We start from the raw sequence: 55,448 nt of genomic DNA, 5'->3' as shown, positions 1-55,448 counted from the left end.
GGGCAATCACGGCCTGTGGCTGGCCTTTCTCGTCTTCACCGCCGTGCGCTCGACGGTGCTGGTCGCCTACTACCGCCACTACCGACGGACACGCTGGTCGAGCGCCAAAACCTAGACATTCGTCGCCTTTGACAACATTTCGCCCCCGCGGCAACGTGACACCCCAGCCTGCAGGCCGAGATCCGGCCGCGGATCCGCAGGCTCCCTCAACGGAAAAGGGACATCTCCATGCTGAAGCTGCTGTCACGACCGGCCGTCAAGATGGTCGAGCGCTACCTTCCCGACCCCTATATCTTCGTCCTGCTGCTGACGGTGATCGCCGCGGCCGCGGCCATCGCCGTGGAGCGCCAGGCCCCGCTGGCGGTGCTGCGCTTCTGGGGCGACGGGTTCTGGAACCTGCTGACGTTCTCGATGCAGATGCTGCTGGTGCTGGTCACCGGCTTCATGCTCGCCAGCTCGCCGCCGGTCAAGCGCCTGCTGCAGCGCCTGGCCGGCCTGGCCAACAACCCCGGGGCCGCCATCGTGCTGGTGACCCTGGTATCGCTGACCGCCAGCTGGATCAACTGGGGCTTCGGCCTGGTGGTGGGGGCGCTGTTCGCCAAGGAGCTGGCCCGGCAGATCCGGGTGGACTATCGCCTGCTGGTGGCCAGCGCCTACTCGGGTTTCATCGTCTGGCATGGCGGCCTGGCCGGCTCGGTGCCGCTGACCATCGCCACCGAGGGCCACTTCACCGCCGAGCGGATCGGCGTGATCGGCACCGGCGAGACCATCTTCTCGCTGTTCAACCTGGTCATCGTGCTGGCATTGTTCGTGGCGATGCCGTTGTTCAACCGCCTGATGCTGCCCGACGAGAAGGACAGCGTCTTCGTCGACCCCCGCCTGCTCGACGACGGCGAGGCGCGCCGCGTACGCATCACCCGCCCCGCCGAGCGCCTGGAGAACAGCATGACCCTGGCCTGGCTGGTGGGCATCCCGGGGCTGCTGTTCCTGCTCGACCACTTCGTGCTGCAGGGCGGGGGGCTCAACCTCAACGTGGTCAACTTCCTCTTCCTGTTCCTGGCCATCGTGCTGCACCGCACTCCCCGCAGCCTGCTCGAGAGCCTCCACGAGGCCATCAAGGGCGGCGCCGGCATCGTCATCCAGTTCCCCTTCTATGCCGGCATCATGGCGATCATGGTCCAGTCCGGCCTGGCCGAGACGCTCTCGGAGGCGCTGATCTCGCTGGCCACCGAGGCCACCCTGCCGTTCTGGACCTTCCTCAGTGCCGGCATCGTCAATATCTTCGTGCCCTCCGGGGGCGGCCAGTGGGCCGTGCAGGCACCGGTGATGCTGCCGGCCGCCGAGGCCCTGGGCGTGGACATCCCCAGGGTCGCCATGGCCGTGGCCTGGGGCGATGCCTGGACCAATCTGCTGCAGCCGTTCTGGGCCCTGCCGGTGCTCGGCATCGCCGGGCTCAAGGCCAAGGACATCATGGGCTTCTGCCTGGTCCAGCTGCTGCTCACCGGCCTGATCATCGCCGCCGGCCTGAGCTGGCTCTGACCCCGGCGCCCATGGGAGAGAACGCCTTGTGCCCTCGGTGGGGCCAAGGCGTTATGCTGGGGGAACCATACCCCAAGGATCTTCCCTCGATGGACGAACAAGCCCCTCCCGGCCAGCACGAGCTCACCATGACCGTGCTGATGACCCCCGACATGGCCAACTTCAGCGGCAAGGTACATGGCGGCGCCATCCTCAAGAAGCTCGACGAGGTGGCCTACGCCTGCGCCAGCCGCTATGCCGGCCACTACGTGGTGACCCTCTCGGTAGATCAGGTGCTGTTCAAGCAACCCATCCACGTCGGCGAACTGGTCACCTTCCTGGCCTGCGTGAACCACGTGGGCCGCTCCTCCATGGAGATCGGCATCAAGGTGGTGGCCGAGGACATCCAGAACAAGCTGATCCGCCACACCAACAGCTGCTACCTGACCATGGTGGCCGTGGACGGTGACGGCAAGCCGGCGCGGGTCCCCCCGCTCAGGCTGGAGACCCGCGTCCAGAAGCTGCGCTTCGAGAAGGCGGCCCTGCGCAAGAAGCTACGCAAGCAGGCCGAGGAGCAGCAGCGCCGCACCCAGTTCGAGCACGACACGCCCTAGCGTTTCAGTAGGATTCCTCCTGGATGGCCTCACCGCCCTCCTCGATGTCCTGCCCCATGCCACGCATCGTGTTGCAGCCGGCGAGCAGCGACAGGGTGAACAGGGTGACCAGTACCAGTGACAGCGTGCGTTTCATGGCGACCTCCTCGAGTCGATGATCAAGCAACCAGCTATCGCTTATTCAATCTAGCAGGCATCGCCACCTGCCGGCGAGAACCGCCTCAGGCGAGCAGCAGCCGCAGGATGATGGCGACGATCACGACGAGAGTCAGCCATTTCACCCACAGGGCGCCGCGCGGGCTCATGTTGACCTGCACCGCCAGCCAGGCCCCGAGCATGCTGCCGGCGGCCAGGACCAGCCCGTAGCCCCAGCGGACCCGGTCCTGGTACAGGAACATGCCCAGGGCCGGCAGGGTATAGACCAGCACGATCAGCACCTTGAAGACGTTCACCTGGGCCAGGTCGATGCGCAGCAGGCGGTAGAGCACCACGATGAACAGGATGCCCACCCCGACCTGGATGAAGCCGCCGTAGACTCCGATGACGAACATCGCCAGGTAGACCGCCGGCGTCAGTCGCTCGGGGGTCAGCGGGCGGGTCTCCAGGCGCGGCTGGGGCAACAGCATCAGTATCGCGGCCACGGCCATCACGCCGATCAGGATCGCCTCGAACAGCGCATCGCTGACCCGCAGGGCCAGCCAGGCGCCGAGCAGGGAACCGAGCACCGCCGGCACCGCAAGGCGCAGGCTCAGGCCGATATGGCGGGCGCCGGCGCGCAGGAAGCTGACCACCGCCGAAACGCTCTGCAGGGCGATGGAGACCCGGTTGGTGCCGTTGGCGGCCTGGGGCGGCAGCCCCAGGAACATCAGCATCGGCAGGGTCAGCATCGAGCCGCCCGCCGAGAGGACATTGATGAAACCGGCCAGGGTGCCGATACCGAGCAGGGCCAGGGCCTCGAGAAGGATCATGGCGGAATCCTTTGCTGCATGACACGGGACGGCCGCCCAGCATAGCGATTCGCTCCCGGGTCGTCGCCCGCTGTGCCATGATAGCGGCAGGATCAGCCAGCGAATCGAAGGAGAGCGCCATGTCGAATTTCGAGCCGGATGCCCGTCTGGTGGAAGACAGCTACCCCGTCACCGAGCTGCCGCTCTGCCAGCTGCGGCTGATGAACGACGCCCGCTTTCCCTGGCTGCTGCTGGTACCGCGTCGCTCCGCCGTCAGCGAGGTCTTCGAGCTCGACGAGGCCGAGCAGCGTCAGCTGTGGCGCGAGGCCACCCTGGTCGGGCGGGCCCTCAAGGAAGGGTTCGGCGGCGACAAGCTCAATATCGCCACCCTGGGCAACCTGGTGCCCCAATTGCACCTGCACGTGATCCTGCGCCGTCGAGACGATGCCGCCTGGCCGGGCCCGGTCTGGGGCCATGGCGAGGCCGAGGCCTACGACCTGGACGCCCTGGCTGCCATGCGCGATCGCCTGCTCGCCCAGATCGAGGGGATCGACTGGTCCCGGGAGGCCTGAGGGCGCTCAGCGGGCCATCTCGAGGCGGGAGTTCAGCTCGGTGAGCAGCGGCTCGACGAGCGACGGCGGCAGGGGGCGGTTGCCCCGATAGGCCGTCATGGCGATCCGGCTCGCCGTGCCGCTGCCCTGCACCTCCAGCTTCACCCGGTAGCCCGGCCAGCGGGCGATCACCGCCTCCAGCCGCCCCAGCTCGGCATCGGCATGGCGAATCACGTAGCCCCGCGCCATCAGCAGGTCCAGGCTCTCCACCAGGACCGCCCTGGGCGTCACCGACAGCTCCCGCACCGCCGGGGTCGCCGGGGGCGGCGTGGTCGCACAGCCCGCCAGCCACAGCACCAGCCCCATCGCCATCAGCCGAGCCCTCATGGTGCCGCCTCCGCTGGCTGGCGCCGGATCGCCAGGCGCAGCCGGCGACAGAAGGCCGCGTCGCTGGCGGTGCGCGACTCCCGCATCGCGCCGCGCCAGTCGAACAGCCGGTAGTCCCGGGTCACCTGGACCCGCTCCGGCCCCACCACCGCCGAGACGCGCTCGACCTCGGTGGCCTCCTCGTCGACCGAGGCATAGCCCACCCCCATGCCCAGCACCACGCCGGAGGCGACGCGTCCCCCGCTGCCGCCCACCACGAAGCCGCCCAGCCGGGGGCCGGGGTCGACGGCGTTGTGGTAGATGGTCCGCTTGGCCCGCTCGGCGCTGACCAGCCCCAGGTCGACCGCGGTGTGGCGCACCAGGAAGTCCTGGTCCTCCAGGGCCGCGACGACCCGCGGCAGGGTCGTCGGCGGGGTGTCGGCATCGACGGGCCACTGGCAGGCCGCGTCGGGTGGCGGCTCGGCCACCGGCAGGCTCGAGGGCACGCCCTGACAGCCGGCCAGGCCCACCAACAGGCATACCCACCACGCTCGCCGCATCGCCCTACTCCCCCATGGCCTCTCGTGAGTCTAGCCCGGCCAGGCCCTTGCAGCATCAGGCCGTCGTCCGCATGTCATGGAGTTCGCCTATGATGGCGATGCACGGAATTCGCTTACCCCAGCGCCACCCCGCTGCCTAGACTGGCATCACACGCGATCAAGGAGGCATTCGCATGAGCGACACCAACAGCATCGGCCTGCACGAGTCCAGCGCCAGCCAGCTTGCCGAGCGGCTCAACGTCCTGCTGGCCAACTACCAGATCTTCTACATGAACGTGCGCGGCTATCACTGGAACGTGAAGGGCCATGACTTCTTCCAGCTGCACACCAAGTTCGAGGAGTTCTACACCGACCTGCTGATGAAGGTCGACGAGGTGGCCGAGCGCGTCCTGACCCTGGGCCACCAGCCGGTGCACGCCTACAGCGATTACGTGCGCATCGCCAGCATCCAGGAAGACAAGGAGGTCCACGATGGCGAGGCCTGCGTGCGCGGCGTCCTGCAGGGTTACCAGGCGCTGATCGATCTGCAGCGCGAGATCCTCTCGCTGGCCTCGGATGCCGACGACGAGGGCACCGCCGCCCAGGTCGGCGACTACATCCGCGAGCAGGAAAAGACCGTCTGGATGCTGGGTGCCTACCTGGGCTGAGGCCCGAGCCCGTGTGTCGACGCCGCCCGCGGGCGGCGTCTTTCATGGCCGCTCGTCGGCCTCGTCAGTGTCTCGCCGCTCGCCCTCGGCGGCGCGCACCAGCTCGGCGGGCAGCGGCTTCTTCATGCGCACCCCCAGGCGCTCGAGGGCCGTGGCCTGGGCCACCAGGCTGCCCTGCCCCTCGGCGAGCCGGTTCATGGCCCGGCGATGGCTGTCGCCGGCGCGCTCCAGATGGCGGCCGACCTCCTCGAGGCTCTCGACGAAGCCGCTGAACTTGGTCAGCAACCGTTCGGCCCGCGCGCCGATCAGGCGGGCGTTCTCGTTCTGGCGCTCGAGGCTCCACAGGCCGGCCACCGTGCGCAGGCTCGCCAGCAGGGTGGTCGGGGTGACCATCACCACCTGGCGGTCGAAGGCCTCCTGGAAGAGCGTCGGGTCCCGCTCGAAGGCGGCGGCGAAGGCCGGCTCCACCGGCACGAAGAGAAACACGAAGTCCGGCGCGCGCAGGCCCGGCAGGCCGGGGTAGTCCTTGGTGGAGAGTCCCTGGACGTGACTGCGCAGCGACTGCAGGTGGGCCTGCATCGCCGTCTCGCGCTCGGCATCCTCCTCGGCGTTGACCACGCGGGTCCAGGCGCTGAGCGACACCTTGGCATCGACGATCAGGTGACGCTCCTCGGGCAGGTAGATGATCGCATCCGGACGCTGACGCCCCTGCTCGCCGGTCAGCGATACCTCGCGCCGATACTCGATGTCGCGGCGCAGGCCACTGCGCTCGAGCACCGTCTCCAGGATCAGCTCGCCCCAGTTGCCCTGGGCCTTCTGGTCACCCTTCAGCGCCCGGGCCAGGCCCGCCGCCTCGTCGCCGAGGCGCGCATTGAGGCCGGCCAGCTGGTCGAGCTGGGCCTTCAGTGAGCCCCGCTCGCGCTGTTCCTGACCGTGGAGGTGCTCCACCCGCTGGCGAAACTGCTCGACCTGCTCGCGAAACGGCTTGAGCAGCGCCTCGAGGCTCTCGCGACTCTGGGCGCTGTAGGCCTGCTGGCGCTCCTCGAAGACGCGGCCGGCGAGCTGGTGGAATTCCGCCTTGAGCCGCTCGCGGGCCTCCTCGAGCAGGGCCAGCTGCTCACGGTGGCGAAGCGCCGCCTGCTCACGCTCGGTCTCCAGCCGGGCCGCCCGCTCGCGCTGTTCGGCCAGCCGGTCGCGGGCCTGGAGGAGCTCGGCCTCCACGGCGGCCAGGCGCTCCCGGCAGCCATCCAGCTGGGCGTCGCTCTGGGTCAGCTCCTGCTCGAGGCGCACCGCGGCGGCCTCGCGCTCGGCCAGGCGAGTCCCCGCCGCCGCCAGCCGCCGTCGCTGGGCGATCCCCCAACCGACGGCCAGCAGGGCCAGGGCCCCCAGGCCGACCAGCCATGGCCAGCCCTGCCGCCCCCCTTCCTGCCAGTCGAGCATGGTCATCTCCGCGGTGTGTCGGCGAATTGTGAAGACATCTGGAATCCCCTGTCATATCAGAAAAGCGTGAACGTCCCGGCGCGGGGCATCACTATACTGGATGACAGGGAACGAAGGAGTGAAGGCGTCGAACGCTCGTCAGGACTTCCGAGGTACCCCCATGAACCGACAGCTGCTGGCCGCCTGCCTGGCGGCCCTGATCCTGGCCCTCAGCCTGCCGGCCATGGCCGATCGCGGCCACCATCCTTCCGGCCGCTTCGGCAGCGACTTCCACGCTCCGGCTCACTTCAGCCAGGGTTTCCACCACCAGCACCATCACCGGGCCCCGTTGCGCCACGGGCACCGCACGCACCGGGTGGAGCGCCACATCTACTACGTGACGCCCCGCCACCATCGCCACCGGCACGATCGGCATCGTCATGGCGACCACCGCCACCACAGCGTCATCCCCCTGGTCACCGTGGACGGCTACCCGCTGCTGCGCATCCGGGTGAATCACTGAGGGCGCGCGCCCGTCCGCCTCAGGGCGCCGGGCGCGCCAGGTCCTCGACCAGGCTGCACAGCAGGCCCCAGAACTCCTCCACCGAGGCGATCTCGACCCGTTCGTCCGGGGAGTGGGCACCTCGGATCAGCGGGCCGAAGGAGATCATCTCCATGTCGGGATACTTGGCGCCGAGGATCCCGCACTCGAGGCCGGCATGGATCACCTTGATCTCCGGATCGACGCCCAGCCGGGCCCGGTGCAGCTCGCAGAAGCACGCCAGCAAGGGACTCTGCGGGTCCGGGGTCCAGCCCGGATAGGCGTTCTCGACCCGGGTCCGCGCCCCGATCAGCTCGAACAGCGCCCGGAAGCGGTCGGCGATGTCGGCGGTGGCGCTGTCGCGCAGCGAGCGCACCAGCGCGCAGAGGTGGAAGCGCCCCTCCGTCAGGCTGACCACCCCCAGGTTGTTGGAGGTCTCGACCACCCCGGGCACATCGACGCTCATGCGCTCGACCCCGCAGGGCGCGGCATGCAGGGCCGCAACCAGCAGGCGGCTGGCATCCCGGGTCAGCGCCTCGGCGGGTCGTGCCTGGGCGGGCGTCAACGCCAGCTGCAGGCCCTCGTCGGTCCCGGCCAGCTCGTCGCGCAGCTCGATCTCCAGGGCCATCAGCCGCTCGCGGGCGGCCTCGACCTCCACCGCCGGCAGGGCCAGGGTGGCGAAGGCCTCCCGCGGCAGGGCATTGCGCAGGGTGCCGCCATGATAGTCCACCAGCCGCGCGTCGCAGGCCTCCAGGGCACGCAGCACCCGCACCAGCAGGCGGTTGGCGTTGCCGCGTCCCCTGTGGATGTCGATGCCGGAATGGCCGCCGACCAGCCCGGTCAGCGCCAGCACCAGGGCGTCCTCGTCCTCGGCCAGCGCGGCGGTGGGCAGCTGGGCGTCGACCACCACGTCGGCGCCGCCGGCACAGCCGATATACACCTGGCCGCGGTCCTCCGAGTCGAGGTTGAGCAGCAGCCGGCCCTCGAGCCAGCCCTCGGCGAGGTTCAGGGCGCCGCCCATGGAGGACTCCTCCTCCAGGGTGAACAGCGCCTCCAGGGGCCCGTGGACCAGGTCCTCGGCCTCGAGCACCGCCAGGGTCGCCGCCACGCCGAGGCCGTTGTCGGCGCCCAGGGTGGTATGGCGCGCGTGCAGCCAGCCGTCCTCGACGTAGGTGTCGAGGGGGTCCCGGGTGAAGTCATGGGGGTGGTCGGCGTTGACCTGGGCCACCATGTCCAGGTGGCCCTGCAGGACCAGGCCGGGGGCGGCCTCGCGGCCGGGCGTCGCCGGCTTGCGGAGGCGCAGGTTGCCCGCCGCGTCGCGGTCGTGGGCCAGGCCGCGGGCGTCGGCCCAGGCCTGCAGCTTGGCCACCAGCGCGGCCTCGTGGCCGGAGGGCCGCGGCGTGTTGCACAGGGTGCGGAAATGCCGCCACAGCGGGCGCGGCGAGAGCTGCTCGAGATGTGCGTTCATGGCGCTTCTGTATCGGGGTTGACCCGAAAACTCTACCGGCCGGCCTCGCCGCTGGAAAGCCTCGGCGAGCTCAGCCAGGCGGCCACGGTGCGGCGCCGCCAGGCCGCGACCTGGCGCGAGCCGGTCAGGCCCAGCCGGTTCGCGAGCCAGGTCTCGTCGCGGCCCTGGAAGGCCCAGGCCGCCAGCAGGCCAAGCTCGGGGTCGCCGCCCGCGCCCGTCGCCGCCAGGCGGATCAGGGCCTGCAGGGCCGGGCGCGCCAGGGCCGGCTCGCGGTGTCCATGGGCCACGTCGTCTAGGTCGGCGCGGTCCTCGTCGGACAGCGGCTCGGCGTCCCCCTCGGCCAGCAGCGCGAGGACCACGCCCGGGTCGAGGTCGGCCAGCTCGAAGGCCAGCAGGGCCGGCAGCTGTCGCTGGAAACGCCGCACCAGGCGCCGGGCCAGGTCCTCGCCGTCCTCGCTGGTGGCCCGGACCACCATCAGGGCATGTTCGCCGGTGGCGGCCTCCCGGGTCAGGCCCAGGCGCACGGCCCGGAAGCCCTGGGCCTGCCAGAAGGCCAGCAGTCCCGGCTCCGCGCCGAAGCTCGCCCCGAGCAGGTCGATGCCCTCTGCCCGGGCCCGTTGTCGTTCGGCCTCGAGCAGCCGGTCCCCCAGCCCCTGGCGGCGGGCCGCCGGATGCACGGCGATGCGCAGCACCCGGCGCAGGCGAGCGGTCAGGGCCGCCCGCTCGCCGGCATGGGCGGCGAGCGACTGAGCCAGCAGGTGGCCCCGGGGGCGACGCTCGCCCCGGGCCACCCGCTCGGCGAGCTCCACCTCGAAGCCGCCCTCGTCGCCGGTCATCACCACCGCCCGGGGGCCCCGGTCGTCCTCGAGGGTGGCGATGCGGCCCCCCGGGGCATCCAGCAGGCGCCGCAGGTCGCTCGGGGTAGTGCGGTAGTGGGCCTGCACCAGCAGGCCGAACAGGGCCCGCAGGCGCGACTCGTCACGGGCCAGGGCGGCGCGGTCGGCCACCTGCCAGCGCAGCGGCCCGGCGCCGGGGGCCACGGGGTCGGCATCCAGCATCAACAGCCGTGCGGTCAGCGCCTCCAGGGGGTCCTGCTCGGCCCAGCGGATCGGCATGCTCAGCCGACACTCGCGCCATTCCGGCGTCAGCCGCTCCAGTCGCTCGCGGAAGCGCAGCGCGAAGCCGCGCCCCGCCCCCTCGTAGCCATGCACCGTGGTGGCGAAGGCGATCCGCGGAAAGGCCGCGAGCCACTGGCCGAGCAGGCCGGCGGGAATCGCCGCGGCCTCGTCGACCAGCAGCCGAGTCCCGGCGCCCCCGGCCTCGCCGCGCTCGACCCGGGCGCTGAGTTCGTCGGGGGCCAGGAAGGTCAGGCGCCCTCCCTCGACCTCGAAGCGGTTACCCAGACGGCGCCCCTCCGGGCAGAGCGCGACCAGCCGCTCGAAGAGTCCCGCCACCGCGGCGGGACGTGGCGCCGTGACCACCAGGTCCGACTCGCCCCGCGCCAGCAACCGGGCACAGGCGATGCCCAGGGCGGCGGTCTTGCCGCGCCCCCGGTCGGCGGTGAGCACCAGCGGACGCCGACGACGCAGTCGCACGAGCCGCGCCACGGCCTCGGCCTGATCACGGGTCAGGCAGTCGGGATCCGCCGGCGCTGGCGGGGGGGGCGGCGTCGGCGGCCAGGCGGGGAGCACGGGCGGACCGTCGGCGGGCCAGCGGATCGTCTCCGGGGACTCGGCCAGCAGCCGGGCGAGCCGCGCCAGGTAGTGCGCCGATAGCGCGTCGGCGCGCCAGGGATGCGCGGCGAGCCGCGTATAGTCGGCGTCGGGTCGACGGCCCCAGTCGTCGGGCGTGAGCAGCACCAGCAGCCCCCCGGCGCGCAGGGTGCCGGACAGCGCCCCGAAGGCGTCGGGGTCGAAGCCCGCCCCGGGCGAGGCGGCATCATAGACGATGAAGTCGTGCTCGCCGCCGAGCCGGGTGCGCGCCTTGGCGGCGGGCAGCCAGGCGGCATCGGCGAGCTCCGCCGGCGGCGCCGGCCCGACCCACAGCGGTGCCTCAAGGAGCTCGGCCTGCCACAGCGCCAGGGCCCGCCGCCGTCCCTCCGCGGCCTGGCCCTGGCACCACACCAGCCCCCGCCAGCGCCGCTCGGTCAGCCGCCACCGGCAGGTCAGCAGGGCGGCGGGCACGCAAACACTCATGAGCATTCTCTTTATTGCTGAACTTTGGTCTAAGACTACGACGGCCTTTCAACGGCCCGGCACTCTTCGGCAGTGCAACATGGCGGTCATACTCTTGTTTTATACACATGAATTTCAAGGGGTTTTGCTCGCGAGACTCGCCTCTCGGCGCCACCCCGCTGGCGTCGGTGCGACGTTCGGAGGCCGTCGTACGCGTCCTCGGGCCCATGCTAGCTTGTTCCTGAGGCCGCCTCGCCCATCGGCATCGACAGGGTCAGGAGGCCACGCCCCTTTTGCACCGCGTCATCGCCACCAGCAGGACAACTTCGGGAGAGCATCGCAATGGAGAAGCCCCGCCTCACCCTCACCGGCCTGGCCGCCGGCATCGCCCTGGCCGGCCTGGCCACCACCGCCCAGGCCCAGGAATCCTGGACCATGACCACCACCTGGCCGGACAACCTCGACCTGATCCAGATCGACCGCCACTGGGTGGAGCTGGTCAACCAGCTGGCCGGCGACGAGCTCACAATCAACTTCCGCGCCGGCGGCACCCTGATGCCCGGCACCGAGGTGTTCGACGCCACTCAGAGCGGCGCCATCCAGGCCGCCGGCGACTGGCCCGGTTACTGGGCCGGCCTTAGCCCGGCCTTCTCGCCGCTGGCCACCACCACCAGCCTGTTCAACGGCGTCGACTACCTGAACTGGATCATGGAGTGGGGCGGCTGGGAGCTCTATCAGGAGGTCTACGGCGAGTACAACATGGTCTACCTGCCCTACGGCATCACCAACAACGAGTCCGGCTTCCGTGGCGGCACGCCCATCGAAAGCCTCGCCGACCTGGAAGGCAAGCGCCTGCGCCTCTCCGGCCGCGACCAGGGCCGGGTGCTCGAGCAACTCGGCGGCTCCCAGGTCACCCTGGCGGGCGGCGAGATCTATCAGGCCATCGAGCGAGGCGTGGTCGATGGCGCCGAGTTCTCCACCCCGGGCGTGGACTACAAGGCCGGCTTCTCCGAGGTGGCCGACTACTGGTCGGTGCCGGGCTGGCACCAGTCCGCCAGCGTGTTCGGGGTGATGATCAACCAGGATGCCTGGGACGCCCTCTCCGAGGAGACCCAGGAAAAACTGAAGATCGCCGCCGAGGCCACCATGGCCTGGTCGCTGGCCTGGTCCGAGCGGGAGTCCACCGAGGGCACGGTGAAGTTCCTGGAGGACGGCACCGAGGTCAACCAGCTCTCCGGGGAGGACCTGGCCCGGATCCAGGAGATCACCAACGAGGTGATCGTGCAGGGGGCCTGCGAGGACCCGATGCACGCCAAGGTCTACCACTCCATGATCAGCTACATGGAGCACTACGCCAACTGGCGCGACATCTCGGCGCCCTACAACATGAGCCGGGTCACCGACAACCTGCCGTCCCTCGAGGAGATCGAGGCCTGCATGAACCAGTAACCGGTTCGGGCCGGCCCCTGGTGGGGCCGGCCCCTCCGCCGGCCTCCTCGCCGATATCCCTCCCGAACGATTCGCCCGATTCCGAGAGCTCCCACCATGAACGCCATTGCCAGGGCCATCGACGCCCTCAACGAGGGGTTCGGACGCCTGATCGCCCCGCTGCTCGCCGTGATCACGCTGATCGTGGTCTACGACATCGCCATGCGCTTCGTCATCGGACGCCCCAGCGACTGGGCCTTCGACGTGACGAAGATGCTGTTCGGCGCCCACTTCATGCTGATGGCCGCCTACGGCCTGCGCCATCACGCCCATGTGGAAGTCGATGTGCTCAAGCGCCTGCTGTCGCGACGCAAGCAGGCCGCCATCGAACTCCTCGGCTACCTGCTCTTCTTCGTCCCCTTCATCTGGATGTTGCTCACCTTGGGCTGGGCCTTCTTCGAGCGTTCCTTCAGCCGCGGTGAGACCACCTACGGCATGATGGCCATTCCGGTCTATCCGGTGAAGGGGGTGATCGTGGTCGCCGCCGTGCTGCTGCTGCTGCAGGCCGTCGCCGTCGTCATCCGCGCCGTGCAGGCGCTGGGCAAGGAGGAAACCGCATGAGCGCCGAGATGCTCACCCTGTTCATGTTCGGTGGCCTGCTGGTCGGCCTGTTCATGGGTCATCCGCTGGCCTTCGTGCTCGGCGGCGTCGCGGTGCTCGGCGCCTGGCTCGGGCCCGGCGCCCATACGTTGGGCATCCTGATCAACAACATCTACGGCAACTCCATGGACAACTATGTCCTGGTGGCCATTCCGTTGTTCATCCTCATGGCCCGCTTCCTCAACGATTCCGGCGTCACCGAGAAGATGTTCGAGTCGATGCGCCTGCTGCTGGCCAACCTGCGCGGCGGCCTGGCCCTGACGGTGGTGGTCGTCTCGGTGCTGCTCGCCGCCACCACCGGCATCGTCGGCGCCTCCATCGCGGTGATGGGCATGATCGCCCTGGTGCCGATGCTCAAGTACTCCTACAACAAGGAGCTCAGCACCGGGGTGATCATGGCCAGCGGCTGCCTGGGCATCCTGATCCCGCCCAGCATCATGCTGATCCTGATGGCCAGCTACTCGCCGGTGTCGGTCGGCGCGCTGTTCGCCGGCGCCCTGGTGCCCGGGCTGATGCTCGGCGTGATGTACGCCCTCTACGTGCTGGTGATCTGCCACCTGAAGCCCGGCTACGGCCCGCCGGTCCCCGCCGAGGAGCGCGCCGAGGTCTCCACCGGCGAGCTGCTGATCATGCTCGGCAAGTACGTGCTGCCGCCGATGGCGCTGATCCTGGGCGTACTGGGCTCGTTGTTCACCGGCATCGCCACCGCCACCGAGGCCTCGGCCATCGGCGTGACCATCGCCTTCGTGCTGTTCCTGATCTTCGGCGACCGCCGGGCCGCCACCTGCTACCGGACCCTGATCGAGGCCAGCAAGACCACCACCATGGTGATGCTGGTGCTGGTGGGCGCCACCGCCTTCACCGGCGTCTTCTCGATCGGCGGCGGCATGGAGGTCATCCACGAGGTCGTCATGGCCATGCCCGGCGGCACCACCGGGGCGCTGCTGCTGATGCTGTTCCTGGTGTTCATCCTGGGCATGTTCCTGGACTGGACCGGCATCGTACTGCTCAGCTTCCCGATCATGCTGCCGATCGTCGAGCAGATGGGCGTCGACGTGCTGTGGTTCGTGGTGATGGTGGCGGTGGTGCTGCAGACCTCCTTCCTCACCCCGCCCTTCGGCTACGCGCTGTTCTATCTGAAGGGCGTGGCCCCCAAGGGCGTGGAGACGCTGGATCTCTACCGGGCGGTGATCCCCTTCTGTGCGCTGATCGTGCTGGCCTGCCTGCTGATGGCCGCCTTCCCGACCCTGATCACCGGCCTGCCCGCACTGCTGGTCGGCTACTGAGCCGAGTCACGACACGACGCCGCCCGCCGCCCCAGCGGCGGGCGGCGTCGTGTCCCGGTGCAGCCTCCCCGGCCAGCTGATAGTATTCTCGCCTGCACTCTCGTCGCATTCAGCCGGTGCACGCCCGCCACCGGAAGGAGTCCATCCTTGTCCCATCCCGCCAGCCGTCGGCCCGCCTCGCCCGCTCGCCGGTGGCCGCTGCGCCTCGATGCCTGGAGCCTGCTGACCCTCGGCATCGCCCTGGTCGTGGCGTTGCCGGTGATCACGGTGCTCGCCCATATCATCATGCCGGCCGGCGGCGTCTGGCAGCACCTGGCCAGCACGGTCCTCGGCCGCTATCTCGCCAACACCCTGTTCCTGGTGGTCGCGGTGGGCATCGGCACCTTCGTGATCGGCACCGGCACGGCCTGGCTGGTGGTGATGTGCCGCTTTCCCGGACGCAAGCTGTTCGAGTGGGCCCTGTTGCTGCCGCTGGCGGTGCCCACCTACGTGATCGCCTATGCCTACACCGACTTCCTGCAGTACGCCGGCCCGCTGCAGAGCTGGCTGCGCGAGACCTTCGACTGGGGGCGTGGCGACTACGTCTTCCCCGACGTGCGCTCCCTGGGCGGCGCCGCGACCCTGATCACGCTGGTGCTCTACCCCTATGTCTACATGCTGGCCCGGGCGGCGTTCCTGGAGCAGTCGGTGTGTGTGCTCGACGTGGGCCGCACCCTGGGGCGCGGCCCCTGGCGGCTGTTCACCAGCGTGGCGATCCCGCTGGCGCGGCCGGCGATCGTCGGCGGCGTGTCGCTGGCGCTGATGGAGACCCTCAACGAGTTCGGCGCGGTGCAGTACTTCGGCGTCGACACCTTCACCACCGGCATCTACCGCACCTGGTTCGGCATGGGCGAGCAGGTCGCCGCCGCCCAGCTGGCGGCCTGCCTGCTGGCCTTCGTGATCGTCTTGGTGCTGCTGGAGCGCTGGTCCCGGGGCAAGCGGCGCTACTTCCACACCACCGGCCGCTACCAGCAGCTCCCCGAGTTCCGGCTGACGGGCGGGCGTGCGCTGGCGGCCTGCCTGGCCTGCCTGACGCCGGTGCTGGTGGGCTTCTTGATTCCCAGCGGCCTGCTGGGCTATCTGTCGGTGACGGGCGGGGACTCGCTGTTCGGCGCCCGGTTCCTGGAGTTCGCCGGCAACAGCCTGGTGCTGGCCGCGCTGGCCGCGCTGGTCGCCGTGGGCCTGGCGCTGGTGCTCAGCTATGGGGCGCGGCTGCATCCGGGGCCGGTGACCCGCACCGCCACGCGCATCGCCGCCATGGGCTATGCCGTGCCCGGCTCGGTGGTGGCGGTGGGCATCCTGATTCCCTTCGCCTGGCTGGACGACACCATCAACGGCCTGCTGCGCGAGCACTACGGGGTGATCGCCGGGCTGATCTTCAGCGGCTCGGCCTTCATCCTGATCTACGCCTACGTGGTGCGCTTCCTGGCGGTGTCCTTCAATGCCCTGGAGGCGAGCCTCGGCAAGGTGACGCCGAGCATGGACGCTGCGGCCCGCACCCTGGGTCAGACCGCCGGCGGCACCCTGCGCCGGGTGCACACCCCGATCATGCGCGGCAGCCTGCTGGCCGCCGGTATCCTGGTCTTCGTCGACGTCATGAAGGAGCTGCCGGCGACCATCATCCTGCGCCCCTTCGACTTCGACACCCTGGCGGTGCGGGCCCACAACCTGGCCGCGGACGAGCGCCTCGCCGAGGCCTCCACCGCCTCACTGACCATCGTGGCCGTAGGCATACTCCCGGTGATCCTGCTCAGCCTCGCCATGCGCGGCTCCCGCCCCGGCAGCCGCGCCCGGGTCGGCCGGAAAGACGAACACCTGTGACGGATCCAGCCGGATCGTGACCGGCTGCCCCTCGTCGGGCAGGAAGACGCCGGGCACCCGGGCATGCAGGTGGGACTCGCGGCCGCCCCCGGCGTGGGCGCAGATGTGCAGCAGGCTGGTACGCCCCAGCAGCTTGGCCATGATCACATGGCTGTGGTGATCGGCCGGGGGCTCGTCGAGGGCCACCACCCGCAGCGCCTCGGGGCGGATCATCACCCGCACCCGCGACCCGTCCGGCAGCCCGGGGGCCATGACCTCCCCCACCGGCGTGTCCACCCGGCCCTGGCGTACCACGCCCTCCAGCTCGTTGACCTCGCCGAAGAAGCTGACCACGAAGGGGTCCACCGGCGCACAGTAGAGCTCCCGCGGGGTGCCCATCTGGACGATATGGCCATCGCGCATCAGGGCGATGCGGTCGGCCATGAACATCGCCTCTTCCGGGTCATGGGTCACCAGCAGCGCCCCCGACCCGACCCTCTTCAACACGTGCAGGGTGTCGTCGCGGATGCGGTCGCGCAGCCGAGCATCGAGGCTGGAGAAGGGCTCGTCCAGCAGCATCAGCTGCGGCGCCGGGGCCAGCGCCCGGGCCAGGGCCACGCGCTGCTGCTGGCCCCCCGACAGGGTATGCGGGTAGCTCTCGGCATAGCGCCCCATGCCCAGCTGGTCGAGCAGCTCCATGGCGCGCCGCCGGCGCTGGCGGCCCGGCAGGGACTCCAGGCCGAAGGTGACGTTCTCCAGCACGCTGAGATGGGGAAACAGCGCCGAGTCCTGGAAGGCCAGGCCCACGTTGCGCTTCTCCGGCGGCACATGGCCACGGCCGGGACGGCCGATCGCCTGGCCGTTGAGATCCACCCGGCCCCGCTGCAGGACCTCGAGGCCGGCGACGATGCGCAGCAGCGTGGTCTTGCCGCAGCCCGACGGCCCCAGCAGACAGACGACCTCGCCCTGGCGCACCTCCAGGCCGACATCCTCCACGGCCAGGTGATGCCCGTAGGCATGGCGGATATTGTGCATGGCGAGCACCGGGGCCCGGCCCGGCGCGACCTGTCCCGCGGTGAACGACGGCTGTTGGCTGGTCATAGGCACAATCGGATCGGCGAGTGAGAAATGGGCGTACAGGGTAACGCGAAAGCTTCGTAAAGACGTTGCACTTTATCCTCGCCTTCCCGAGTGCCCCCGGGCGGGGCCCGATATTGACCCAGATCAGTCCCCGCCCATCGCCGCAGTTGACGCCGACCGGGCCAGGCGCTTCAATGGCTCGACATAATGCAACGCATTCTCATTCTAGATTGCATTCCGCCCCCCGCCCACGAGGTTCTCGATGATCCAGCACCGCCGTCACGCCCTGCCGCTCGCCGCCCTGCTGGCCGGTGCGGCCTTCGCCACCCAGGCCTCGGCCGACGAGGTGAACATCTACTCGGCACGCCACTACGACTCGGACCAGGCGCTCTACGACGCCTTCACCGAGGAGACCGGCATCGAGGTCAACGTCCTCGAGGGCGGCTCCGACCAGCTCATCCAGCGCATCACCCGCGAGGGGCAGGCCAGCCCGGCCGACGTGATGATGACCGTGGATGCCGGCCGCCTGTGGCGCGCCGAGCAGGAGGGCATCTTCGCCGAGGTCGAGTCCGAGGTGCTGGCCGAGCGCCTGCCCGAGGCCATGCGCCACCCCGAGGGCAAGTGGTTCGGCTTTAGCCAGCGCGTGCGGGCCATCTTCTACAATCCCGAGGCGATCGGCGCCGACGAGATCGCCAGCTACGAGGATCTCGCCGACCCGCGCTTCGAGGGCGAGGTCTGCATCCGCTCCTCGAACAACATCTACAACCAGTCCCTGCTGGCCTCGATGATCGCCCATCACGGCGAGGAAGGCGCCGAGCAGTGGGCCCAGGGCGTGGTCGACAACTTCGCGCGCCAGCCCGAGGGCGGCGACACCGACCAGATCCTCGGCGTGGCCAGCGGCGAGTGCGACCTGGCCGTGGCCAACCACTACTACTACGTGCGCCTGCTGACCTCCGACAACGCGGGCGACCGCGAGGCCGCCGAGAAGGTCCAGATCCTGTTCCCGAACCAGGACGACCGCGGTGCCCACGTCAACATCGGCGGCGCCGGCATGGTCCAGGGCGCCCCGCATCCGGAGAACGCCGTGCGCTTCCTGGAGTTCCTGGCCTCCGACCAGGCCCAGGCGATCTTCGCCGCCGGCAACCACGAGTTCCCGGTCGTCGACGGGGTGGAGCTCGACGAGGTCCTGGCCTCCTGGGGCGACTTCAAGACGGACGACCTGAACGTCAGCGAGCTGGGCGAGAACAACCCCCAGGCGGTGAGGATCTTCGATCGCGTCGGCTGGCGCTAAGCAGTCATTCGTCGATAGCAAGAGGCCCGCGGCAGCGCCGCGGGCCTCTCGTTTTCCGCTCCTGGGGCACCGGCTAGCGCGGGATCATCAGCACCACGCCGGAGACCAGTGCGAACATCAGGACCCCCTGACGCAGTCGGCGGGCATCCAGGCGGTGGTGCATGGCGCGGCTGGCGACGCTACCCACGAGCAGCGGCACCAGCAGGTAGAGCGACCACATCAGCTGGTCCGGCTGGACCTTGCCCGCCGCCGCCAGGATCGCCAGGGAGACCAGCTCCCCCACCAGGAAACAGCAGGCGATGGTCGAACGCAGCTCCGGCCCCGGACGGTGCTGGTAGAGCAGCGCCAGCGGCGGGCCACCGACACCGGTGGCGGTCTCGGTCACCCCGGTGACCAGCCCCACCGAGGCACAGGCCCCGGCGCGGGGACGGAAGACCGGGGCGAACAGCGCGGCGAGCACGGCGATCACCGTGGAGGCGCCGATCAGCTGGTTGAGGCCGTTGGTGCTCATGATCAGCAGGATCCCCAGTCCCAGGAAGGTCCCCGGCAGGCGACCCACCCCGATCCAGGCCGTGCCCCGCCAATCGATGGCCTCACGCTCGCGCAGCGCCACGTAGAGGTTGAGCGGCAGCATCAGCACCAGCAGGGCGACCGGCAGCAGGTCGGGACGCAGGAAGCCCATCACCGGGGCGACGATCAGCGCGAAGCCGATGCCGATTGCCCCCTGCATGAAGGCGGCGACGGCCGTGGACACGGCCAGGGTGGTGAAGACGACGAGCTCACCCATGGGGCGCCCGCCCCGCCGCGGCCCGTCGTGATTCGACGAGGCGGGCGCGATGCGCCGTGGAGGTCGGATGGACCCGCTGGATCGGTGCGCGCTCCACCGCGGCGCCGGCCGCTTCCCGCACCTCGCGCAGCAGCGCCCGGGCGTCCCAGTCCGCCGGCCAGCCCTGCCACAGGCGCAGCCGGCCGTTGGTGAAGACGGCGTCGATCTGGTCGCGATTGGCGTAGCGCACCAGCTCCCAGGGGCGATCCCAGGACGGCGTCATCTCCGGCACCTCGAGATCCACCAGCAGGAAGTCGGCGGCGAGCCCCGGGGCGATCGCCCCGGTCACGCCCGAAAGCCCCGCGGCATCGGCGCCGGCGCGGGTGGCGTGGTCGAGCCACAGCCAGCCGCCGCCGCAGGAGGAATCGCCGCTGGCCAGCCCGAAGGCCAGGCGCTGGCTGGTCTCGGCGGCATCGAGCAGCCGGAAGGCGTCGCTGCGTGTGCCGTCGGTGCCCAGCCCGAAGCGGATGCCCTGGGCCGCCATCTGCAAGGCCGGCGCCACGGCGTTGCCCTTCCAGGCGCTGGCCACCGGGTTGAAGGCCACCGCGGTGCCGGTATCGCGCAGCAGGTTGAGCTCCCAGGGCGTCACCAGGGTGGCGTGGGCGACCAGGGTCTGCGGGCCCAGGGCGCCGGTGGCATGCAGGTGCTCCAGCGGTCGCTGTCCCCGGGCCACCAGGGAGCGCTCGACGGCCTGCAGGTGCTCGTTGACGTGGGTCTGGAAGATGGCCCCGCCCTCGGCGCAGAGCGCCGCGGCGTCGCGCAGCATGGCATCGCTGGCCACCTCGGGGATCGACACCGCCAGCGACGGATGGACCAGCGAATGGCCCGCCCAGTCCGCCAGGTGGCGCTCGGCGGCGCGGCGGATCGTCCCGCCGTCCGGGCGGTCGCCGCCCAGGTCGTTGCAGATGAAGCCCAGCACGCAGCGCAGGCCGGTCTCCTCGGCGGCACCGGCGATGCCGGCGAGCTCCGCCGAGGCCCGGGTGCCGGCGTCCACGGCGGTGGTGAAGCCGCCGCGCAAGGCCTCCAGGGCGGCGAGCTTGGTCGAGAGACGCAGCAGCCGCTCGTCCAGGCTGCCCTCCAGCGGCACCCAGATGCGCTTGAAGATCTCCGAGGGCTCGCCGAACACCAGCGACTTGCCGAGCGACTGGGTCAGGTGGTGATGGGCGTCGATGAACCCCGGCATCAGCAGCTTGCCGGGGAGCTCGAGGGGGGTGAGCCGCGGATGACGGGCGAGCAGCTCCCGGCGGTCGCCGACCTCGGCGAAGCGGCCGCCCGCCACCAGCACCGCCTGGTCGCGGGCGCAGCCTCCCTCCAGCAGCACCTCCTCGGGCAGCAGCAGGAGCGTCTCGTCGGCGAAGGCCGCCGGGGTGAGGGCCGGCGTCGTGCCGGCGCGGGTCCGTGATGAAGGCGTCATACGATTACTTTCCCTTGATCTCTTGGCTGGGGAGCTCGGCGCCCCGGGGCGCGGGGGCATCCGCACGGCGGCCGAGGTGATGGAACAGGAGGTTGACGATCACCGCGGTCAGGGTGCCCATCGCCAGGCCATTGCCGAGGATGATCTGCAGGTGCTCGGGGAAGGTGCTGTAGAAGCCGGGCACCAGGATGGGCAACAGGCCCATGGCCAGCGCGGAGGCCAGGGTGAACATGTTGCCGTGCTCGTTGAGGTCGACCCGGCGCAGGATGTTGATGCCCATCACCCCGATGATGGCGAAGACGATGACCGCGGTCCCCGCCACCACGGCGGTGGGCAGCAGCGACGCCAGTCGGCCGAGCGGGGCGAACAGGCCGAGCAGCACCAGGATCAGGCCGGCGGCGACGGTGACGTAGCGCGACCGCACCCCGGTGGCGCGGACGATGCCGATGTTCTCGCCGCTGGTGATGATCAGCGAGGTCCCGAAGCAGCCGCCGATCAGCGACCCCAGGGCGTCGGCGCGGATGTTGCGCGGCACCAGGGCGCGCGAGTCGCCGCGCTTCTCGACGATCTCGGCGGTGGCCATGGTCTGGCCGGTGGCCTCGGTCATCGACACCACGCTGAAGATGATCAGCGGCAGGGAGGCGAAGAGGTCGAACGTGGGCATGCCGAAGGGGAACAGCGACGGGAAGGCCACCACCGGGCCGGAGAGCACGCCGTCGAACTCCATGATGCCGAACGCCGCGCTGAGCGCCGCACCGATGAGCAGCCCCAGCATCACCGCGATGCGCTGCAGCATGCCGGTGAAGATCCGGGCGCAGAGCACGATGGCGGCCATGGTGCCCAGTGCCAGGGCGATGGCCGGCAGGTTGGCGAACTCCGGCGTGCCCTGCTGGCCGGTGATCAGGCCACCGAAGATGCGCACCAGGTTGATGGCGACCAGCAGCAGCATGGTGCCGATCATGATGGGCGGGAAGAACTTCAGCACCCGGGTGAAGAAGGGCAACGCCAGGAAGTAGAAGATCCCGGTGAGGATCACCGCGCCGGTGGCCGTCTGCAGGTCGGTGGCCTGGGCGATGGTCAGGAAGATCACCAGGGGCGCCCCACCCGGGACCTGCACGAAGGGCAGGCGGGCGCCGATGCCGAAGGGGCCGAAGGACTGCAGCAGGGTGCCCAGGCCGCAGACCAGGAAGGTGGCGCTCATCAGGGCAACCATGACGTCGTTGCCGAAGCCCATCGCCTGGCCGACCAGGAAGACGGCGGTGATCGGCGCGGCGGCCATCACCAGCACGTGCTGCACGCCGTACAGCAGCATGGAGGGTAGCGGCAGCTTCTGGTCGACGGGGTCGACTTGGGACTCGCGTGAGCCGAGTGGCTCGTGGGAAGTGCACATGGCAGGGAGCCTCGCTTGTTTTGTTGTGGAGGTAGTCTCAAGCTAGCGTCGCCCAACCGTACTGGTCCATAATAATGTTTCGCTCATTTCGTTGCTGAAAAAGCAACAGCAATGCCTCGGGAGACGGCCATGCACCTGTTGCTCACGGGATTGCGCTACTTCGAGGAAGTGGCCCGTCAGGGCTCGCTGCGCAAGGCGGCGGAACGGCTGCATGTCGCCGCCTCGGCGGTGAACCGCCAGATCCTCAAGCTGGAGGACGAGCTGGGCGTGCCGCTGTTCGAGCGGCTGCCACGCGGCCTGCGGCTCTCCCCGGCGGGCGAGCTGATGCTCGCCCAGATCCGCCAGTGGCAGCGTGACGAGCGCCACCTGCTGGAGACCCTCGGCGATATCCGCGGCACCGGCTGCGCCGAGGTGCGCATCGCCACCGTCGAGTCGCTGACCGATGAGGTCCTGCCCAGGCTGTTGGGCCGCTTCGGCGAGCGCTTCCCCCGAGTCCGCTTCGCGCTGAGGACCGGTTTGACCGAGGCCATCCTCGAGGAGGTCGCCACCGGCGAGGCCGACATCGGCATCTGCATGAACCCGCACCCGACGCCTCGGATCCGCTTCATCGAGTCGGTGGAGCTGGGCTTCGGGGCGGTCGTCGCCCCCTCCCACCCCTTGGCCGAGCGGCCGAGTGTGCGCCTGGACGACTGCCGCGACTATCCGGCGATCCTGCCGGATGCCGAGATGTTCCGCGGCTCGACCCTGGAGCGGGTACTGGCCCAGTCGGATATCGAGCTCTCGCCGCTGGCAGGCTGCAACCGGATCCTGGCGATCAAGTCGCTGGCGCGGGCGGGGCTGGGGGTGGCCTTCCTCAACGAGCTCGACGTCGCCCGCGAGCTGGCGCATGGCGAGCTGGTGTTCAAGCCGTTGCGAGACCCGCGCATCGACGGCGCGCGGCTGGTGCTGTGCGGCGCCGCGGGGCGCACCCTGCCGCTGGCGGTGGAGGTCCTGGTGGAGGAGCTGAGCGTGGCGATCCGGGAGCTGGCGCCCCGAACATGACAAGGCCCGCGGCGTGGCGCGGGCCTCGTCGTGGGCGGGGACGGGTCAGTGCGCCTCGTCCCAGTTGGCGCCGCTCTCGGCCTCGACGATCAGCGCCACGTCGAGCTCGGCGGCGGCCTGCATATGGCCCTTCACCCGTTCGATGAAGGCCTCGACCTCGCTTTCCTTGACCTCGAAGACCAGCTCGTCGTGGACCTGCATGACCATCATGGCGTCGATGGTCTCGCGCTCCAGCCAGCCGTCGACATCGATCATCGCCCGCTTGATGATGTCCGCCGCGGTGCCCTGCATGGGGGCGTTGATGGCGGTCCGCTCGGCACCCTGGCGGCGCGCCCGGTTCTGGGAGTGGATCTCGGGCAGGTAGAGGCGCCGGCCGAACACCGTCTCGACGAACCCGTCATCGGCCGCTTGAGCACGAATCCGTTCCATGTAGCGGGCCACGCCGGGGTAGCGGTCGAAGTAGCGGTCGATATAGGTCTGCGCCTGGTTGCGGTCGATGTGCAGCTGGCGTCCCAGCCCCCAGGCGCTCATGCCGTAGATCAGCCCGAAGTTGATCGCCTTGGCGCTGCGGCGCTGTTCGCCGGAGACCTTGTCGAGTGCCACGCCGAACACCTCGGCGGCGGTGGCGGCGTGGATGTCGCGGCCCTCGGCGAAGGCCGCGAGCAGCCCCTTGTCGCCGGACAGGTGCGCCATGATGCGCAGCTCGATCTGCGAGTAGTCGGCGGCGACGATGCGATAGCCGGGCCGGGCCACGAAGGCCTGGCGGATGCGCCGGCCCTCCTCGGTGCGGATCGGGATGTTCTGCAGGTTGGGGTCGGAGGACGACAGCCGGCCGGTGGCGGTGACCGCCTGGTGATAGCTGGTGTGCAGCCGTCCGGTGGCCTTGTTGACCAGCCTGGGCAGCTTGTCGGTATAGGTGGAGCGCAGCTTGGACAGGCCGCGGTGCTCCATGATCACCTTGGGCAGCGGGTAATCCAGCGCCAGTTCCTCGAGCACCGCCTCGGCGGTGGACGGCGCGCCCTTGGGGGTCTTCTTGATCACCGGGATCTTCTGTTCCTCGAAGAGGATCTGGCCGAGCTGCTTGGGCGAGCCGAGGTTGAACTCGCGTCCGGCCAGCTCATAGGCCTTCTCCTCCAGCTCGCCGATCCGCTTGCCGAGCTCGCGACTCTGGGTATGCAGGCGCTCGGCGTCGAGCGCCACGCCGCCCCGCTCCATGCGCGACAGCACCCGGATCAGCGGCCGCTCGAGGGTGTCGAGGACCTCGGCCAGGCGCCCCTCGGCCTCGACCCGGGGACGCAATTCCCGGTGCAGGCGCAGGGTGATATCGACGTCCTCGCAGGCATAGGGCGCGGCCTGTTCCAGGGCGACCTGGTTGAAGGTCAGCTGCTTGGCGCCCTTGCCGGCGATCTCCTCGAAGCTCACCGTCTTCTCGCCCAGGTACTTGAGCGCCAGCGAGTCCATGTCATGGCGGGTGGCGGTGGAGTCGAGCACGTAGGACTCGAGCATGGTGTCGTCCAGGGCGCCTTGGACCTCGTAGCCATGCCGGCCCAGCACCGAGATATCGTACTTGAGGTTCTGGCCGACCTTGGCCTTGCCGGCATCGGCCCACAGCGGGCGCAGGGCCTCGAGCACCGCCCGGCGATCGAGCTGCGCCGGGGCGTCCAGGTAGTCGTGGCCCAGCGGGATGTAGGCGGCCTCCCCCGGCTCGAGCGCCAGCCCCACGCCGACGATCTCGGCCTCCATGTAGTCGAGGCTGGTGGTCTCCAGGTCGAAGCAGAAGGCCTCGGCGTCCGCGAGCCGCGCTAGCCAGTCGTCCAGCTCGGCCTGCTCGAGGATCACGCTGTCCTGGCGGCCGGCGCTGCCGCGTTCGCCGCCCTCGCCGCTTTCGCCTGCCGGGGTCGCGCTGCCGCCGGCCACGTCGTCGACGCCCTCGTCGCTGCCCTCGAGCAGCTCGGAGAGCCAGGCCTTGAACTCCAGCCGTCGGTAGAGCTCGAGCAGGGCCTCCCGGTCCGGGTGGGCGATATCCAGGTCATCGAGTCCCACCGGCAGGTCGCAGTCGGTCTTGATGGTGGCGAGCTCAAAGGACAGGAAGGCCTGGTCGCGGTGCTCCTCGAGCTTCCCGGGCAGCGTCTTGGCGCCGCGAAAGCCCAGCGTCTTGATCTTCTCCAGGTCGGCATAGATGGTCTCGAGGCCGCCCTCCATGCCCTGCAGCAGGCCCAGGGCGGTCTTCTCGCCGACGCCCTGCACGCCGGGGATGTTGTCGACCTTGTCGCCCATCAGCGCCAGGAAGTCGATGATCCGCTCCGGCGGCAGGCCGAACTTCTCCTTCACCCCGGCCACGTCCAGGGTCTCGTCCTTCATGGTGTTGACCAGGGTGATGTGCGCGTTGACCAGCTGGGCCATGTCCTTGTCGCCGGTGGAGATCACCGCGTCCCGGCCGGCCTCGGTGGCCCGCCTGGCCAGGGTGCCGATGACGTCGTCGGCCTCCACGCCCTCGATGCACAGCAGCGGCAGCCCGAGCGCCTTCACGCACTCGTGGAGCGGCGCGACCTGGGAGCGCAGGTCGTCCGGCATGGGCGGCCGCTGCGCCTTGTACTGCTCGAAGAGCTCATCGCGAAAGGTCTTGCCCGGGGCGTCGAAGACCACCGCCATGGGGCTGTCGGGGTAGTCCTTGATCAGCCGCTTGAGCATGTTGAGCACGCCCTTGATGGCGCCGGTGGGCTGGCCATCCGAGGTGGACAGGGGCGGCAGGGCGTGGAAGGCGCGGTAGAGGTAGGAGGAACCGTCGACGAGTACGATGGGGGTGTCGGCCATGTATCGGCATCCCTTGAGGTCTGGGCGGAAGTCAATGTCGGGGCTGAAAGCCTGATCCTGGTCACCCATGATACGCATTGGCGACGGCGTTTGCCCCGGGAAGGTGGGCCTCGTCACGCCAAGGACTTACACTGGGGAGACATCCCGTGGCCCAGGAGGACCCATGATGCCCATCCCTCGCCTGCTCTCCGCGCTGCTGGTCGGCGCCTGCCTGAGCGCCGCCGCGGTACCGCTCCTGGCCCAGTCCAGTGACGACGTCGAGCCCGACATCACCATCCGCCAGGAGGAGGACCGCACCATCCGCGAGTACCGGGTCAACGGCGAGCTGTATGCCATCGAGATCCGGCCCTCGACGGGCCCCTCCTACTACCTGGTCGACCACGACGGCGACGGCAACTTCGAGCGCCAGCAAGGGGACCGCATCGCCGTGCCCCAGTGGGTGATCAAGCGCTTCTGACCTCGCCGCCTCGGGCCCGCCGCCGACCGGCGGGCCCCGTTCCAACCGGTTCGTGCATCGCGGCGACAAGCCGCTACAATAGGCGGCTTGGCATTCCCGGGCGAGAGACACATGGCCGTATTCACACCGCTTACCGACTCCCAGGTCGCGGATTTCCTGAGCCGCTTCGATGCCGGCTCGCTGGTTTCCCTCGAGGGCGTGCCCGCCGGCACCGAGAACAGCACCTTCTTCGTCACCACCGACCGTCGCGAGCTGGTGCTGACCCTGTTCGAGCAGGGCGAGCACGAGGAGCTGCCGTTCTTCGTCGAGCTGCTCGACTACCTCGACGAGCACCGCCTGCCGGTGCCGGGGCCCCTCCACGACCGTGACGGCATCGCCCTGCACAGCCTGGTCGACAAGCCGGCGCTGCTGTTCCCGCGGCTGCCGGGCAAGCACCCCCGCGACCCGAACCTGGCCCAGTGCCGGGCCCTGGGCGATGCCCTGGGCCGCATGCACCGGGTCTCGCAGCACTTCCCCGGCACTCGGCCCAACCCGCGCGACCTGCACTGGCTGCTTCCGATGCACCACAAGGTCCTGGTCTACCTCTCGCCGGAGGACCAGACCCTGATGAAGGACGAGGTGGAGATCTACCAGGGCTTCTTCGACGAGGCCCCCGAGCTGCCCCGGGGGGCGCTCCACGGCGACCTGTTCCGCGACAACACCCTGTTCGACGGCGACCGGCTGGGCGGGCTGATCGACTTCTACAACGGCTGCACCGGCGACCTGCTGTTCGATCTGGCCATCGTCATCAACGACTGGGCCACCGAGCCCGATGGCCGCCTCGACCCGGCGCGCTACGAGGCCATCCTTACCGCCTACCAGGCCAGCCGCCCGCTGGTCCCGGCCGAGCGGGACGCCTGGGCGATGATGCTGCGCCTGACGGCGCTGCGCTACTGGCTGTCCCGGCTGCTGGTGGTCTACGTGGACCCGCCGGCCCACGACCTCACCCCCCACGACCCGGAGCAGTTCCGCACCATCCTGCTGCGGCGCCTCGAGGACGGCGCCCCGCCGCTGCCCGAGGCCCGGCCATGAGCCTGGCGATGGGCAGCGCCGCGGGCCCCGCGCACCGCGCCCGGCACACCTGGAACATCGACCAGTGGGGCAGCGGCTACTTCGACGTGGACGACGACGGCCAGGCCCTGGTGCGACCGCTCGGCGGCGAGACCGACGGCCCCTCGCTGCCGCTGGCCCCGCTGATCGCCCGGCTGCGCCAGGCCGGGTTGCGCCTGCCGGTGCTGATCCGCTTCACCGATATCCTCCACGACCGGGTCGAGCAGCTGTGTGCCGCCTTCGACGGCGCCATGGGCGAGGAAGGCTTCACGGGCGGCTACACCGCGGTCTACCCGATCAAGGTCAACCAGCAGCGCCGGGTCGTCGAGGAGATACTGGCCACCCAGGAGCGCGGCCGCGGCCGGGTCGGCCTGGAGGCCGGCAGCAAGCCCGAGCTGCTGGCGGTGCTGGCGCTGTCCGGCGACGGCCCCTCGCTGATCGTCTGCAACGGCTACAAGGACCGCGAGTACATCCGCCTGGCACTGATGGGCGAGAAGCTCGGCCACCGCGTCTACCTGGTGGTGGAGAAGCTCTCCGAGCTGCCGCTGATCCTCGAGGAGGCCGGCCGGCTCGGCGTCACACCGCGGATCGGCCTGCGGGCCCGGCTGGCCTCGGTGGGCAAGGGCAAGTGGCAGAACACCGGCGGCGAGAAGTCCAAGTTCGGCCTCACCGCCGGCCAGATCCAGGCCGTGGTGGCCCGCCTCGAGGAGGCCGACGCCCTGGCCAGCCTGCAGCTGGTGCATTTCCACCTCGGCTCGCAGATCGCCAACATCCGCGACATCCAGCGCGGCCTGCGCGAGTGCGCGCGCTTCTACCAGAGCCTGCTGGCACTGGGCGCGCCGGTGGACACCGTCGACGTGGGCGGCGGGCTCGGCATCGACTACGAGGGCACCCGTTCGCGCAGCTTCTGCTCGATCAACTATTCGATGCGCGAGTATGCCCGCAACGTGGTCGCGGCCTTCGCTCAGGTATGCGAGGCCGAGGCCCTCCCCCACCCCCACCTGATCAGCGAGTCCGGCCGGGCGCTGACCGCCCACCACGCCGTGCTGGTCACCAACGTGATCGGCGAGGAGCGCGTCGACACCCAGCCGCCGCCGCCCCGGGTCGAGGGCGACCCCCAGGTGGACGAGCTGTGGCGGGTCCACGATGAGCTCCGGGCCATGCACGACCCGCGGGGCCTGGTCGAGGCCTGGCACGACCTGGTGCAGGCCATCGGCGAGCTGCAGGACCGCTTCGTCATGGGCCTGGCCGGCCTCGAGACCCGCGCCGAGGGCGAAGGGGTCTATGCCGCCGCCTGCGCCCGGCTGCGCGAGCGCCTCGATCCCCGCAACCGCGCCCACCGCGAGATCCACGACGAGCTGGCCGAGAAACTGGCCGACAAGCTGTTCGTCAACTTCTCGCTGTTCCAGTCGGTGCCCGACGTCTGGGGCATCGACCAGATCTTCCCGGTGCTGCCGCTGTCCGGCCTGGACCGCGAGCCCTCGCGGCGGGCGGTGATCCAGGACATCACCTGCGACAGCGACGGGCGCATCGACGGCTACGTGGACGGCCAGGGGGTGGAGGCCACCCTGCCGCTGCCCGAGTGGCGGGAGGGCGAGGAGCGCCTGATGGGCTTCTTCCTGGTGGGGGCCTACCAGGAGATCCTCGGCGACCTGCACAACCTGTTCGGCGATACCGACTCGGTGGACGCCGCCCTCGACGACGCCGGCGAGTGGCGCTTCGACCACGTGCGCCGCGGCGACCGGGTCGCCGACGTGCTGGGCTATGTGGACTTCGATGCCGAGGTGCTGCGCCGCCGGCTGGCCGAGCAGCTCGCCGCCAGCGGCCTGGCGGAGGAGGAACAGACGCGTTTCCTCGACGACCTCTCCGACGGCCTCGAGGGCTACACCTACCTGGAGTGAGCCCGCGCCCGGGACGACAGGGGCCCCGCCGGTATCGCCGGCGGGGCCCCTGTCATGTGGCGCGAGCCCTCGATCAGTCCAAGACGCGGGTGGTCACCACCATGCCGTCGACCAGTTCCAGGCGCAACTCGGCGCCGCACGGCAGCTTGCCGACCCCGGCGGGGGTGCCGGTGAGCACCACGTCCCCCGGTTCCAGGGTGAAGTGGCGGCTCATCTCGGCGACCAGCTCCGGCACCGGGAACAGCATGTCCGCGCACCGGCCATGCTGGCGGGCCTCGCCGTCCACCGTCAGGGTGAACTCCAGGCCGCTCCAGTTGGGCGACGCCTCGAGGGGCAGGAAGGCCGACAGCGGGCAGGCACCATCGAAGGCCTTGGCCACCTCCCAGGGCTGGCCCTTCTCCTTGAGCGCCGCCTGGACGTCGCGCAGGGTCAGGTCCAGGGCCAGGCCGATGCCGACGATGGCCCGCTCCGCCTCCTTGGCGGTGGCATGGGTCAGCGGCTGGCCGACCAGCAGCGCCAGCTCGGTCTCGAAGTGCACATCGCCCCGCTCGGAAGGGGCGGCGATGGGGGATTCGAGGTTCACGGCGCTGGTGGCCGGCTTGATGAACAGCAGCGGCTCGCTGGGCACCGGGTTGTCGAGTTCGCGGGCGTGTTCGGCGTAGTTGCGGCCGACGCAGACGATCTTGCCCAACGGCTCCGGGAAGGCCCGACCATCGGTGAAATGGGGGACGAAGCGCATGCCTGTCGACTCCTTGTTCGGGGGTTACCCGCGGATGGGTGCCGGAATCACCAGTCTACTCCCCCCCGGGGCCCGCGTCAGGCGTCCGCCGACCAGTCCTCGCCAGGCGCGTGGGCCAGGAACCGCGGGCGCCGCCTGGCGGCGGCGAAGGGCTCCACACAGCGGTTGTCGCGGCGGTTGTAGACGAAGAAGACGTTGCTGCGCGGGTCCGGCGACATGTTGGCATTGGAGCCGTGCAGGGTGTTGCAGTCGAACAGCAGCAGGCCGCCGGCCGCCCCGGTGGGAGCCTCGATGCCGTGCCGGTCGATCAGCCGGCGCAGCGCCTCGCGGCTCGGCACGCCGAATTCCTGGGTCTTGAGCGACTGCTTGTGGTGGTCCTCCGGCGTCTCGCCGAGGCAGGGCACGAACACGCGATGGGAGCCGGGCACCAGCATCAGCGGGCCATTGAAGGTGTGGTTGTCGGTCAGCACGATGGAGGCGCTCACCGCATGCATGGCCGGCATGCCGTCCTCGGCGTGCCAGGTCTCGAAGTCGGAATGCCAGTTGAAGCCCTTGCCCTCGAAGCCCGGCTTGTAGTTGATGCGGGACTGATGGACATAGGGCTCACCGCCGAGGATCTGCCGGGCCCGGCCCATTAGCCGCGGGTCGTTGGCCAGGCGGCCGAAGCGCCGCGACAGGAAATGCACGGCGAACAGCGAGCGGATCTCGTTGCCCTGGGGCTCGGTGATGCTGAAGTCACGGCCCCGGAAGTCGTCGCGGGCCAGCAGGGCGGAAAGCTCCCGGCGCAGCGCGTCGAGCTCCTCGCCGTCCAGGAACTCCGGCTCGAAGAGGAAGCCGCGGCGCTCGAAGGCGTCTAGCTGCTCGGCGCTGAGCGGCCCCGCCCGGTCACGCCCCTTGACCACCGGCTCCCGGCGGTTGAGCCAGGGCAGGTCGAGGGGTTCGGCGAGACGGGTCGGGTAGGGATCCTCCCCGGGCAGCGGCGCGCTGCGCACCCGGCTCTGGAGATCGGGGGAATCGATGACGGTATGGGTGTTCGCCTGTTCCAGCGGTCGGTTGGACGATGTCTGCACTGACATCCAATCACCTCCTTGCGTCGTGATCAGTTTCAGATTCGATCTCGCATCCGACGGCGGTCAGCCGCACGGCGGGGTCCGGAGTGGACCAGCGACGGTGATGTGGTGACGCCCGGGCGGGGTTTCAAGGCCCCGCCCGCGGGGAAAGGGACGCCGCCGCGCGGATCCCGTGGGCGGGCCGGCGGCAGGCATTCAGCGGCTCGCCAGCCGCTCGGCGATGAGCGCCTCGAGGCGCTGCTGGTCCTCGGCGAAGCGACGGATGCCCTCGGCCAGCTTGTCGTTGGCCATGGCATCCTGGTTGTGGCCCCAGCGGAATTCGGCCTCGCTGAGCGGTGCCGACCGCGAACCGCCGCCTTCGATGTTCACCTGGCGGGTCACCTCGCCCTCGGCGTCGGCCAGCTCCTCGAGCAGCGCCGGCGAGATGGTCAGTCGCGGGCAACCGGCCAGCGCCAGCACCTGCCCGGTATTGCGGAAGCTGGCGCCCATCACCACGGTGTCGTAGCCGCCCTCGCCGACCCGCCGGCAGACCGCCCGCACGAATTGCACCCCGGGGTCGGTATCGGGGGTGAAGTCCTGGCCGGTCGCCTGCGTGTACCAGTCGGTGACCCGGCCGACGAAGGGCGAGACCAGAAACACCCCGGCATCGAAGCAGGCCTGGGCCTGGGCCTCGCTGAACAGCAGGGTCAGGTTGCAGTGGATGCCCTCCCGCTCGAGGCGCTCGGCGGCGCGGATGCCCTCCCAGGTCGAGGCCAGCTTGATCAGCACGCGATCCGCCGAGACGCCGCGCCTGTCGTAGAGCGCGACCAGCTCGTGGGCCTTGCGGATGCTGGCCTCGGTGTCGAAGGACAGCCTGGCGGCCACCTCGGTGGACACCCGGCCGGGGATCAGCTTGGCGATCTCGCTGCCCTTGGCCACGGCGAGGCGGTCCACGGCGTGATCGATCCGGGCCTGGCGATCGCCGGTCTCGGCCCGGACGGCCGCCAGCTCCGCCTCGATCAGCTCCTGGTATTCGTCGAGGTCGAAGGCCTTGAGCAGCAGCGAGGGGTTGGTGGTGGCGTCGTGGGGCCGGTAGCGGCGGATGGCGTCCAGGTCGCCGGTGTCGGCGACCACCAGGGAGAGCGACTTGAGGGCATCGAGTTGGGATGGCATGACGGACTCCGTAAGTCAGGGTTTCAGGCGGGGATGGCGTGCCGGTCGGCCAGCGCCCGGCGGTAGCGAGCGTAGGCCTCCTCGTAGGCCGCGACGCGCTCGGCGCCGGGGGTGGCCCGGGTGCTCTCGTCGAGGTGCACCAGGCGCTGGCAGAGGGCCTCGAGGGGCAGATCGGGGTAGCAATCGCACCAGGCCGCCTGCAGCGCCGCCCCCAGGGCGGCGGCCTCGCCGACCCTGGGGCAGATGACCGGTGCGGCGGTGATGTCGGCGACCATCTGCCGCCAGACGGGACTCCTGGCGCCGCCGCCGATCAGGCGGATCTCGCTGGCGCCCCGGGCCAGGGGGCCGATCCGCTCGAGGCCGTAGCGCAGGCCGAAGGTGGCGCCCTCGACCACCGCCCGGCACAGGTTGTCCGGGGTGGTGTTCAGCCCGGTGAGGCCCGCCAGACTCGCCGTGGCCCGGGGCAGCGGCGGCACCCGCTCGCCGTTGAAGAACGGCAGCACGGTGACACCTCCGGCGCCGATGGGCGCGCGGGCGACCCGCTCGTTGAAGGCCGCCAGGTCGAGGTCGAACAGCTCGCGGATCCGGGTGGTGGCCGAGGTCACGTTCATGGTGCAGATCAACGGCAGCCAGCCGCCATGGCTGGCACAGAAGCTCGCGACCTCGGCGCTGTCGCCGATCACCGGGGCCTCGGCATGGGCGTATACCGTGCCCGAGGTGCCGAGACTCAGGGTCACCAGCCCCGGAGTGATGTTGCCGGTGCCGATGGCGCCGAGCATGTTGTCGCCGCCGCCGCTCGAGACCACCACGCCCTCGGCCAGCCCCAGCTCACGGGCCAGCTCGGGGCGCACCGTGCCGGCCGGCTCGTGGGAGGCGACGAGGCGCGGCAGCACCCGCGCGGGGTCGAGCTCCGGGGCGATCTCGGCGAACACGTCCTCGCGCCAGCGCCGCGCGCGGATGTCGAAGTAGCCGGTCCCCGAGGCGTCGCCGGCCTCGGCGACCCGCTCGCCGGTGAGCCAGAAGTTGAGGTAGTCATGGGGCAGCAGCAGGCTGTCGATGCGCCGGTAGGCGTCGGGCCGGGTGTCGCGCAGCCAGGCTAGCTTGGAGGCGGTGTAGCCGGTCTGCAGCACCAGCCCCAGCCGGTCGAGGCAGCCCGCCTCGCCGCCCAGGCGCTCGACCAGGGCGGCGTTGTGCGCCGCCGTCTCGGTGTCGCACCACAGCTTGGCCGGGTGCACCGGCTCGCCGCGGGCGTCCAGGGCCACCAGGCCATGCTGCTGGCCGGACACGCCGATGGTGCGGATCGCCCGGGCATCGATGCCGGCGGCGGCCACCGCCTCGGCGAAGGCGCCGAGGAAGGCCGCCCGCCAGTCGGCCGGGGCCTGCTCGCGACGGCCATTGTCGCCCTCCTGCAGGGCATGGGGACGGCTGGCCTCGCCGAGGATACGCGCCTCCTCGATATCGACCACCACCACCTTGGTGCTCTGGGTGCCGCAATCCACCCCGATATACATCAGTCGCCTCCTCGCGTCGTCGCCAGGGCCTTGAGTGTGGCACGCGCCCCGTGCTCATGCAGCGAGGCCAGGGCCGCGAGGTAGGCCTGGCGGAAGCGCTCGTCATCGACGAGGTGGCCGAACAGCTCGCGGTTGTCGATAAAGGCGGTCGGTGTTTCGTGGTGATGCGCGGCGATGGCCATCAGCTCGTCCCCCAGGCGATCGACCACCTCGATGGGTTCCCCCTGCTCGTCGCGTCCCTCGGCATAGCGGGCCCAGCTGGCCACCACCGCGGCGGCGCGGTGCATCTCGCCACCGCGAGCCAACTGTTCACGGATCACCGGCAGCAGCCACTTGGGGATGCGATCCGAGCTCTCGGCGCACAGCCGGGCCAGGGTGTCCTTGATCTCGGGGTTGGCGAAGCGCTGGATCAGGGTATGGCGGTAGTCGTCGAGGTCGATGCCCGGCAACGGCGCCAGGGTCGGCGTGGCCTCGCGGGCCATGTAGTCGAGCAGGAAGTCGACGAACAGCGGATCCTGGCAAACCTCGTGGGCATAGCGATAGCCGGCCAGGTAGCCGAAGTAGCACAGCGCCTGGTGACTGGCGTTGAGCAGCCGCAGCTTCATCAGTTCAAAGGGCTCGACGTCGTCCACCACCTGCACGCCGACGTCCTCGAAGGCCGGCCGCCCGGCGGCGAAGCGGTCCTCCAGCACCCATTGGGTGAAGGGCTCACAGACCACCGGCCAGGCATCCTCGAGGGCGAAGCGGGTGGCCAGCTCCTCGATATCGGCGGCCATGGTGACCGGCGTGATGCGATCGACCATGGAATTGGGAAACGGCACCTCGGCCTCGATCCAGGCGGCGAGCCCGGCCTCCCGGGCCCGGGCGAAGGCCGTGAACATGCGGTGCGCCACCTCGCCGTTGCCCTGGATGTTGTCGCAGGACATCACCGTGAAGGGCGCCAGGCCCCGCTCGCGACGCCGCGAGAGCGCCTCGGTGATCAGGCCGAAGGTGGTCCTCGGAGCGGCGAGGTTGGCCAGGTCGTGGCGCACGTCGGCATTGCCGAGGTCGAACTCGCCGCTCACCGGATGGAAGTTGTAGCCACCCTCGGTGACGGTCAGCGAGACGATGCGGATGGCCGGGTCGGCCATGGTCTCGATCACCGCCTCGGGGTCGTCCAGGGCATAGCGATAGTCGATGATCGAGCCGATCACCCGGGGGGCGACCTCGCCATCGGGATGCTTGACCACCAGGGTATAGAGGTGGTCCTGGGCGGCCAGGGCCTCCTGCATGCGCCGGTCGCCGGGCATCACGCCGACGCCGACGATGCCCCAGTCCAGCGCCTGGCCCCGGTTCATCAGGTCATCCAGGTACATGGCCTGGTGGGCACGGTGGAAGCCGCCCACGCCGAAGTGGACGATGCCGGCGCTGACGGCGCCGCGATCGTAGGCGGGCACGGCGACCGCCGGGGCCAATCGCCCCAGGTTGTCGGTGTTGAGTCGCGTCATCTTGGATCTCCTGCCGCGTGCGGCGAATCGGTGTCGGGGGCTGGTGTCGTCGCTCAGACCGTGGCGGCCCAGTGCACGTCGGCGGGAACGGACGCCCGCTTGATCAAGCGGGCATTGAGCATGTCCTTGAGACGGGCACGTTCGATGGCCCCGTCATGGTCCTGGCCCATGTTCAGCCAGCGCTGGATCAGCCGCGCCTCGAGCACCTCGTCAGGCACCTCCAGGAAGAGGGTCATGTCGAACAACGCCCGCAGTTCCGGCCAGGGCCCGTGATCCAGCAGCAGGTAGTTGCCCTCGACGATCACCAGGCGGTGGTCGAGGGTGATCAGCCGGCCGCCGGCCCGGGCCAGGTCCAGGGGCCGGTCGAAGACCGGCACGGCAACGGTACGATCGGCACGGCGGATGCGTGCCAGGTCCTGCAGCAGGCCGTCGGTATCGAAGGTCTCGGGGGCGCCCTTCACCGGCACCAGCCCCTCGGGCTCGAGCACGGCATTGTCGAAGTGGTAGCCGTCCATCGGCACCACCGCGGCGATGCCCGGCTGGCGCTCGTTGATCTCGCGGCACAGCCACTCGGAGAGCAGGGACTTGCCGGCCGCCGGCGGCCCCGCCAGGGCCACGATGAAGCGCTCGCGCCCCATCGCCGCCTCGAGCAGCCGTACGGCCATGTCATGGATATTGGGAGTCATGGGGGCTCCTGACGGTTGGGGTGACATCAGCTCATCCAGTTGCCGCCGTCGACGTTGAGGGTCTGGGCGACCACATAGTCGCTGTCGTCGCTGGCGAGGAAGACCGCGGCCCCGGCATGGTCCTCGGGTCGGCCCATGCGCCCATAGGGCACGGCCTCGCCGACCAGGCGCTTCTTCTCGCCCAGGGGGCGACCCTCGTAGCGGGCGAACAGCGCATCGACCTCGTCCCACATCGGGGTGTCGACCACCCCCGGGGCGATGCCGTTGACGTTGATGCCGTGCTCGATCAGCGCCAGGCCGCAGGACTGGGTCAGGCTGATCACCGCGGCCTTGGAGGCGCAGTACAGGCTGACCAGCGGCTCGCCCCGGCGACCGGCCTGGGAGGCCATGTTGATGATCTTGCCGCCCCGGCCGCGCTCGACCATGGCTTTCGCCACGGCCTGCAGGGTGAAGAAGGCGCCCTTGACGTTGACCGCGAACTGCCTGTCGTAGCCCGCCTCGGTGACCTCGAGCACCGGCGCCATGTCGAACACCGCGGCGTTGTTGACCAGGATGTCGATGCCGCCGAAATCGCGCCGGGCCGCGTCGATCAGGGCCTCGACGGAGGCCCGGTCGCAGACGTCCAGGCGCATGCCCCTGACGCGCTCGCCTCCGGCGAGTTGCGCCACGGCCTCGTCGATGGCGGAGGTGTCGATATCGGCCACCACGACCCGCGCGCCCTCGGCGAGATAGCGTTCGGCGATGGCCAGGCCGATGCCTCGTGCGCCGCCGGTCACCACGGCTACCTTGTCTTGTAGTTTCATGCTGTCGTCCTGGTAAGGGGTGTGAAGGGGGAGAAGACGAGAACGCTCAGGAGCCGACGGTCGGCCGGCGGGTGTCCCGCCACTGCCGAACCAGCGCCTCGAGCCCCTGCATGTGCGGCAGGATGCGCCAGGCGCCTGCCTCGCGAAGCCGCTCGTCCTGTCCCGGGGGGACATGGCTGGCGCCGGTGAAGCCGATCACCGCCATGCCGGCGCCATGGGCCGCGGTCACCCCGGAGACGCTGTCTTCCACCACCAGGCAGTCGCCGGGCGCACAGCCCAGCCGCTCGGCGGCCAGGCGGTAGACCGCCGGGTCCGGCTTGGGGTGGGCCACCTGATCGGCGGTGATGATCGGGCTATTGCCCAGCCGGGCGTCGAGCCCGGTGGTGGCAAGCGAGGCCAGCACCCGCCGACGGCGACTGTTGGAGACCACCGCCAGCGGCAGCTCGAGAGCGGCGATGGCCGCGGCGACGCCGTCGATGGCGCGCAGTTCGTCGGCCAGGCGGGCCTCGATGGCATCGTCGACCCGCGCGGCGGCATCCGTCGGCAGCCGGTAGGCGCTGCACGCCTCGAGATGGTCCAGGATGTTCGCCGTGGTCATGCCCAGCGCCGCCTTCAGCTCGGCCCGGGCCGCCAGGTCCGGCAGCCACTCGCCCAGCAGTTCGAGCAGGGTGGTCTCGGCGATGGCCTCGCTGTCCACCAGCACGCCGTCGCAATCGAAGATCAGGCTGTCCATGCGACCTCCAGTCACTGGCCGACGGCGTCGGAGGGGGCACGGTTGTCCTGGCGGCGCAGGCCGGCCAGGGGATGCTGGTGAAGGCTCGGCAGGGCCAGTCCCCGGGCATCGAAGAGATGCGCCCGGCCCGGCTCGAAGCCGAAACGCACCCTGTCATGCACGCGGTGCGCGACATCGCCGTCGGCCATGATGGTGACCATGGCCTCGCCCATCTGCACGTACAGCGACGTCTGGCCCCCCAGGCGCTCGAGGACCTGGATCTCCCCTTCCAGGGGCCCCTGGTCGTCCAGCACCAGGTGCTCGGGGCGGATCCCCAGCTCCAGGGCCGTGCCGCTGGCCTGGCCCTGCCCCTCCACGGGCACCCGGGTCACGTCACCGCCGGGCAGGCGCACGCCGACGCCATCGGCGTCGGCCTCGGCCTCGGCCACCTCGACGGACAGGAAGTTCATCTTCGGCGAGCCGATGAAACCGGCCACGAAGCGGTTGCGGGGATGGTGGTAGAGCTCCATGGGCGAGCCCACCTGCTCGACCTCGCCGTCGTGCAGCACGACGATCTTGTCGGCCATGGTCATGGCCTCGATCTGGTCGTGGGTGACGTAGATCATGGTGGCATCGAGCTCCTCGTGGAGCCGCGCCAGTTCGATGCGCATCTGTACGCGCAGGGCGGCATCCAGGTTGGAGAGCGGCTCGTCGAACAGGAAGATGCTGGGATTGCGCACGATGGCGCGACCGATCGCCACGCGCTGGCGCTGGCCGCCGGAGAGCGCCTTGGGCTTGCGATCCAGCAGCGGTTCGAGCTGCAGGATCCTGGCCGCCTCGAGGACCTTGCGGCGGCGCTCGGCCTTGGCCACCCCGGCCAGGCGCATGCTGAAGCCCATGTTGTCCTCGACCGTCATGTGCGGGTAGAGCGCATAGCTCTGGAAGACCATGGCCAGGCCGCGGTCGGCGGGGCCGACCTCGTTCATGCGCTGGCCGTCGATCACGATGTCACCGCTGGTGGCGCTCTCGAGCCCGGCGATCATGCGCATCAGGGTCGACTTGCCGCAGCCGGAGGGACCGACGAAGACCACGAATTCCCGGTCGTTGACCTCGAGGTCGACGCTCTTGATGACGTCGGTCTCGCCGAAGCTCTTCTTGATCTGCTTGAGTTGTAGCGTTGCCATCTTGGTTTCCTCGTTATTTGACGGCGCCGAAGGTCAGGCCACGTACCATCTGCTTCTGGGTGAGCCACCCGAAGACGAGGATGGGCGCGATGGCCATGGTCGAGGCCGCGGAGAGCTTGGCCCAGAAGAGCCCTTCGGGGCTCGAGAAGGAGGCGATATAGGCCGTCAGCGGGGCCGCCTGGGAGGACGTGAGGTTGAGGCTCCAGAAGGCCTCGTTCCAGCTCAGGATCACCGACAGCAGGCCGGTGGAGGCGATCCCCGGCAGGGTCAGCGGCAGCAGCAGGTAGAGCACCTCCTGCAGGGTGCTGGCGCCGTCCATGCGGCCCGCCTCGAGGATGTCCCTGGGCATGTCCTTGAAGAAGGTGTAGAGCATCCACACCACGATCGGCAGGTTCATCAGGGTGTAGACGATGACCAGCCCTGTGCGGGTATCCAGCAGCCCGACATCGCGGAACAGCAGGTAGATCGGCACCAGCACGCCGACCGGCGGCAGCATCTTGGTGGAGAGCATCCACAGCAGGGTGCCCTTGGTGCGCCTGGTGGGCAGGAAGGCCATGGAGTAGGCCGCGGGAATCGCGATCAGCAGCGCCAGCAGCGTCGAGCCGAAGGCCACCACCACGCTGTTGATGGCAAACCTGGCATAGCCGGCGCGATTCTGGACCGCGTCATAGCTCTCCAGGGTCGGCGAGAAGACCAGCGACGGCTCGGCGATGGCCTCGGCCTCGGTCTTGAAGCCGGTCAGCACCATCCAGAAGATCGGGAAGAAGATCAGCAGGGCCACGGACCAGCCCAGCACGCCCAGCCACAGGCGGCGGCTGCGCAGGATGCCCAGCCACGGCGCGCGTTGCGTCAGGGGGGCGGCGTGGCTGGAGGGCAGCGATTTGGTTCTTGCAGTCGTCATGAGAGGCGCTCCCGCGTCAGCTTTCCAGGTTCTTGGCCACCATGCGGACCAGGAAGATGGCGACGATGTTGGCGAGGATGATCGCGATCACCCCGCCGGCGGAGGCCATGCCCACGTCGAAGTCGAGCAGGGCGCGAATGTAGATCAGGTAGGCCAGGTTGGTGGTGGCGAGTCCCGGGCCGCCGGAGGTGGTCACGAAGATCTCGGCGAAGATGGTCAGCAGGAAGATCATCTCGATCATGATCACCACGCTGATCGCCCGCTTGAGGTGCGGCAGGGTGATGAAGAAGAAGATCGCGATCGGGCCGGCGCCGTCCATGCGGGCGGCCTCCACCTGGTCCTCGTCGAGCGACTGCAGGGCGGTCAGCAGGATCAGCAGCGCGAAGGGCAGCCACTGCCAGGCCACGATGATGATGATCGAGGTCAGCGGCAGCGACGAGAACCAGTCCACCGCCGGCAGCCCGAACAGCTCGACGAGCCAGGACAGCACGCCGTTGGCCGGGTGCATCATCATGTTCTTCCAGACCAGGGCGCTGACGGTGGGCATGACGAAGAACGGCGAGATCGCCAGCACCCGGGCGATGCCCTGGCCCATGAACTCCTGCTGGAAGAGCACCGCCAGCAGGGTGCCGCCGACCACGGTGATCGCCAGCACCCAGCCGACCATCAGCAGGGTGGTGCCCATGGCCGACCAGAGGGCGGGGTCGGTGAACAGGTACTCGTAGTTCTCGAGCCCGGCGAAGCCGGTCATGCCGGGCATCAGCAGGTTATAGCGCTGGAAGGAGAACCACAGGGTCATGCCCAGCGGGATCAGCATCCAGAGCAACAGCAGGGAGACGGCGGGCGCCTGGAGCGAGAGGGACCTAAGCCCCCCGACGGTACGCCCGGAAGTTCTGGTCTTGTTCATGTCGGTAACCGTGAGGGTTCGCGAAGAGGGCGCCGACCGGGTCGCCCCGGCCGGCGGACAGGGTCAGTCCTGGTAGCCGGCACGCTCGACGGTGCGCTGGGTGGCGCGCTGGGCCGCCTGAAGGGCCTGCTCGACGGAGGTCTCGCCGGTCAGCGCCGAGGCCACCATCTGGCCGACCTGGGTCCCGATGGACTGGAACTCGGGAATGCCGACGAACTGCACGCCGATGTAGGGCGCCGGCTCCTGGGTGGCGTCGGTGGGGTCGGCGTCCTGGATCGCCTGCAGCACGAAGTCGGCGAAGGGCGCGGCTTCCTGGTAGTCGGGGTTCTCGTAGGTGGACTTGCGGGTCCCCGGGGGCACGCTGGTCCAGCCCTCCTGCTCGCCGACCAGCTCGACATACTCCTGGGAGGTCGCCCAGGTGATGAACTCGCGGGCCGCGTCCCTGGAATCGGAGGTCGCGGGGATCGCCAGCGCCCAGGACCACAGCCAGTGGGAGCCCTTCGGCGTCTCGGCGACCGGCGCCGGGGCGAAGCCCAACTGGTCGGCGACCCGGGACTCGTCGGCGTCATAGAGCTTGCCCGCCGCCGAGGTGGCATCGACCCAGATGGCGCAATTGCCCCGGGAGAACAGCGCCAGGTTCTCGTTGAAGCCGTTGGAGCTGGCGCCGGGCGGGCCATAGTTGCCCAGCAGGTCGACGTAGAAGCCGATCGCCTCCTGCCAGGCCGGCGAGTCGATCTGCGGGTTCCAGTCCATGTCGAACCAGCGCCCGCCGAAGGTGTTGATCATGGTCGAGACCAGGGCCATGTTCTCGCCCCAGCCCGGCTTGCCGCGCAGGCAGATCCCGTAGGTCTGCTCGTCGGGGGCATGGAGCGTCTCGGCCCAGTCGCGCACCTGCTGCCAGGTGGGCTGCTCGGGCACCTCGATGCCGGCCGCGTCGAAGAGGTCCTGGCGGTAGTACATCATCGAGCTCTCGGCGTAGAAGGGCAGCGCATGCAGGGTGCCGTCCTCGCTCAGGCCGTCGCGGACCGACTGCAGCAGGTCGTCGACCCGGTAGTCCTCGGGCAGGTCGTCGAGGGGCGCCAGCCAGTCGCGCTCGGCCCAGATGGGCACCTCATAGGTGCCGATGGTCATGACGTCGAACTGGCCACCGCCGGTGGCGATATCGGTGGTGAGGCGCTGGCGCAGCACGTTCTCCTCGAGCACCACCCAGTCCAGGGTGATATCCGGATGGGCCTGCTCGAAGGCATCGGTCAGGCCCTGCATGATCACCATGTCGTTGTTGTTGACCGTGGCCACGGTAATCGTTTCCGCCTGGGCCGCGCTGGCGCCCACGGCCGCGATGCCGGCCAGCGGGAGCACACGAGAGAGCTTCATGGTTGGCTCCTTTGGGGAAGTCTTGTGTTGTTGTCGACGCGTGATTCGGCTTTTTGATCATTTCAATCAAAGCACGAACAAATGATCGACCACGAGCCCAAAAAAAGCAAAGCCGCAGCATTAGACTTTAGGCGCTTAGACTTTGGCCGCAGGACCTGCGCCGTCGAGACCGGATCCGCGCTCCGTCTCGACGATGTAGCGCGCCGCGTGCTCGTCGGTGACCAACCCCTTGAGCCAGCCGCCGCGCAGCGCGGCGAGCAGCGCCGGCCCCTTGTCACGCCCGCCGCCCACCGCCACCAGGGGGCGGTCACGGAAGATGGTCAGCGGCAGACTGGTCACCCGCCGGGTGATGGAGCAGTCGATGACCTCGCCGTCCCGGCTCAGCGGCCAGCCCAGCAGCTCGCCCACCGCCTCGCGCTCCAGCAGCTCGTCGAGCTCGGCCTCGCTGATGAAGTGATCCTGGAAGAGCGTCGCCTGGCGGTCGATGCGCCCGACCCCGATGAAGGCCACCTCGGCCTCGCGGGCGACCTCGGCCACCGACTGGTAGAGCCGCTGGCCGCACAGGGCCTCGCTCTCCTCCACCGAGCCCGCCACCACCGGGGCCGGCAACAGGAAGCGCTCGCCGCCGGTCTTGTCGGCCAGCACCATGACGCCGTCGTAGCGATTGGAGGAGCCATCCCGGGCGACGTTGCCGACCAGCGAGACGACGCGATGCTGGGGGCGGTCGATGCGGCTCAGCGCCTCGACCATGCCGCGCACGGCACGGCCGGTGCCCAGCGACAGGGTCAGCGGCTCGCTGCGGTCCAGGTACCAGGACAGGCGCTCGGCCGCGGCCACCGCCAGGTAGCGGGTACTGCCGTCGGGCGCGCCCTGCGGGTCGGCGGGCACCACGTCGCAGAACTCCAGCCCGTAACGCTCGCCGATCGCCTCGGAGAGCGCCATGCAGCCGGCGATGGGATGGTCGATATGCACCTTGACCAGGCCTTCCTGGCGGGCCAGGGCCAGCAGGCGCTGCACGCCGGGACGCGACACGCCGAGCTGGCTGGCGATCTCGTCCTGGGTGTGGCCGCCCACATAGGAGAGCCAGGCGGCCCGGGCCGCCTGGTCCAGCTTTCTCTCGAACTTGTCCACGGGTCGCCCCACTCCGGATAGCCTGTGACCGGCTGATCATCGCAAGGCACGCGCCATTGCACAAATGCGGCGCCGACCCCCCGGACACGAGCCGGCGCCGCCATCGGGCCCCCTCGCGCCTATTCGGCCGTCGCCAGCAGGCTGGCGTTGCCGCCCGCGGCGGTGGTGTCGATGCACAGGTGGCGTTCCACCACATAGCGCGCCGGCGCGATGGTCTGGGTCTCCAGCGACACGATGGGGCCGTCGCGCTGGGCGAGCGCGAGGCGCAGCTCGCGGGTCCAGTCGCCGGCGCCGGCGGCGGCCACCGCCGCGATGCCCCGGACCGAGGTCAGCGTCTCGGCCGCGACGGTGCCGTCGAGCGCGGCGACGGGCGCCCCGGCCTCGCTCAGCGACCGCACGTCCCCGTCCGCGCCGGGGGCGACGATCAACGCCGCACAGCCGGCACCGAGCGCCTGCGCCGCCTGGGCGATGGCGATGTCGAGCGTCGGCCCCAGGCACAGCACCGGGCCCTTGGGATACAACGACAGCCGGTTGCTCTCCCCCGTCGGCCCTGGCAGCGTCTGCGGCGTCATGTCCAGGGCCGCGGTCTCGGCGAGCGCCTTGCGGATGACCCCGCGCTTGCCGGAGAGCGCCTTTCGCAGCACCTCGACACGGTCGGGCCGCGCCGCCCAGTTGCGTGGGTCCAGCCCGTCGAGGGCCGACTGCAGCGCCTCGAGGGACACGACATCGCCCCGGGGCGCCTCATGATGCTCGACGGCGGTGGTGCGACGGAAGCGGTTGACGTAGAGGGGACCGCCGGCCTTGGGCCCGGTGCCCGAGAGGCCCTCGCCGCCGAAGGGCTGGGAGCCGACGATGGCGCCGATCTGATTGCGGTTGACGTAGATATTGCCGACATGGATGCGCTCGACGATCTGCTGCACGCGGTCGTCGATACGGGTATGCAGGCCGAAGGTCAGCCCATAGCCCTTGGCGTTGATCGCATCGACCACCTTGTCGATGTCCCGCGCCTTGAAGGTGGCCACGTGCAGGATCGGGCCGAAGATCTCGCGCTCGAGATCGCCGATGCCCCCCACCTCGACCACGGCCGGGGTGACGAAGGTGCCGTCGTCCGGCGCGGGCAGCGTCTTGAGCACCTTGCCGGCCTTGTCCCGCGCCGCCACATAGGCGCCGATGTCGGCCTGGGCCTCGGTGTCGATCACCGGCGAGACGTCGGTATCGGTATGCCACGGGTCGCCGATGGCGAGCGCATCCATCGCCCCGTCGAGCATCGTCAGCAGCCGCTCTCGCGCCTCTTCCTGGACATACAGCATTCTCAGCGCCGAGCAACGCTGGCCGGCCGACTGGAAGGAAGAGATCAGGATGTCGCGCACCGCCTGCTCGGTCAGCGCCGTCGAGTCCACGATCATGGCGTTCAGCCCACCGGTCTCGGCGATCAGCACCGCATCCGGCCCCGCGTTCTTCGCCAGTGCCTGGTGGATGAGCTGCGCCACCTCGGTCGAGCCGGTGAAGCAGACCCCGGCGATCCGCGGATCGCTGGTCAGCGGCCCGCCCACCGTCGGCCCGTCACCGGGCAGCAACTGCAGCGCCGCCTCCGGCAGGCCGGCCTCGCGCATCAGCTCGACGGCGCGGGCGGCGATCAGCGGCGTCTGCTCGGCGGGCTTGGCGAGCACCGCGTTGCCGGCCGCCAGCGCCGCCGCGATCTGGCCGGTGAAGATGGCCAGCGGGAAGTTCCACGGGCTGATGCAGACGAAGACGCCGCGAGCGCTGCCGGGCGCTTCCGCCTCCAGCCGCTCGCCCTCGCAGGCGTAGAAGCGCAGGAAGTCCACCGCCTCGCGCACCTCGGCGATGCCATCGAGAATCATCTTGCCGGCCTCACGGGTGGCGATCACGGTCAGCTCGGCGATGTGCTGCTCGTAGAGATCGGCGATCCGGCGCAGCACCTCGGCGCGCTCGGCCACCGGGCGCGCCGACCAGTCGTGGTAGCCGTCCTGGGCGGCATCGAGGGCGGCTGCCACCTCGGCCGGGGTCGCCTCATGCACCTGGCCGACCACGCGCGAGCCGTCGGCGGGGGACACGGCATCGCGCGCCGGGCCCTGCGGCGCCGGGCTCCCGGCCAGCATGGGCGCGGCGATCCAGGTGGTGTCGGCGAACGCCTCGCGCGCCGTCAGCAGGGGCAGGATCGAGGCGGGTTCGTTGATCCGGTAGCCGCGGGAGTTCTTGCGCTCGGGGGCGAAGAGCTCGCCGGGCAGGCGAATCGAGGGGCTGGCGATGGCGTCGCCCAGGCGCTGCATCTCGGCCACCGGATCCTTCGAGACCTCGCTCGGGGGAATCGACTCATCCACCACCTGGTTGACGAATGAGGAGTTCGCCCCGTTCTCCAGCAGGCGGCGTACCAGGTAGGCCAGCAGGTCACGGTGTGCGCCGACCGGGGCGTAGATCCGGCAACGCGTGCCCTCCGACTGCTTGACGATGTGGTGCAGCGACTCGCCCATGCCGTGCAGGCGCTGGAACTCGAAGCTGTCCTTGTCGTCGCCGGCCATGGCGATGACGGCGGCGCAGGTATGGGCGTTGTGGGTGGCGAACTGCGGATAGATGCGGTCGCGCCGATCGAGCAGCAGCTGCGCGCAGGCCATGTAGCTGACATCGGTGTTGACCTTGCGGGTGAAGACCGGGAAGGTCTCGACGCCCATCTCCTGCGCCAGCTTGATCTCGGTGTCCCAGTAGGCGCCTTTCACCAGCCGCACCATGATCCTGCGGTCGAGCCGCTCGGCAAGGTCGTAGAGCGCCTCGATCACCGGCGCGGCACGGCGCCCGTAGGCCTGCACCACCACCCCGAAGCCGTCCCAGCCGGCGAGCGCGGGGTCGGCCAGCAGCGCCTCGATCACGTCGAGCGACAGGTCCAGGCGGTCCTGTTCCTCGGCGTCGATGTTGAAGCCGATATTGGCCTTGGCCGCCTGCTTGGCCAGTTCCCGCGCGCGCGGCACGAGCTCGGCCATCACCGTCTCGCGGTGGGTGGTTTCATAGCGCGGATGCAGCGCCGAGAGCTTCACCGAGATCCCCGGGCTTCCACGCACGTCGCCCTTGGCCTGCCTGGCAATGGCGGCGATCGCCGTGGCGTAGGCCTCGTGATAGCGCAGCGCATCGGCGTCGGTGCGCGCCGCCTCGCCCAGCATGTCGTAGGAATAGGTGTAGCCCTGCTTCTCGAGCTCGCGGGCGTTCCTCATGCCCTCCTCGATGGTCTGGCCGAGCACGAATTGCCGGCCGAGGATCTTCATCGACTGGCCGACCGCGGTGCGCACCACCGGCTCGCCCATCCGGCGCACCAGGCCGCGCAGCGCCCGCACCGGGCCCTTGGGATCCTCTTCCAGCACCTTGCCGGTCAGCATCAGCGCCCAGGTCGAGGCGTTGACCATCGACGACGAAGACTTGCCCAGGTGCGCGCCCCAGTCGGACGGCTCGATCTTGTCGTGGATCAGGTCGTCGATGGTTTCCGCGTCGGGCACGCGCAGCAGCGCCTCGGCCAGGCACATGAGGCCGACTCCTTCGGCGGTCGAGAGCCCGTATTCGGCCAGGAACGCCTCCATCATCGAGGGCGAGGTTTCCTTGCGCACTCGCTCCACATACTTGGCGCCGGCGTCGGCCACCTTGCGGCGCTCGTCCTCCGACAGCTTGATCCGCTCGACCAGCCCACGCAGCACTTCGGCCTCGTCGGCCGCATAGTGGGCGCGGATGCGCGCCCGTGACTCGCTCACGGCGCCATGCGGGTAAAGGTTGGCTTCGTTCATGCTGGATCCCCCTAGCGACGCGCACCGCATCGTCGATGTTCTCTCTCGGATGCCGTCGTCATTGTCGAAAGTCATTCATCTAGCGTAGGCGCCCCGGCCGGGATTGCGTCCATTGTCTACGGTCACGCGTTGGCAGGATGGCCCGCAGAGTCCTGTCGGCTGCGGCGATAGGCCGGGCAGCGGCCGGTCTCCTGCCGCCTTCCCCGGCATCCCGGGAAGCGGGTCACCCGATACGGGGAAAGATCCAGGGCCGGAGCCTCCCCCGCCATTCGCGCGGCAAGCAGCTCCGCGGTGATCGCCGCCTGGGTGAGCCCCAGGTGCTGGTGGCCGAAGGCGAAGTGCACCACCGGGTAGTCCGGATGGGTATCGATCACCGGCAGGGAATCGGGCAGGGTCGGTCGGAAGCCCATCCACTCCTCGGCGCCCTCATCGAGGCCGGCAGGGTCGCGCAGCAGCGCCTCGGCATGATGCCGCAGGGAGGCGTAGCGGCGCTTGACCGGGGACAGCCAGAGCCCGCCGAGCTCGGTGAAGCCGACTACCCGCAGGCCGCAACGCATCGGCGTCATCACGAAGCGGCGCTCCGCCGAGCCCACCGGCTGGCGCAGGGCCTGCCCCCGCTGGGGCAGCGTCAGATGATAGCCACGTTCGGTCTCCAGCGGGATCGACAGGCCGAGCCCGGCGGCCAATTGGTGGCTCCAGGCCCCGGCGGCGACTACCGCCCGGTCTGCATCCAGCGCGCCCGCGTCGGTATGCAGGCGCACGCCCTCGCCACGGGGTTCCAGCCGATTCACCCGCATCCGGCACAGCTCGCCGCCGCGGGCCTCGAAGGCCGCGGCCAGGCGCCGCACCAGGGCATGGGGGTCGCGTACCTGGTGGGCGCCGGGGAAGTAGAGCCCATGGCTCAGCGTCCCCGTCAGCCCCGGCTCGCGCTTGCGCAGGGCCGCCGCCTCGAGCCATTCCACCTCCTGTCCCCAGCGTTCCAGGTGGGCCATCTTCGCCTTGGCCGCGGCACGGCCCCGGCCGGACTGCCAGACCAGCAGGTAGCCCGAGGGCAGCAGTTCCTCCTCGGCGCCGATATCGGCCAGGCAGCGCCGCCAGGCGGCCACCGCCGCCCCGTTCAGGGCCGCCAGTGCCTGGCGCCCCTTGGTTACCTGGAAGGGACGAGCGGCCGCGATGAAGCGCACCAGCCAGGGCGCCAGCCGCGGCAGGTAGCGCAGCGGCAGGGCCAGGGCCCCGTGGGGAGCGAGCCACAGCCGCGGCGCCTGGCGCAGGGTGGCCGGCGTCGACAAGGGATCGATCAGCTCGGTGGCCAGGAAGCCGGCGTTGCCGTAGGAGGCGCCCTCCCCCGGCCCCTGGGGGTCCAGCACGCTGACCGCATGTCCCTGGCGCTGCAGGGCCAGCGCGGTGGTCATGCCCACCACGCCGGCGCCGACCACCGCGATCCGGCGGGGGGAAGCGGCCTGGCTCATGCCAGGTCCTCCGCCACGGCCGCACCAACCGATGCCTCGGGCTCGGCCCGCCGGGAGAACCAGCCGAGTTGGGCATAGAGGATGCCGATCAGCGGCGACAGCCAGCAGGCGAAGGCCAGCGGGATATACAGCAGCTGGCTGAAGTCACCGGGGGTCACGCTCAGCCCCAGCGCGCCCATCACGAAGGCACCGCCCGCGTTCCACGGCACCAGCGGCGAGACCAGGGTACCGCCCTCCTCGATGGCCCGGGCCAGGTTGAGCCGCGAGTAGCCGAGCTCGTCGTAGGCGGGCTTGTACATGCGCCCCGGCAAGGCGATGGACAGGTAGACGTCGCCGGACACCACGTTGGTGGTGATGGAGGTCAGGATGGCGCTGGTCTGCAGCCCCCGGAAGCCCCTGAGACGCTTCATGATGGTACCGACGATGGCTTCCAGGCAGCGGGTGCGCTCCAGGGCACCGCCGAAGGCCAGGGCGAACATCATCAGGGTCACCACCCAGGTCATCGAGGTGACGCCGCCGCGGTTGAGCAGGCTGTCCAGCGTCTCGGTGCCGGTCTCGATGGCGAAGCCGCTGTGGGCGAAGGTCAGGGCATCATGGAGGGAGCCCCCCTGGGTCAGGATGGCCACGCCACCGCCCAGCATCACCCCGGTGAACAGTGCGGGGATCGGCGCCACCTTGAAGAAGGCCAGGCCGATGACCACCACCAGCGGCAACAGTTGCCAGACGCCCATCGCGAAGTTGTCGGCCAGTCCCTGCTGGATCAGTTCGATCCGCTCGAGGGAATGCCCCACTCCGGCCTCGGCACCGCCGACGACCCAGTAGATCGCCAGGGCGATCAGCATGGCGGGGACGGTGGTCGGCAGCATGTAGCGGATATGGTCGAAGATATTGGTCTCGGTGACCGCCGGCGTCAGGTTGGTGGTGTCCGACAGCGGCGAGATCTTGTCGCCGAAGAAGGCCCCGGACACCACGGCACCGGCGGTCCAGTAGATGGGCACGCCGAAGGCATCGCCGATGCCGATCAGCGCCAGCCCCACGGTGCCGACGGTGGTCCAGGAGGAGCCAATGGACAGCGAGACCATCGAGCACATCAGCATGGCGGCGGCCAGGAACCAGCTCGGGTCGATCAGTTCCAGGCCCAGGTAGATCAGCATCGGCACGGTGCCGCTGGCGAGCCAGGTGCCCACCAGCATGCCGACGATGATCAGGGTACCGATGGAGGGCATCGCCACGTGCAGCACCTTGAAGGCACCGGCCTCGATGTCCTTCCAGCGGTAGCCCTGCATCCAGCCCACCAGGGCGGTGATGCCGAAGCCGATGGCCAGCGGGATATGCGGGGTGAAGTCGTCGTAGTAGAAGATCTGCACGCCGAGCAGGCCAATGGTCAGCACGATGGGGATCAAGGCCAGCGGCAGGCTCGGTACGGGGATGTCAGGGACTGAGTCGTCTTTCATCTTGCGCAACACTCCCGGGCAGGGTCTTGCCCCACCCTGTTGTCGTTGTGTCAGGAGTCGAGGGACCGAGCGAGAGGCATCGCCCCTCCGCTCAGGACGGCGTGGAGCAGCGCTCGTAGGCCAGGATGGCCGCCGCCAGGTCCTCCACCGAGGCGCCCACCGACTTGAACACCGTGATGGCCCGCTCGGGATCCTCGAGCGCGCAGCGACCGGCATGGCGCTTGCCGCACAGGTCGGGGAAGTCGGCCAGGATGTCGGACTCCTGGATGACCCCCGTCTTCAGCGGATCGATCAGGTCACCGGTCTCGCTCATGGCGCCCTCACGGGTATCGACGAAGACCGCACCGCGGCGCATCACCTCGTCGTCGGCCTCGCGCATGTAAGGCGTGAAGCTGCCCACCAGGTCGAGGTGGGTGCCGGGCGACAGCCACTCGCCCTGGATCAGCGGCTCGCGACTCAGGGTGGCGCAACTGATGATGTCGGCCCGGCCGGCGGCCTCGGCCAGGCCGTTCTCCGGCACCGCCTCGGCAGCGATCCCCTCGGCCCGGAATTCTTCCGCCAGGGCGCGGGCCGAGGCCTCGCGAATGTCCCAGATGCGCACCCGCTGGATCGGCCGGATGGCCTGGTGCGCCGGAACCAGACGACGGGCCATGCGCCCGGCGCCGACCATCAGCAGCTCGCTGGCGTCCTCGCGGGCCAGGTAGCGAGCGGCCAGGGCGGAAGCGGCCGCCGTGCGACGAGCGGTCAGCTCGTTCGCCTCGAACTGGGCCAGGTGGCGGCCGGTCCGAGCGCAGCTCAACAGGTAGTGGCCGCTGAGGCCGGGCAGACCCCGGGCGTTGTTGCCGGGGAAGACGTTGACCTGCTTGACCCCGAGGTACTGGCCCTCGATCCAGGCCGGCATCAGCAGCAGGGTGGCGTCCGGATCGCCCGGTACGCTCAGGTGATGGTGGTGGCGCACCGGCGAATGCACGGTGCGGGTGAAGATGTCGTCCAGCGCTTCCACCAGGGCCCCCCAGGGCAGGCTGGCGGTGACTTGTTCGGCGTCGAGATACATGTCAACCTCATTTCAACTGTGTCCAAGGCCAGTCTATAGAGGAGCCCGACGCGGGCTCTTGTCCCTGTCTCCGCAAGCGTTGTTTCAGGCTCCGCAATCATCGCGGCCCCGAGGGGAACGCCATGTCACACACCCAGGCTCGCTGCAATCGCATCGCCCGTCGCTCAGGCGAGCATTGCCACGACCACCCCCAGTTGATGCTCGGGTGGCGCGGCGCCATGGACTACGAGTTCAGCCGGGGGAGCGAGCGACTGGTGCTCGGCCAGGCGGCCATCCTCCCTACCCGCGAACCGCATCGCTACCTGGGCCGGGGGGAGGACAGCGAGGTCCTGGTGATCGACCTCGACCGCGACGACCCCTGCCTGGCCTCGCTGGAGAAGAGCTGTGCCCTGGACCTGCGCGAGTCGCTGTTCGCCGAGCCCCGGGCGCTGAGTCTCCCGCCCACCTTGCTGCCCCTGGTGGCGTTTGCCACCGATCAGTTGAAACGGGCCCATCCGCCTGAGCAGCGTGCCCTGATCAACCAGCAGCTGGCAGTGCTGTTCGTCAGCCAGTGCAGTCAACTGCTCGCTCAGGGCGAGATGGAGGCGCTCAGACCCGGTCGCCTGTGCGCCGCGGCCCTCGATGCCTTCATCGACGAGCGCCTGCCCATGCCGCCCGACAATCGGGCCCTGGCCGAGGCCATGCACCTCGGCCAGAGCCAGTTGCACCTGCTCTGCCAGCGCCAGTTCGGCGTCACCCCGCAGCAATACGTGATGAACCGCCGTCTGAGCTGGGCCCGCCACTGGCTGCGCCATACCCGGCGGCCCGTGGGCGAGATCGCCCTCGACCTGGGCTTCGCCGAGGTCTCGAGTTTCTCCCGAACCTTTCGCCGCCGCACGGGCCATGCACCCAGTGCCGAACGCCGTGCCGGCAACGATCGCTGACTCCCCACGTCTTGCCGATGTCTGCTGCTCCGTCCGCCCCCCTGGCCCGGCACCGGGTGAACCCGCTTGCTAGGCGTCATGCCGGTCAATGAGAACAAATCCTGACAATGCTCCTGAAACATGCCTACGCTGAGATAGCCTGGATGGTGTTCTTTGCATGACAAGTCAGGGGGTGGTTGACCCCTTTCGCCGCCCTGCGTGGCGTGCGAACGATTACTCTCGATGACGGGACGTCCTGTTGATTCGCTCCGAGCGGGAAGCAGAGAGAGCGCGGGAAGTTGCTAGGCATCCAGAAGCGTGCACGCTTCGGCACCCTCCATGGCAAGTAATGCTCACTTCACCCCATGGGTGAGCATGTTGCCCACCAACACCGGTGGGCTTTTTTTGTCCATGGAAAATAAAGCTAATCACGATTAGGAAAACGGCAAACGCCTCTCGCCTGTCACATGAAATAAATTATTGTTTCAGTTGATTACATTAGACACTCAGGAATGGCTGATGCACAGGCCGGCTGCCGAGACGCGAATGTCAGCTGAGGATCTCGAGGCGTTCGATCATCGAGCCTTCGACGTGATAGGGGCGACGCCCCGTCACAGAGACGATCCCCGCGCGGGGATCTATGTCGTCTTGAAGGAGGAAGCCCCTTATGCCAGCCGTCTGCTGGTCGAGGTGGACGATCCCGACTGCCTGATCGCCCTCTCGGAGCTCAGGCGCCGCCTGGACCTGTAGCCGCTCAGACAAGGGAGGTGCGAGGCAGGACGCACCACCTCGGCTAACGCCTCGGCGGGGTGCCGATACCCTGCCGAATGCCTGCTGGACAAGCGGCCCCTCAGTCATTCCCCCTAGCCATTGATCAGGCGTTTTCTTGGGGCTTCTCCCGATAAATGGTCCGGCAACGACTGATAAAAAGCATGCCCTCGCCGGATCTCTCCATCGTGCGATGAACCATGCCTTTGGCGCGAACATCAATCGGGGAAATGTTGTCGAATTATCACGGTGACCAAGGAGTTGCCCACCACAGTCCCGGATGTTCCCGTTGCACTTGCTCAGTCGTGACCCACACCCGAAACCTGCAATCAGCGGCGCCGTTTACAAAAAACAAACTATCATTTCACAATATTACGAGAACAGAAGCGCGCCTATGCAGAAGCCAGCCTCCGAGAGGTACATCTCGGTTGAAGATCTCGATGGCATCGATCACCGAGCCTTTGACGTGATCGGTGTCATCCCTCGCAACCAGCGAGATCCTCGTTACGGGCTCTATGTCGTCCTGAAAGAGAAGCCGCCCTTCGCCACCCGGCTGCTGATCGAGGTCGACGACCCGGATAACAAGCACGTCCTCGCCCACCTGAGACGCCACCTCAAGCTGTAGCCTCCCGGCACGCTCTCGTCGTTATGCACGGGCCGCTCCCTGTCGCCCCCCCGCCCGCGTCGAAAGATCTGCCGGACCACCTCGAAGAGGCGGCCAAACTGAATCCGGTTGTCACACTGCTGCAAGAATCCTGAGCAATGATAAAGGTGCTATTGACGCACTCAATGGCAGCACTCAGAGAGGTTCCCGACTGGGAGCATTTGACAGGCCCGCCACATCGGCGGGTCTTTTTTTGGCAGGAAGGTGTGGGTTAGCAGAATCTATGGCACAGCGGCTCAATGTGGGACTACAAACGACGACCTGGGACAAACTGAGATGAGGGGCTAGGGAAAGAGCCAGGAAAGACAAGAGGTTGCGCCATTATAGACGCCGCTGGGCGGGGCGCATAGATCAGCGCATCAGTGCCAAAGCAGCGCGAAACAGAAAAAGGGCCGTCTCGGCATGAGGCGGCCCTTTTTGCTGGGTACTTGGCACTGGTCTGTCAGAGCCACCCTGCCGCCCAGACGGCGCGGCCGATGACCTCGAGCTCGACCATCCGCTCCTTGGGCACGGTGATTCGCTCGTAATCCTTGTTGGCGCTGATGATCTCCACCCCGTCGAAGCTGCGCTGCAGGCGCTTGGCGTAGAGGTGGTCGTCCAGGCGGATGACGTAGATGCCCTCGCCCTCGATGGTCGTCCTGGTGTGGTCGATCAGCACGGTGTCGCCGCTGTGCAGGACCGGCTCCATGGAGTCGCCATCCACGCGGATCGCCGAGAGGTGCTCGGGCGTCAAGCCCTGCTTGCGCAGGCTGTAGCGGGTGAACGAGAGGTTGGTGAGCACCCGGCAGTGATCGTTCCAGGCGCCGGCCCCGGCGCTGCACTGGGCGTCATAGAGCGGGACGAAGGCGTAGTCCTCCATCCTCTCGTCCCCACGCTGTTCGCCTAGATCGTGCGGTTTGGTGAGGGTCAGCGGGGCCTGGTCACTGCCGCCAATCATCTGGCCGCCGTAAGCAACCCAGTCCAGAGACACCCCCGCAGACAGGCAGAGCCTCGCCACTCCGGCGAACACGGGGACCGATTCTCCCGTGGTCCAGCGGTTCAGCGTAGACACCGATACCCCCGCGGCCTTCGCGGCCGCTTTGCGGCTGCCGATGCGGTCGGCAACCTCCGCAATCCGTGTTCCGATTCCATTCGTGGGATTCGGAACCGAGTTTGCATCACCGCCTTCCCGTTCCGTTTCCATTTAAGCACCTGATTTGTCTGAAAAATATCCATGAATGGGATGCGTGGTCACAAATTCGGGAATCGGAACTCCAACTATGGGTTGATGGGCACCCATTTTCGGGCTAGTGTTTATGGCAATTGCCAGGTTAGACAGCCCGAAAAAACGCCACCGAGGTGACGCCATGAAGTCCGAGATCCCTATCTCTCCCGAGCAGCGCTGGGAATGGATCAAGTACCAGTTACGCAGCACTGGCTCGAGCCTGAGCAGGCTGGCGGCGGAGTTGGACGTCTCTGACAGCGCTGCTCAGCTCGCTAAGTACGTTCCTTACCCGCGCATCGAGCGCGCCATCGCCGGAAAACTGGGGCGCACCCCGCTGGAAATCTGGCCCGAGCGCTGGAACGCCGATGGCACGCCTGCTCGACATAGGCCACAGCGGGCAGAAAAGCGAGCAGACGAACGCAAATCTGGTGAGCGCCCGGCCCATATATGCGCCAAGGATAGCGGTTCTAACGCTATTGCGCACCGTCAGTTCGCGCGGGGGGCATAACCATGCGCCGCGTAAAAGACCCCGCCACTCTGGATCTGTTCACGGTTCCCCAGCCTGTGGTGCCCACCCCGGGCAGCGGCAACTACGGCAGCCAGGTCAGCGAGCTGGTCGGCAATGTGCTGAAGCACGCGGGCATGGATCGCTACGAGGTGGCCGCGCAGATGAGCCGGCTCTCCGGCGATGACATCTCCAAACACATGTTAGACGCCTGGAGCTCGCCCGCCCGGACCGAGCACAACATTCCCCTGTATCGCGTGCCGCTCCTCGAGGAGGTGTGCCACTGCCACGATTTCACCGACTGGATGGTGCACCTGCGCGGCGGGCGCGTGGCCTACGGCCGTGAAGCGCTGGATGCCCAGTACGGCAAGCTGCAGCGGATGCGCGACAAGATCCAGCACGACATGCGCGAGCTGAAGAAGCTGATGGGGGAAGAGGAATGAACTGTCGAACCTCTCAACTGACCCGCGGCTGGTATACCGCCAGGGAGCTCGCCGGACTGCCTGGCATGCCCGGTACAGAGCGGGGCGTCAAGAAAGTGGCCGAGCGCCAGAGCTGGGAAGGCCAGCGCCGTCTCGGCACCAAGGCCCTGGAATACGCCTTCGCCATCCTGCCAGCGGAAACCCAGCAGGCACTGATCGCCCAGACGGTGGGCCAGAGCGAGT

At 69.3% G+C, this 55,448-nt stretch carries 51 protein-coding genes and 1 pseudogene (2 of these 52 running past the window's edge); 21 read left to right on the top strand and 31 right to left on the bottom strand.

Annotation, left to right across the window (positions count from 1 at the left end):
• The 3 genes from FHR97_RS13110 to FHR97_RS13100 form a co-directional block, all read left to right on the top strand.
• A protein-coding gene (locus FHR97_RS13110) for an MATE family efflux transporter (RefSeq protein ID WP_183384265.1) crosses the window boundary here: on the top strand, positions 1-115 show its final stretch. It extends 1,223 nt beyond the left edge of the window; only the last 115 of its 1,338 coding nucleotides appear in the window; the start codon falls outside the window, past its left edge; the stop codon is at positions 113-115.
• A gap of 113 nt (positions 116-228) precedes the next feature.
• Complete coding sequence (locus tag FHR97_RS13105) at positions 229-1,539, top strand: short-chain fatty acid transporter (RefSeq protein WP_183384264.1); 1,311 nt, start codon at positions 229-231, stop codon at positions 1,537-1,539.
• An 89-nt stretch (positions 1,540-1,628) separates the two neighbouring features.
• A complete protein-coding gene (locus tag FHR97_RS13100; RefSeq protein WP_183384263.1) occupies positions 1,629-2,132 on the top strand; it encodes an acyl-CoA thioesterase in 504 nt (167 codons plus the stop codon).
• Between the two features lie 4 nt (positions 2,133-2,136).
• Here the strand turns inward: FHR97_RS13100 and FHR97_RS13095 are convergent, their stop codons facing one another.
• Both FHR97_RS13095 and FHR97_RS13090 read right to left on the bottom strand, forming a co-directional pair.
• On the bottom strand, positions 2,137-2,268 hold the full coding sequence (locus tag FHR97_RS13095) for an entericidin A/B family lipoprotein (protein WP_183384262.1): 132 nt from the start codon (positions 2,266-2,268) through the stop codon (positions 2,137-2,139).
• A gap of 85 nt (positions 2,269-2,353) precedes the next feature.
• Positions 2,354-3,100, bottom strand: a complete 747-nt coding sequence (locus FHR97_RS13090) for a sulfite exporter TauE/SafE family protein (protein WP_183384261.1) — start codon at positions 3,098-3,100, stop codon at positions 2,354-2,356.
• Between the two features lie 119 nt (positions 3,101-3,219).
• Here FHR97_RS13090 and FHR97_RS13085 point away from each other — a divergent pair, with 119 nt between their 5' ends.
• Positions 3,220-3,651 carry an HIT domain-containing protein gene (locus tag FHR97_RS13085; RefSeq protein WP_183384260.1) on the top strand — a complete coding sequence of 144 codons (432 nt, stop codon included), beginning with the start codon at positions 3,220-3,222 and terminating at the stop codon, positions 3,649-3,651.
• 6 nt (positions 3,652-3,657) lie between these two features.
• Here the strand turns inward: FHR97_RS13085 and FHR97_RS13080 are convergent, their stop codons facing one another.
• Both FHR97_RS13080 and FHR97_RS13075 read right to left on the bottom strand, forming a co-directional pair.
• Complete coding sequence (locus tag FHR97_RS13080) at positions 3,658-4,017, bottom strand: hypothetical protein (protein ID WP_183384259.1); 360 nt, start codon at positions 4,015-4,017, stop codon at positions 3,658-3,660.
• Positions 4,014-4,556: a hypothetical protein gene (locus FHR97_RS13075; protein WP_183384258.1), complete on the bottom strand. Its 543-nt coding sequence runs from the start codon at positions 4,554-4,556 to the stop codon at positions 4,014-4,016. Before FHR97_RS13075 ends, FHR97_RS13080 begins: the two co-directional genes overlap by 4 nt.
• A 173-nt stretch (positions 4,557-4,729) precedes the next feature.
• Between FHR97_RS13075 and FHR97_RS13070 the strand changes: the two genes are divergently transcribed.
• A complete protein-coding gene (locus FHR97_RS13070; protein WP_183384257.1) occupies positions 4,730-5,203 on the top strand; it encodes a Dps family protein in 474 nt (157 codons plus the stop codon).
• A gap of 42 nt (positions 5,204-5,245) precedes the next feature.
• Here FHR97_RS13070 and FHR97_RS13065 read toward each other — a convergent pair whose 3' ends face one another.
• On the bottom strand, positions 5,246-6,643 hold the full coding sequence (locus tag FHR97_RS13065) for a DNA recombination protein RmuC (RefSeq protein WP_183384256.1): 1,398 nt from the start codon (positions 6,641-6,643) through the stop codon (positions 5,246-5,248).
• 160 nt (positions 6,644-6,803) lie between these two features.
• On the opposite strand from FHR97_RS13065, the gene FHR97_RS13060 reads away from it, so the two are divergent.
• Positions 6,804-7,145, top strand: a complete 342-nt coding sequence (locus tag FHR97_RS13060; RefSeq protein WP_183384255.1) for a hypothetical protein — start codon at positions 6,804-6,806, stop codon at positions 7,143-7,145.
• A gap of 19 nt (positions 7,146-7,164) precedes the next feature.
• Here FHR97_RS13060 and FHR97_RS13055 read toward each other — a convergent pair whose 3' ends face one another.
• Together FHR97_RS13055 and FHR97_RS13050 are read right to left on the bottom strand one after the other, a co-directional pair.
• Positions 7,165-8,631, bottom strand: coding sequence for an aminoacyl-histidine dipeptidase (locus FHR97_RS13055; RefSeq protein ID WP_183384254.1), 1,467 nt, complete (start codon positions 8,629-8,631; stop codon positions 7,165-7,167).
• A 32-nt stretch (positions 8,632-8,663) separates the two neighbouring features.
• The gene (locus FHR97_RS13050; protein WP_246403991.1) at positions 8,664-10,826 is read right to left on the bottom strand and encodes a tRNA(Met) cytidine acetyltransferase TmcA; all 2,163 of its coding nucleotides are present in this window, start codon (positions 10,824-10,826) and stop codon (positions 8,664-8,666) included.
• A 321-nt stretch (positions 10,827-11,147) separates the two neighbouring features.
• On the opposite strand from FHR97_RS13050, the gene dctP reads away from it, so the two are divergent.
• The 4 genes from dctP (at position 11,148) to FHR97_RS13030 (ending at position 16,039) form a co-directional block, all read left to right on the top strand.
• A complete protein-coding gene (dctP, locus tag FHR97_RS13045; RefSeq protein WP_183384252.1) occupies positions 11,148-12,254 on the top strand; it encodes a TRAP transporter substrate-binding protein DctP in 1,107 nt (368 codons plus the stop codon).
• A 96-nt stretch (positions 12,255-12,350) separates the two neighbouring features.
• A complete protein-coding gene (locus FHR97_RS13040) occupies positions 12,351-12,854 on the top strand; it encodes a TRAP transporter small permease subunit (protein ID WP_183384251.1) in 504 nt (167 codons plus the stop codon).
• A complete protein-coding gene (locus FHR97_RS13035; protein ID WP_183384250.1) occupies positions 12,851-14,179 on the top strand; it encodes a TRAP transporter large permease in 1,329 nt (442 codons plus the stop codon). The genes FHR97_RS13040 and FHR97_RS13035 overlap by 4 nt, the downstream gene beginning before the upstream one ends.
• Before the next feature lie 147 nt (positions 14,180-14,326).
• Entirely contained in the window at positions 14,327-16,039 is a 1,713-nt protein-coding gene (locus FHR97_RS13030; protein ID WP_183384249.1) for an ABC transporter permease, read from the top strand.
• On the opposite strand, the gene FHR97_RS13025 is transcribed toward FHR97_RS13030, so the two are convergent.
• Positions 15,926-17,119: an ABC transporter ATP-binding protein gene (locus FHR97_RS13025; RefSeq protein ID WP_183384248.1), complete on the bottom strand. Its 1,194-nt coding sequence runs from the start codon at positions 17,117-17,119 to the stop codon at positions 15,926-15,928. The genes FHR97_RS13030 and FHR97_RS13025 overlap by 114 nt on opposite strands.
• A gap of 241 nt (positions 17,120-17,360) precedes the next feature.
• Here FHR97_RS13025 and FHR97_RS13020 point away from each other — a divergent pair, with 241 nt between their 5' ends.
• Positions 17,361-18,389 carry a Fe(3+) ABC transporter substrate-binding protein gene (locus tag FHR97_RS13020; RefSeq protein WP_183384247.1) on the top strand — a complete coding sequence of 343 codons (1,029 nt, stop codon included), beginning with the start codon at positions 17,361-17,363 and terminating at the stop codon, positions 18,387-18,389.
• Positions 18,390-18,462: 73 nt separating this feature from the next.
• Here the strand turns inward: FHR97_RS13020 and FHR97_RS13015 are convergent, their stop codons facing one another.
• The 3 genes from FHR97_RS13015 to FHR97_RS13005 are packed head-to-tail and all read right to left on the bottom strand — an operon-like array spanning position 18,463 to position 22,019.
• On the bottom strand, positions 18,463-19,176 hold the full coding sequence (locus tag FHR97_RS13015; protein WP_183384246.1) for a sulfite exporter TauE/SafE family protein: 714 nt from the start codon (positions 19,174-19,176) through the stop codon (positions 18,463-18,465).
• On the bottom strand, positions 19,169-20,629 hold the full coding sequence (locus FHR97_RS13010) for an amidohydrolase family protein (RefSeq protein WP_183384245.1): 1,461 nt from the start codon (positions 20,627-20,629) through the stop codon (positions 19,169-19,171). The genes FHR97_RS13015 and FHR97_RS13010 overlap by 8 nt, the downstream gene beginning before the upstream one ends.
• Before the next feature lie 4 nt (positions 20,630-20,633).
• A complete protein-coding gene (locus tag FHR97_RS13005; protein ID WP_183384244.1) occupies positions 20,634-22,019 on the bottom strand; it encodes a uracil-xanthine permease family protein in 1,386 nt (461 codons plus the stop codon).
• Positions 22,020-22,148: 129 nt separating this feature from the next.
• Here FHR97_RS13005 and FHR97_RS13000 point away from each other — a divergent pair, with 129 nt between their 5' ends.
• Positions 22,149-23,060, top strand: coding sequence for a LysR family transcriptional regulator (locus tag FHR97_RS13000; protein WP_183384243.1), 912 nt, complete (start codon positions 22,149-22,151; stop codon positions 23,058-23,060).
• Between the two features lie 45 nt (positions 23,061-23,105).
• Here the strand turns inward: FHR97_RS13000 and polA are convergent, their stop codons facing one another.
• Positions 23,106-25,874 carry a DNA polymerase I gene (gene polA / locus FHR97_RS12995; RefSeq protein ID WP_183384242.1) on the bottom strand — a complete coding sequence of 923 codons (2,769 nt, stop codon included), beginning with the start codon at positions 25,872-25,874 and terminating at the stop codon, positions 23,106-23,108.
• A 163-nt stretch (positions 25,875-26,037) separates the two neighbouring features.
• On the opposite strand from polA, the gene FHR97_RS12990 reads away from it, so the two are divergent.
• The 3 genes from FHR97_RS12990 to speA all read left to right on the top strand — a co-directional run bounded on the left by FHR97_RS12990 (position 26,038) and on the right by speA (position 29,321).
• The gene (locus FHR97_RS12990; RefSeq protein ID WP_183384241.1) at positions 26,038-26,331 is read left to right on the top strand and encodes a DUF2782 domain-containing protein; all 294 of its coding nucleotides are present in this window, start codon (positions 26,038-26,040) and stop codon (positions 26,329-26,331) included.
• A gap of 111 nt (positions 26,332-26,442) precedes the next feature.
• The gene (locus tag FHR97_RS12985) at positions 26,443-27,402 is read left to right on the top strand and encodes a homoserine kinase (RefSeq protein ID WP_183384240.1); all 960 of its coding nucleotides are present in this window, start codon (positions 26,443-26,445) and stop codon (positions 27,400-27,402) included.
• Entirely contained in the window at positions 27,399-29,321 is a 1,923-nt protein-coding gene (gene speA, locus FHR97_RS12980) for a biosynthetic arginine decarboxylase (RefSeq protein ID WP_183384239.1), read from the top strand. The genes FHR97_RS12985 and speA overlap by 4 nt, the downstream gene beginning before the upstream one ends.
• A gap of 73 nt (positions 29,322-29,394) precedes the next feature.
• Here speA and FHR97_RS12975 read toward each other — a convergent pair whose 3' ends face one another.
• The 17 genes from FHR97_RS12975 to lhpI form a co-directional block, all read right to left on the bottom strand.
• A complete protein-coding gene (locus FHR97_RS12975) occupies positions 29,395-30,060 on the bottom strand; it encodes a fumarylacetoacetate hydrolase family protein (RefSeq protein WP_183384238.1) in 666 nt (221 codons plus the stop codon).
• Between the two features lie 77 nt (positions 30,061-30,137).
• Positions 30,138-31,136, bottom strand: a complete 999-nt coding sequence (thpD, locus tag FHR97_RS12970) for an ectoine hydroxylase (RefSeq protein ID WP_183384237.1) — start codon at positions 31,134-31,136, stop codon at positions 30,138-30,140.
• A 189-nt stretch (positions 31,137-31,325) separates the two neighbouring features.
• Positions 31,326-32,282 carry a transaldolase gene (gene tal, locus FHR97_RS12965; protein ID WP_183384236.1) on the bottom strand — a complete coding sequence of 319 codons (957 nt, stop codon included), beginning with the start codon at positions 32,280-32,282 and terminating at the stop codon, positions 31,326-31,328.
• Between the two features lie 23 nt (positions 32,283-32,305).
• Positions 32,306-33,793: a xylulokinase gene (xylB, locus tag FHR97_RS12960; protein ID WP_183384235.1), complete on the bottom strand. Its 1,488-nt coding sequence runs from the start codon at positions 33,791-33,793 to the stop codon at positions 32,306-32,308.
• Positions 33,793-35,280: a mannitol dehydrogenase family protein gene (locus tag FHR97_RS12955; RefSeq protein WP_183384234.1), complete on the bottom strand. Its 1,488-nt coding sequence runs from the start codon at positions 35,278-35,280 to the stop codon at positions 33,793-33,795. Before FHR97_RS12955 ends, xylB begins: the two co-directional genes overlap by 1 nt.
• 53 nt (positions 35,281-35,333) lie before the next feature.
• Positions 35,334-35,966, bottom strand: a complete 633-nt coding sequence (locus FHR97_RS12950) for a nucleoside/nucleotide kinase family protein (RefSeq protein ID WP_183384233.1) — start codon at positions 35,964-35,966, stop codon at positions 35,334-35,336.
• 26 nt (positions 35,967-35,992) lie between these two features.
• Complete coding sequence (locus tag FHR97_RS12945) at positions 35,993-36,769, bottom strand: L-iditol 2-dehydrogenase (RefSeq protein WP_183384232.1); 777 nt, start codon at positions 36,767-36,769, stop codon at positions 35,993-35,995.
• Between the two features lie 46 nt (positions 36,770-36,815).
• On the bottom strand, positions 36,816-37,502 hold the full coding sequence (locus FHR97_RS12940; protein WP_183384231.1) for an HAD family hydrolase: 687 nt from the start codon (positions 37,500-37,502) through the stop codon (positions 36,816-36,818).
• An 11-nt stretch (positions 37,503-37,513) separates the two neighbouring features.
• A complete protein-coding gene (locus FHR97_RS12935) occupies positions 37,514-38,665 on the bottom strand; it encodes an ABC transporter ATP-binding protein (protein ID WP_183384230.1) in 1,152 nt (383 codons plus the stop codon).
• A gap of 13 nt (positions 38,666-38,678) precedes the next feature.
• Positions 38,679-39,566 (bottom strand): carbohydrate ABC transporter permease, encoded by an 888-nt coding sequence (locus FHR97_RS12930; RefSeq protein WP_183384229.1) that lies wholly within the window; start codon positions 39,564-39,566, stop codon positions 38,679-38,681.
• A gap of 16 nt (positions 39,567-39,582) precedes the next feature.
• Positions 39,583-40,473 carry a carbohydrate ABC transporter permease gene (locus FHR97_RS12925; protein WP_183384228.1) on the bottom strand — a complete coding sequence of 297 codons (891 nt, stop codon included), beginning with the start codon at positions 40,471-40,473 and terminating at the stop codon, positions 39,583-39,585.
• A 63-nt stretch (positions 40,474-40,536) separates the two neighbouring features.
• Positions 40,537-41,847: an ABC transporter substrate-binding protein gene (locus FHR97_RS12920; RefSeq protein ID WP_183384227.1), complete on the bottom strand. Its 1,311-nt coding sequence runs from the start codon at positions 41,845-41,847 to the stop codon at positions 40,537-40,539.
• Between the two features lie 135 nt (positions 41,848-41,982).
• Complete coding sequence (locus FHR97_RS12915) at positions 41,983-42,978, bottom strand: sugar-binding domain-containing protein (RefSeq protein ID WP_183384226.1); 996 nt, start codon at positions 42,976-42,978, stop codon at positions 41,983-41,985.
• Positions 42,979-43,097: 119 nt separating this feature from the next.
• Positions 43,098-46,763, bottom strand: a complete 3,666-nt coding sequence (putA, locus tag FHR97_RS12910; RefSeq protein WP_183384225.1) for a bifunctional proline dehydrogenase/L-glutamate gamma-semialdehyde dehydrogenase PutA — start codon at positions 46,761-46,763, stop codon at positions 43,098-43,100.
• A 122-nt stretch (positions 46,764-46,885) separates the two neighbouring features.
• Positions 46,886-48,232 carry an NAD(P)/FAD-dependent oxidoreductase gene (locus FHR97_RS12905; RefSeq protein ID WP_183384224.1) on the bottom strand — a complete coding sequence of 449 codons (1,347 nt, stop codon included), beginning with the start codon at positions 48,230-48,232 and terminating at the stop codon, positions 46,886-46,888.
• Complete coding sequence (gene nhaC / locus FHR97_RS12900) at positions 48,229-49,686, bottom strand: Na+/H+ antiporter NhaC (RefSeq protein WP_183384223.1); 1,458 nt, start codon at positions 49,684-49,686, stop codon at positions 48,229-48,231. The genes FHR97_RS12905 and nhaC overlap by 4 nt, the downstream gene beginning before the upstream one ends.
• Positions 49,687-49,777: 91 nt before the next feature.
• A complete protein-coding gene (lhpI, locus tag FHR97_RS12895; RefSeq protein ID WP_183384222.1) occupies positions 49,778-50,740 on the bottom strand; it encodes a bifunctional Delta(1)-pyrroline-2-carboxylate/Delta(1)-piperideine-2-carboxylate reductase in 963 nt (320 codons plus the stop codon).
• 122 nt (positions 50,741-50,862) lie between these two features.
• On the opposite strand from lhpI, the gene FHR97_RS12890 reads away from it, so the two are divergent.
• From FHR97_RS12890 to FHR97_RS12880, 3 genes are all read left to right on the top strand, one after another.
• On the top strand, positions 50,863-51,663 hold the full coding sequence (locus FHR97_RS12890) for a helix-turn-helix transcriptional regulator (protein ID WP_183384221.1): 801 nt from the start codon (positions 50,863-50,865) through the stop codon (positions 51,661-51,663).
• Between the two features lie 525 nt (positions 51,664-52,188).
• Positions 52,189-52,392: a hypothetical protein gene (locus FHR97_RS12885; protein ID WP_183384220.1), complete on the top strand. Its 204-nt coding sequence runs from the start codon at positions 52,189-52,191 to the stop codon at positions 52,390-52,392.
• A gap of 412 nt (positions 52,393-52,804) precedes the next feature.
• Positions 52,805-53,035, top strand: coding sequence for a hypothetical protein (locus FHR97_RS12880; RefSeq protein ID WP_183384219.1), 231 nt, complete (start codon positions 52,805-52,807; stop codon positions 53,033-53,035).
• A gap of 481 nt (positions 53,036-53,516) precedes the next feature.
• Here FHR97_RS12880 and FHR97_RS20150 read toward each other — a convergent pair whose 3' ends face one another.
• Both FHR97_RS20150 and FHR97_RS20715 read right to left on the bottom strand, forming a co-directional pair.
• Positions 53,517-53,933, bottom strand: a complete 417-nt coding sequence (locus FHR97_RS20150) for a S24 family peptidase (protein WP_221187792.1) — start codon at positions 53,931-53,933, stop codon at positions 53,517-53,519.
• 96 nt (positions 53,934-54,029) lie between these two features.
• Positions 54,030-54,257 (bottom strand): annotated as a pseudogene (locus FHR97_RS20715) (helix-turn-helix domain-containing protein); the annotation flags it as partial.
• Positions 54,258-54,420: 163 nt separating this feature from the next.
• Here FHR97_RS20715 and FHR97_RS12870 point away from each other — a divergent pair.
• The 3 genes in view from FHR97_RS12870 to FHR97_RS12860 are tightly spaced (at most 2 nt apart) and all read left to right on the top strand, a layout consistent with a single transcriptional unit that may run on beyond the window.
• Entirely contained in the window at positions 54,421-54,786 is a 366-nt protein-coding gene (locus tag FHR97_RS12870; protein ID WP_183384217.1) for a helix-turn-helix domain-containing protein, read from the top strand.
• A gap of 2 nt (positions 54,787-54,788) precedes the next feature.
• On the top strand, positions 54,789-55,226 hold the full coding sequence (locus FHR97_RS12865; RefSeq protein ID WP_183384216.1) for a hypothetical protein: 438 nt from the start codon (positions 54,789-54,791) through the stop codon (positions 55,224-55,226).
• Positions 55,223-55,448: the 5' end (the start) of a DNA-binding protein gene (locus FHR97_RS12860; protein ID WP_183384215.1), read on the top strand. The gene runs 1,862 nt beyond the window's last position; the window shows 226 of its 2,088 coding nt (coding positions 1-226); the start codon lies at positions 55,223-55,225; its stop codon lies off the right edge, out of view. Before FHR97_RS12865 ends, FHR97_RS12860 begins: the two co-directional genes overlap by 4 nt.

The organism is Halomonas stenophila (assembly GCF_014192275.1).
Classification (GTDB): Bacteria; Pseudomonadota; Gammaproteobacteria; order Pseudomonadales; family Halomonadaceae; genus Halomonas; species Halomonas stenophila.
The sequence above is the reverse complement of the archived record's forward strand: the minus strand, read 5'-3'. Positions and strand labels throughout refer to the sequence as shown.

Excerpts from the sequence above, each read along its gene's own strand:
- FHR97_RS13075 (WP_183384258.1), bottom strand. The coding sequence starts at position 4,556 with ATGCGGCGAGCGTGGTGGGTATGCCTGTTGGTGGGCCTGGCCGGCTGT.
- FHR97_RS12920 (WP_183384227.1), bottom strand. The coding sequence starts at position 41,847 with ATGAAGCTCTCTCGTGTGCTCCCGCTGGCCGGCATCGCGGCCGTGGGC.
- FHR97_RS13050 (WP_246403991.1), bottom strand. The coding sequence starts at position 10,826 with ATGAGTGTTTGCGTGCCCGCCGCCCTGCTGACCTGCCGGTGGCGGCTG.
- FHR97_RS12935 (WP_183384230.1), bottom strand. The coding sequence starts at position 38,665 with ATGGCAACGCTACAACTCAAGCAGATCAAGAAGAGCTTCGGCGAGACC.
- FHR97_RS13060 (WP_183384255.1), top strand. The coding sequence starts at position 6,804 with ATGAACCGACAGCTGCTGGCCGCCTGCCTGGCGGCCCTGATCCTGGCC.
- FHR97_RS13090 (WP_183384261.1), bottom strand. The coding sequence starts at position 3,100 with ATGATCCTTCTCGAGGCCCTGGCCCTGCTCGGTATCGGCACCCTGGCC.
- FHR97_RS13005 (WP_183384244.1), bottom strand. The coding sequence starts at position 22,019 with ATGTGCACTTCCCACGAGCCACTCGGCTCACGCGAGTCCCAAGTCGAC.
- FHR97_RS13080 (WP_183384259.1), bottom strand. The coding sequence starts at position 4,017 with ATGAGGGCTCGGCTGATGGCGATGGGGCTGGTGCTGTGGCTGGCGGGC.
- FHR97_RS13100 (WP_183384263.1), top strand. The coding sequence starts at position 1,629 with ATGGACGAACAAGCCCCTCCCGGCCAGCACGAGCTCACCATGACCGTG.
- FHR97_RS12990 (WP_183384241.1), top strand. The coding sequence starts at position 26,038 with ATGATGCCCATCCCTCGCCTGCTCTCCGCGCTGCTGGTCGGCGCCTGC.
- FHR97_RS13065 (WP_183384256.1), bottom strand. The coding sequence starts at position 6,643 with ATGCTCGACTGGCAGGAAGGGGGGCGGCAGGGCTGGCCATGGCTGGTC.
- FHR97_RS12890 (WP_183384221.1), top strand. The coding sequence starts at position 50,863 with ATGTCACACACCCAGGCTCGCTGCAATCGCATCGCCCGTCGCTCAGGC.
- FHR97_RS12955 (WP_183384234.1), bottom strand. The coding sequence starts at position 35,280 with ATGACGCGACTCAACACCGACAACCTGGGGCGATTGGCCCCGGCGGTC.
- FHR97_RS12940 (WP_183384231.1), bottom strand. The coding sequence starts at position 37,502 with ATGGACAGCCTGATCTTCGATTGCGACGGCGTGCTGGTGGACAGCGAG.
- nhaC (WP_183384223.1), bottom strand. The coding sequence starts at position 49,686 with ATGAAAGACGACTCAGTCCCTGACATCCCCGTACCGAGCCTGCCGCTG.
- FHR97_RS12945 (WP_183384232.1), bottom strand. The coding sequence starts at position 36,769 with ATGAAACTACAAGACAAGGTAGCCGTGGTGACCGGCGGCGCACGAGGC.
- FHR97_RS13010 (WP_183384245.1), bottom strand. The coding sequence starts at position 20,629 with ATGACGCCTTCATCACGGACCCGCGCCGGCACGACGCCGGCCCTCACC.
- FHR97_RS13055 (WP_183384254.1), bottom strand. The coding sequence starts at position 8,631 with ATGAACGCACATCTCGAGCAGCTCTCGCCGCGCCCGCTGTGGCGGCAT.
- FHR97_RS12975 (WP_183384238.1), bottom strand. The coding sequence starts at position 30,060 with ATGCGCTTCGTCCCCCATTTCACCGATGGTCGGGCCTTCCCGGAGCCG.
- FHR97_RS12905 (WP_183384224.1), bottom strand. The coding sequence starts at position 48,232 with ATGAGCCAGGCCGCTTCCCCCCGCCGGATCGCGGTGGTCGGCGCCGGC.
- FHR97_RS13040 (WP_183384251.1), top strand. The coding sequence starts at position 12,351 with ATGAACGCCATTGCCAGGGCCATCGACGCCCTCAACGAGGGGTTCGGA.
- FHR97_RS12870 (WP_183384217.1), top strand. The coding sequence starts at position 54,421 with ATGAAGTCCGAGATCCCTATCTCTCCCGAGCAGCGCTGGGAATGGATC.
- polA (WP_183384242.1), bottom strand. The coding sequence starts at position 25,874 with ATGGCCGACACCCCCATCGTACTCGTCGACGGTTCCTCCTACCTCTAC.
- FHR97_RS12925 (WP_183384228.1), bottom strand. The coding sequence starts at position 40,473 with ATGAACAAGACCAGAACTTCCGGGCGTACCGTCGGGGGGCTTAGGTCC.
- lhpI (WP_183384222.1), bottom strand. The coding sequence starts at position 50,740 with ATGTATCTCGACGCCGAACAAGTCACCGCCAGCCTGCCCTGGGGGGCC.
- FHR97_RS12880 (WP_183384219.1), top strand. The coding sequence starts at position 52,805 with ATGCAGAAGCCAGCCTCCGAGAGGTACATCTCGGTTGAAGATCTCGAT.
- dctP (WP_183384252.1), top strand. The coding sequence starts at position 11,148 with ATGGAGAAGCCCCGCCTCACCCTCACCGGCCTGGCCGCCGGCATCGCC.
- thpD (WP_183384237.1), bottom strand. The coding sequence starts at position 31,136 with ATGTCAGTGCAGACATCGTCCAACCGACCGCTGGAACAGGCGAACACC.
- FHR97_RS13035 (WP_183384250.1), top strand. The coding sequence starts at position 12,851 with ATGAGCGCCGAGATGCTCACCCTGTTCATGTTCGGTGGCCTGCTGGTC.
- FHR97_RS12885 (WP_183384220.1), top strand. The coding sequence starts at position 52,189 with ATGTCAGCTGAGGATCTCGAGGCGTTCGATCATCGAGCCTTCGACGTG.
- FHR97_RS13070 (WP_183384257.1), top strand. The coding sequence starts at position 4,730 with ATGAGCGACACCAACAGCATCGGCCTGCACGAGTCCAGCGCCAGCCAG.
- FHR97_RS13015 (WP_183384246.1), bottom strand. The coding sequence starts at position 19,176 with ATGGGTGAGCTCGTCGTCTTCACCACCCTGGCCGTGTCCACGGCCGTC.
- FHR97_RS13020 (WP_183384247.1), top strand. The coding sequence starts at position 17,361 with ATGATCCAGCACCGCCGTCACGCCCTGCCGCTCGCCGCCCTGCTGGCC.
- FHR97_RS12930 (WP_183384229.1), bottom strand. The coding sequence starts at position 39,566 with ATGACGACTGCAAGAACCAAATCGCTGCCCTCCAGCCACGCCGCCCCC.
- FHR97_RS12950 (WP_183384233.1), bottom strand. The coding sequence starts at position 35,966 with ATGACTCCCAATATCCATGACATGGCCGTACGGCTGCTCGAGGCGGCG.
- FHR97_RS12865 (WP_183384216.1), top strand. The coding sequence starts at position 54,789 with ATGCGCCGCGTAAAAGACCCCGCCACTCTGGATCTGTTCACGGTTCCC.
- xylB (WP_183384235.1), bottom strand. The coding sequence starts at position 33,793 with ATGTATATCGGGGTGGATTGCGGCACCCAGAGCACCAAGGTGGTGGTG.
- speA (WP_183384239.1), top strand. The coding sequence starts at position 27,399 with ATGAGCCTGGCGATGGGCAGCGCCGCGGGCCCCGCGCACCGCGCCCGG.
- FHR97_RS13105 (WP_183384264.1), top strand. The coding sequence starts at position 229 with ATGCTGAAGCTGCTGTCACGACCGGCCGTCAAGATGGTCGAGCGCTAC.
- FHR97_RS12985 (WP_183384240.1), top strand. The coding sequence starts at position 26,443 with ATGGCCGTATTCACACCGCTTACCGACTCCCAGGTCGCGGATTTCCTG.
- FHR97_RS13025 (WP_183384248.1), bottom strand. The coding sequence starts at position 17,119 with ATGACCAGCCAACAGCCGTCGTTCACCGCGGGACAGGTCGCGCCGGGC.
- FHR97_RS13000 (WP_183384243.1), top strand. The coding sequence starts at position 22,149 with ATGCACCTGTTGCTCACGGGATTGCGCTACTTCGAGGAAGTGGCCCGT.
- FHR97_RS13085 (WP_183384260.1), top strand. The coding sequence starts at position 3,220 with ATGTCGAATTTCGAGCCGGATGCCCGTCTGGTGGAAGACAGCTACCCC.
- putA (WP_183384225.1), bottom strand. The coding sequence starts at position 46,763 with ATGAACGAAGCCAACCTTTACCCGCATGGCGCCGTGAGCGAGTCACGG.
- tal (WP_183384236.1), bottom strand. The coding sequence starts at position 32,282 with ATGCCATCCCAACTCGATGCCCTCAAGTCGCTCTCCCTGGTGGTCGCC.
- FHR97_RS20150 (WP_221187792.1), bottom strand. The coding sequence starts at position 53,933 with ATGGAGGACTACGCCTTCGTCCCGCTCTATGACGCCCAGTGCAGCGCC.
- FHR97_RS13095 (WP_183384262.1), bottom strand. The coding sequence starts at position 2,268 with ATGAAACGCACGCTGTCACTGGTACTGGTCACCCTGTTCACCCTGTCG.